General features: G+C 33.5%; 54 protein-coding genes (1 of these 54 running past the window's edge). 17 read left to right on the forward strand and 37 right to left on the reverse strand.

Features of this window, described 5'->3' with window-relative positions; genetic code table 11:
- The first annotated feature begins 165 nt into the window (after positions 1-165).
- Positions 166-1,173 carry a PTS transporter subunit IIC gene (locus L987_RS11545; RefSeq protein ID WP_047504772.1) on the forward strand — a complete coding sequence of 336 codons (1,008 nt, stop codon included), beginning with the start codon at positions 166-168 and terminating at the stop codon, positions 1,171-1,173.
- Positions 1,174-1,250: 77 nt separating this feature from the next.
- Here L987_RS11545 and L987_RS11550 read toward each other — a convergent pair whose 3' ends face one another.
- The 6 genes from L987_RS11550 to L987_RS11575 all read right to left on the reverse strand — a co-directional run bounded on the left by L987_RS11550 (position 1,251) and on the right by L987_RS11575 (position 10,152).
- Entirely contained in the window at positions 1,251-2,648 is a 1,398-nt protein-coding gene (locus L987_RS11550) for an APC family permease (protein ID WP_011302183.1), read from the reverse strand.
- Between the two features lie 182 nt (positions 2,649-2,830).
- Positions 2,831-4,210 carry an NAD-dependent succinate-semialdehyde dehydrogenase gene (locus L987_RS11555; RefSeq protein WP_002482140.1) on the reverse strand — a complete coding sequence of 460 codons (1,380 nt, stop codon included), beginning with the start codon at positions 4,208-4,210 and terminating at the stop codon, positions 2,831-2,833.
- 89 nt (positions 4,211-4,299) lie between these two features.
- A complete protein-coding gene (gene gabT / locus L987_RS11560) occupies positions 4,300-5,613 on the reverse strand; it encodes a 4-aminobutyrate--2-oxoglutarate transaminase (protein WP_047504775.1) in 1,314 nt (437 codons plus the stop codon).
- Positions 5,614-5,716: 103 nt separating this feature from the next.
- Entirely contained in the window at positions 5,717-7,102 is a 1,386-nt protein-coding gene (gabR, locus tag L987_RS11565; RefSeq protein ID WP_047504778.1) for a MocR-like transcriptional regulator GabR, read from the reverse strand.
- A 160-nt stretch (positions 7,103-7,262) separates the two neighbouring features.
- Positions 7,263-8,747 (reverse strand): cardiolipin synthase, encoded by a 1,485-nt coding sequence (gene cls, locus L987_RS11570; RefSeq protein ID WP_047504781.1) that lies wholly within the window; start codon positions 8,745-8,747, stop codon positions 7,263-7,265.
- Positions 8,748-8,967: 220 nt separating this feature from the next.
- Positions 8,968-10,152: a CynX/NimT family MFS transporter gene (locus L987_RS11575; RefSeq protein WP_041079903.1), complete on the reverse strand. Its 1,185-nt coding sequence runs from the start codon at positions 10,150-10,152 to the stop codon at positions 8,968-8,970.
- 93 nt (positions 10,153-10,245) lie between these two features.
- On the opposite strand from L987_RS11575, the gene L987_RS11580 reads away from it, so the two are divergent.
- Complete coding sequence (locus L987_RS11580; protein WP_002482135.1) at positions 10,246-10,791, forward strand: helix-turn-helix domain-containing protein; 546 nt, start codon at positions 10,246-10,248, stop codon at positions 10,789-10,791.
- Between the two features lie 111 nt (positions 10,792-10,902).
- Positions 10,903-11,763 carry an ABC transporter substrate-binding protein gene (locus L987_RS11585; protein ID WP_037537515.1) on the forward strand — a complete coding sequence of 287 codons (861 nt, stop codon included), beginning with the start codon at positions 10,903-10,905 and terminating at the stop codon, positions 11,761-11,763.
- 184 nt (positions 11,764-11,947) lie between these two features.
- On the opposite strand, the gene L987_RS11590 is transcribed toward L987_RS11585, so the two are convergent.
- From L987_RS11590 to L987_RS11600, 3 genes are all read right to left on the reverse strand, one after another.
- A complete protein-coding gene (locus L987_RS11590; protein WP_047504788.1) occupies positions 11,948-12,763 on the reverse strand; it encodes a pyruvate, water dikinase regulatory protein in 816 nt (271 codons plus the stop codon).
- Positions 12,756-15,389 carry a pyruvate, phosphate dikinase gene (ppdK, locus tag L987_RS11595; RefSeq protein ID WP_047504791.1) on the reverse strand — a complete coding sequence of 878 codons (2,634 nt, stop codon included), beginning with the start codon at positions 15,387-15,389 and terminating at the stop codon, positions 12,756-12,758. Before ppdK ends, L987_RS11590 begins: the two co-directional genes overlap by 8 nt.
- Positions 15,390-16,427: 1,038 nt before the next feature.
- Positions 16,428-17,645: a CdaR family transcriptional regulator gene (locus tag L987_RS11600; protein ID WP_231558594.1), complete on the reverse strand. Its 1,218-nt coding sequence runs from the start codon at positions 17,643-17,645 to the stop codon at positions 16,428-16,430.
- Between L987_RS11600 and L987_RS11605 the strand changes: the two genes are divergently transcribed.
- From L987_RS11605 to larC, 5 genes are all read left to right on the forward strand, one after another.
- A complete protein-coding gene (locus L987_RS11605; protein WP_047504792.1) occupies positions 17,639-18,796 on the forward strand; it encodes a glycerate kinase in 1,158 nt (385 codons plus the stop codon). The genes L987_RS11600 and L987_RS11605 overlap by 7 nt on opposite strands.
- Before the next feature lie 63 nt (positions 18,797-18,859).
- Positions 18,860-20,122: a nickel-dependent lactate racemase gene (gene larA / locus L987_RS11610; RefSeq protein ID WP_047504795.1), complete on the forward strand. Its 1,263-nt coding sequence runs from the start codon at positions 18,860-18,862 to the stop codon at positions 20,120-20,122.
- Between the two features lie 15 nt (positions 20,123-20,137).
- Positions 20,138-20,962 (forward strand): ATP-dependent sacrificial sulfur transferase LarE, encoded by an 825-nt coding sequence (gene larE, locus L987_RS11615; protein ID WP_047504798.1) that lies wholly within the window; start codon positions 20,138-20,140, stop codon positions 20,960-20,962.
- A 21-nt stretch (positions 20,963-20,983) separates the two neighbouring features.
- Positions 20,984-21,742: a nickel pincer cofactor biosynthesis protein LarB gene (larB, locus tag L987_RS11620; RefSeq protein ID WP_041079898.1), complete on the forward strand. Its 759-nt coding sequence runs from the start codon at positions 20,984-20,986 to the stop codon at positions 21,740-21,742.
- 17 nt (positions 21,743-21,759) lie between these two features.
- Complete coding sequence (larC, locus tag L987_RS11625) at positions 21,760-22,935, forward strand: nickel pincer cofactor biosynthesis protein LarC (protein WP_047504802.1); 1,176 nt, start codon at positions 21,760-21,762, stop codon at positions 22,933-22,935.
- Between the two features lie 119 nt (positions 22,936-23,054).
- Here larC and L987_RS11630 read toward each other — a convergent pair whose 3' ends face one another.
- From L987_RS11630 to L987_RS11660, 7 genes are all read right to left on the reverse strand, one after another.
- Complete coding sequence (locus tag L987_RS11630; protein WP_197050274.1) at positions 23,055-23,222, reverse strand: hypothetical protein; 168 nt, start codon at positions 23,220-23,222, stop codon at positions 23,055-23,057.
- Between the two features lie 286 nt (positions 23,223-23,508).
- Positions 23,509-25,152: an alpha-keto acid decarboxylase family protein gene (locus L987_RS11635; RefSeq protein WP_047504807.1), complete on the reverse strand. Its 1,644-nt coding sequence runs from the start codon at positions 25,150-25,152 to the stop codon at positions 23,509-23,511.
- A gap of 159 nt (positions 25,153-25,311) precedes the next feature.
- Positions 25,312-25,773 carry a MarR family winged helix-turn-helix transcriptional regulator gene (locus L987_RS11640; RefSeq protein ID WP_011302167.1) on the reverse strand — a complete coding sequence of 154 codons (462 nt, stop codon included), beginning with the start codon at positions 25,771-25,773 and terminating at the stop codon, positions 25,312-25,314.
- 267 nt (positions 25,774-26,040) lie between these two features.
- Positions 26,041-26,787 (reverse strand): glycerophosphodiester phosphodiesterase family protein, encoded by a 747-nt coding sequence (locus L987_RS11645; protein WP_011302166.1) that lies wholly within the window; start codon positions 26,785-26,787, stop codon positions 26,041-26,043.
- Positions 26,788-27,045: 258 nt separating this feature from the next.
- The gene (locus L987_RS11650) at positions 27,046-27,396 is read right to left on the reverse strand and encodes a DUF4064 domain-containing protein (RefSeq protein WP_011302165.1); all 351 of its coding nucleotides are present in this window, start codon (positions 27,394-27,396) and stop codon (positions 27,046-27,048) included.
- A gap of 26 nt (positions 27,397-27,422) precedes the next feature.
- The gene (locus tag L987_RS11655) at positions 27,423-28,376 is read right to left on the reverse strand and encodes a DUF4352 domain-containing protein (protein WP_047504811.1); all 954 of its coding nucleotides are present in this window, start codon (positions 28,374-28,376) and stop codon (positions 27,423-27,425) included.
- 452 nt (positions 28,377-28,828) lie between these two features.
- Complete coding sequence (locus L987_RS11660; protein WP_047504813.1) at positions 28,829-29,716, reverse strand: LysR family transcriptional regulator; 888 nt, start codon at positions 29,714-29,716, stop codon at positions 28,829-28,831.
- Positions 29,717-29,810: 94 nt separating this feature from the next.
- On the opposite strand from L987_RS11660, the gene L987_RS11665 reads away from it, so the two are divergent.
- Positions 29,811-31,019: an MFS transporter gene (locus L987_RS11665; protein ID WP_075345166.1), complete on the forward strand. Its 1,209-nt coding sequence runs from the start codon at positions 29,811-29,813 to the stop codon at positions 31,017-31,019.
- A 297-nt stretch (positions 31,020-31,316) separates the two neighbouring features.
- Here L987_RS11665 and L987_RS11670 read toward each other — a convergent pair whose 3' ends face one another.
- Together L987_RS11670 and L987_RS11675 are read right to left on the reverse strand one after the other, a co-directional pair.
- Positions 31,317-32,291 carry a tRNA dihydrouridine synthase gene (locus L987_RS11670; protein WP_002482113.1) on the reverse strand — a complete coding sequence of 325 codons (975 nt, stop codon included), beginning with the start codon at positions 32,289-32,291 and terminating at the stop codon, positions 31,317-31,319.
- Positions 32,292-32,488: 197 nt separating this feature from the next.
- Entirely contained in the window at positions 32,489-33,625 is a 1,137-nt protein-coding gene (locus L987_RS11675; protein ID WP_048787506.1) for a YbfB/YjiJ family MFS transporter, read from the reverse strand.
- A 219-nt stretch (positions 33,626-33,844) separates the two neighbouring features.
- Here L987_RS11675 and L987_RS11680 point away from each other — a divergent pair, with 219 nt between their 5' ends.
- Complete coding sequence (locus L987_RS11680) at positions 33,845-34,648, forward strand: DUF3100 domain-containing protein (protein ID WP_047504821.1); 804 nt, start codon at positions 33,845-33,847, stop codon at positions 34,646-34,648.
- 5 nt (positions 34,649-34,653) lie between these two features.
- Complete coding sequence (locus L987_RS11685) at positions 34,654-35,106, forward strand: hypothetical protein (RefSeq protein ID WP_047504824.1); 453 nt, start codon at positions 34,654-34,656, stop codon at positions 35,104-35,106.
- Positions 35,107-35,326: 220 nt separating this feature from the next.
- Here the strand turns inward: L987_RS11685 and L987_RS11690 are convergent, their stop codons facing one another.
- The 4 genes from L987_RS11690 to L987_RS11705 form a co-directional block, all read right to left on the reverse strand.
- Positions 35,327-35,674: a DoxX family protein gene (locus tag L987_RS11690; RefSeq protein WP_047504828.1), complete on the reverse strand. Its 348-nt coding sequence runs from the start codon at positions 35,672-35,674 to the stop codon at positions 35,327-35,329.
- A gap of 20 nt (positions 35,675-35,694) precedes the next feature.
- A complete protein-coding gene (locus tag L987_RS13955) occupies positions 35,695-36,075 on the reverse strand; it encodes an Ig-like domain-containing protein (protein ID WP_052190997.1) in 381 nt (126 codons plus the stop codon).
- Between the two features lie 89 nt (positions 36,076-36,164).
- Entirely contained in the window at positions 36,165-36,827 is a 663-nt protein-coding gene (locus tag L987_RS11700; protein WP_142921089.1) for an Ig-like domain-containing protein, read from the reverse strand.
- An 80-nt stretch (positions 36,828-36,907) separates the two neighbouring features.
- A complete protein-coding gene (locus L987_RS11705) occupies positions 36,908-38,893 on the reverse strand; it encodes a cell surface protein (RefSeq protein WP_197050275.1) in 1,986 nt (661 codons plus the stop codon).
- A gap of 358 nt (positions 38,894-39,251) precedes the next feature.
- Here L987_RS11705 and L987_RS11710 point away from each other — a divergent pair, with 358 nt between their 5' ends.
- Positions 39,252-39,494 carry a hypothetical protein gene (locus L987_RS11710; RefSeq protein ID WP_011302155.1) on the forward strand — a complete coding sequence of 81 codons (243 nt, stop codon included), beginning with the start codon at positions 39,252-39,254 and terminating at the stop codon, positions 39,492-39,494.
- A gap of 151 nt (positions 39,495-39,645) precedes the next feature.
- Here L987_RS11710 and mqo read toward each other — a convergent pair whose 3' ends face one another.
- The 3 genes from mqo to panB form a co-directional block, all read right to left on the reverse strand.
- Positions 39,646-41,133, reverse strand: coding sequence for a malate dehydrogenase (quinone) (gene mqo / locus L987_RS11715; RefSeq protein ID WP_011302154.1), 1,488 nt, complete (start codon positions 41,131-41,133; stop codon positions 39,646-39,648).
- Between the two features lie 249 nt (positions 41,134-41,382).
- Positions 41,383-42,231: a pantoate--beta-alanine ligase gene (gene panC, locus L987_RS11720; protein WP_011302153.1), complete on the reverse strand. Its 849-nt coding sequence runs from the start codon at positions 42,229-42,231 to the stop codon at positions 41,383-41,385.
- Entirely contained in the window at positions 42,228-43,040 is an 813-nt protein-coding gene (gene panB, locus L987_RS11725) for a 3-methyl-2-oxobutanoate hydroxymethyltransferase (protein WP_011302152.1), read from the reverse strand. Before panB ends, panC begins: the two co-directional genes overlap by 4 nt.
- 82 nt (positions 43,041-43,122) lie before the next feature.
- Here panB and L987_RS11730 point away from each other — a divergent pair, with 82 nt between their 5' ends.
- Both L987_RS11730 and L987_RS11735 read left to right on the forward strand, forming a co-directional pair.
- Positions 43,123-43,980: an oxidoreductase gene (locus tag L987_RS11730; RefSeq protein ID WP_047504833.1), complete on the forward strand. Its 858-nt coding sequence runs from the start codon at positions 43,123-43,125 to the stop codon at positions 43,978-43,980.
- 258 nt (positions 43,981-44,238) lie between these two features.
- Positions 44,239-44,661: a DUF2871 domain-containing protein gene (locus L987_RS11735; RefSeq protein WP_011302150.1), complete on the forward strand. Its 423-nt coding sequence runs from the start codon at positions 44,239-44,241 to the stop codon at positions 44,659-44,661.
- 141 nt (positions 44,662-44,802) lie between these two features.
- On the opposite strand, the gene L987_RS14215 is transcribed toward L987_RS11735, so the two are convergent.
- From L987_RS14215 to L987_RS11755, 5 genes are all read right to left on the reverse strand, one after another.
- Complete coding sequence (locus tag L987_RS14215; protein ID WP_270892861.1) at positions 44,803-45,225, reverse strand: sulfite exporter TauE/SafE family protein; 423 nt, start codon at positions 45,223-45,225, stop codon at positions 44,803-44,805.
- 12 nt (positions 45,226-45,237) lie between these two features.
- Complete coding sequence (locus tag L987_RS14220; protein ID WP_231558595.1) at positions 45,238-45,453, reverse strand: hypothetical protein; 216 nt, start codon at positions 45,451-45,453, stop codon at positions 45,238-45,240.
- 423 nt (positions 45,454-45,876) lie between these two features.
- Positions 45,877-46,191 (reverse strand): DUF418 domain-containing protein, encoded by a 315-nt coding sequence (locus L987_RS14225; protein ID WP_231558599.1) that lies wholly within the window; start codon positions 46,189-46,191, stop codon positions 45,877-45,879.
- A gap of 46 nt (positions 46,192-46,237) precedes the next feature.
- Positions 46,238-46,894: a heparan-alpha-glucosaminide N-acetyltransferase domain-containing protein gene (locus L987_RS14230; RefSeq protein WP_231558596.1), complete on the reverse strand. Its 657-nt coding sequence runs from the start codon at positions 46,892-46,894 to the stop codon at positions 46,238-46,240.
- A gap of 229 nt (positions 46,895-47,123) precedes the next feature.
- Positions 47,124-47,609: a helix-turn-helix domain-containing protein gene (locus L987_RS11755; protein WP_011302146.1), complete on the reverse strand. Its 486-nt coding sequence runs from the start codon at positions 47,607-47,609 to the stop codon at positions 47,124-47,126.
- A gap of 41 nt (positions 47,610-47,650) precedes the next feature.
- Between L987_RS11755 and L987_RS13790 the strand changes: the two genes are divergently transcribed.
- Together L987_RS13790 and L987_RS11760 are read left to right on the forward strand one after the other, a co-directional pair.
- Positions 47,651-47,812: an FCD domain-containing protein gene (locus L987_RS13790; RefSeq protein WP_107607408.1), complete on the forward strand. Its 162-nt coding sequence runs from the start codon at positions 47,651-47,653 to the stop codon at positions 47,810-47,812.
- 212 nt (positions 47,813-48,024) lie between these two features.
- On the forward strand, positions 48,025-48,951 hold the full coding sequence (locus L987_RS11760; RefSeq protein ID WP_047504841.1) for a VOC family protein: 927 nt from the start codon (positions 48,025-48,027) through the stop codon (positions 48,949-48,951).
- Positions 48,952-49,237: 286 nt separating this feature from the next.
- On the opposite strand, the gene L987_RS11765 is transcribed toward L987_RS11760, so the two are convergent.
- The 3 genes from L987_RS11765 to nrdD form a co-directional block, all read right to left on the reverse strand.
- Positions 49,238-50,233: a choloylglycine hydrolase family protein gene (locus L987_RS11765; RefSeq protein WP_047504845.1), complete on the reverse strand. Its 996-nt coding sequence runs from the start codon at positions 50,231-50,233 to the stop codon at positions 49,238-49,240.
- An 81-nt stretch (positions 50,234-50,314) separates the two neighbouring features.
- Complete coding sequence (nrdG, locus tag L987_RS11770; protein ID WP_047504847.1) at positions 50,315-50,851, reverse strand: anaerobic ribonucleoside-triphosphate reductase activating protein; 537 nt, start codon at positions 50,849-50,851, stop codon at positions 50,315-50,317.
- Positions 50,848-52,698 carry an anaerobic ribonucleoside-triphosphate reductase gene (gene nrdD / locus L987_RS11775; RefSeq protein ID WP_047504853.1) on the reverse strand — a complete coding sequence of 617 codons (1,851 nt, stop codon included), beginning with the start codon at positions 52,696-52,698 and terminating at the stop codon, positions 50,848-50,850. The genes nrdG and nrdD overlap by 4 nt, the downstream gene beginning before the upstream one ends.
- 200 nt (positions 52,699-52,898) lie before the next feature.
- Here nrdD and L987_RS11780 point away from each other — a divergent pair, with 200 nt between their 5' ends.
- Positions 52,899-53,216, forward strand: a complete 318-nt coding sequence (locus tag L987_RS11780) for an antibiotic biosynthesis monooxygenase family protein (RefSeq protein WP_011302141.1) — start codon at positions 52,899-52,901, stop codon at positions 53,214-53,216.
- A 121-nt stretch (positions 53,217-53,337) separates the two neighbouring features.
- On the opposite strand, the gene L987_RS11785 is transcribed toward L987_RS11780, so the two are convergent.
- From L987_RS11785 to L987_RS11800, 4 genes are all read right to left on the reverse strand, one after another.
- On the reverse strand, positions 53,338-54,261 hold the full coding sequence (locus L987_RS11785; RefSeq protein ID WP_011302140.1) for an AEC family transporter: 924 nt from the start codon (positions 54,259-54,261) through the stop codon (positions 53,338-53,340).
- A gap of 726 nt (positions 54,262-54,987) precedes the next feature.
- Positions 54,988-55,614 (reverse strand): DUF4064 domain-containing protein, encoded by a 627-nt coding sequence (locus L987_RS11790; RefSeq protein WP_011302138.1) that lies wholly within the window; start codon positions 55,612-55,614, stop codon positions 54,988-54,990.
- Positions 55,615-55,885: 271 nt separating this feature from the next.
- A complete protein-coding gene (locus L987_RS11795) occupies positions 55,886-56,338 on the reverse strand; it encodes a MarR family winged helix-turn-helix transcriptional regulator (RefSeq protein ID WP_047504855.1) in 453 nt (150 codons plus the stop codon).
- A 22-nt stretch (positions 56,339-56,360) separates the two neighbouring features.
- Positions 56,361-57,671, reverse strand: partial view of a YhgE/Pip family protein gene (locus tag L987_RS11800; protein ID WP_047504860.1) — the 3' portion only. The gene runs 123 nt beyond the window's last position; 1,311 of the gene's 1,434 nt are visible here — the last part of the coding sequence; the start codon falls outside the window, past its right edge — the gene reads right to left on this strand; it ends in the stop codon at positions 56,361-56,363.

Raw genomic sequence — 57,671 nt, forward strand, 5'->3', positions numbered from 1 at the left:
TTTAAATACAATTACAACACTGTCAGTGCGTTTCGATACGCACTGGCAGTTTTTATTTTATGATTGTGAAAAAAATCCCAATATAGTCTAGCCAACTTCACTAACTATCTATATACTAATATTAATTTATGAAATAATTTAATTAAAAAATAAGGAGATTACTTAATGAAAAATCATTTGCATAGGTGGGTTATTGAAGCATTAAGTTTTATGGCTTTGGGTTTGTTTGGCTCTTTAATTATTGGACTTATCTTAGAAACTATTGGCAATCAAACACTCATTCCACAAATAGATTTATCGTTTTTATCAGAAATTGGTAAGGTCGCAATGTCAGTTACCGGTGCTGCTATTGGGGTAGCAATTGCTTATGGATTAGGCGCTAAACCTCTAGTTATTTTTTCGTGTGTTATCGTTGGCACACTAGGTTATACGACGTTTGGAGGCGGTGCAGTTGGTGCCTATATTGCTACACTCATCGTCGTAGAATTAAGTAGATTTTATGCAAGCAAGACTAAAATCGATATCATTGTTACGCCCTTACTCACGATTGTTATCGGGGGCGCTATCGCAAAACTTTTTGGACCTGCGTTAAATGAGTTTATGACTGGGTTAGGTAAAGTTATCATTGTCGCAACTGAACAACAACCGTTGATAATGGGAATTTTAGTATCTGTCATCTTTGGTTTAGCACTTACTGCGCCAATTTCAAGTGCAGCACTTGCACTCATGCTTGATTTAAGTGGTTTAGCTGCTGGTGCAGCAACGATAGGCTGTGCGGCGCAAATGGTAGGCTTTGCTGTAAATGGCTATAAGGATAATGGTTGGAGTGGTATTTTATCTATTGGTATTGGTACAAGTATGCTACAAGTCCCAAATATCATTAAACATCCCATGATCTTAGTACCTCCAACAATAGCAAGTGCAGTTGTTGCTCCAGTTATGACAACTCTATTTCCTATGACAAATAATGCCGCTGGTGCAGGTATGGGTACAAGTGGTTTAATTGGCCAAATTATGACGATTAATACCATGGGTGGTTCACTTCAAACCTGGCTATTAATTATAATCTTCCATATTATATTGCCTGCAGTCATTAGCTTTGCTTTATATAAGTATTTCTTAAAAAAACAGTGGATTATGCCAGGCGATCAACTTATCCATGTCGCTAACTAGTTCAATAACATAACTATTTTCATTAAAAACAGCCGTGCCAGTTAAATTAAACTGACACGGCTGTTTTATATAAAGTGTTACTGATAATCTGATTGCTTGTCTCCTTGTATTGATACATAGGCATCTTCTGTTGTCTTTCTTTTTTGAGTTAAATAAAGTACACCTGCAATCAAATACCAAACTAATACAATTAACCACTCTGATGGCCAAGCTAACGATGACGGCATACCCGGTAAATAAATCACGATAAACAAAATGCTCAAAATAACCGCAATGATACCAACAATTTGTCCGTTTTTAATACGGTAAGGACGTTCTAAATTAGGATGCGTTTTGCGTAACTTAAGAAACGAAATTGCAACGAGTAAATAACCTAGAACAACACCAATACCGCCTGCATTAACAATCCACGAAAGTGCTGGTCTTCCTAACAGCGGTGCTACAAAAGCGAGTACACCTAGAAATAAAATACCATGCGTAGGCGTTTTAAATTTCGGGTGGATATAGGCAAACCATTGTGGAATCATTTTATTTTTAGCCATTGCATACAATATTCTACTTCCACCAATAATAAATGCATTCCAACTGGTTATAATTCCGGCGACACCACCGAGTACAAGTAATACACCAAATCCACTATGACCGAACAGATTAACCATTGCATCCGCCGTTGCTAAACTACTCGTGTTCAGTGCTGAAGGTGAAAGTCCTGTGGCTACCCCAAATACAATCAATAAATAAAATATAACAGAAGCAATGATTGATAATATCAAAATGCCACCAATCTTTTTAGAAGGTGCTTTCACCTCTTCAGCAATTTGTGGAATGACATCAAATCCTACAAATAAAAATGGAATCATCATCAATACGGACATGGTTCCGCCAACACCATTCTCGAATGGTTTTAAATTACTAAAGTTGCCATTGAATCCAGCACCAAATACAAGCAACAAGCCCACTGCTACAATAAAGATAGTGAACACAGTCTGCATGATGGCTGCTGGTTTTACGCCGAAATAATTCAGTGATGTTAATACAATACTACCAATTGAACCAATTAATACCCATGTTAAATAGACATCCCAACCAGCGATATTCCACATAAAACCATGATGTTTAAAAGGAATGACGTAATCGATGACTGTGGGCAAAGCAACCGCTTCAAATGTAATTACGGATACATATCCAAAAAGTACGGACCAACCAGAAATGAATGCAATACCAGGAGAAAAAGCCTTTTTAACAAATACAAATCCTCCGCCAGTTTCCGGAATAGCTGATGCAAGCTCTGCGTATGTAAGGCCTATAACAATAACTAATAATCCACCAATTAAAAAAGCGACAATACTTCCGATAAATCCAGCTGCTGATACCCATTCTCCTGACAAGACTACCCATCCCCATCCAAGCATGGCACCAATAGCTAGAAATAAAACATCAACTATATTCATTGATTTATTAAATTGTGATTTCATTGAACATACCCCATAACATTTTCAATAACGTCAATTAAAGTTGAGAAGCGCGCAGCGTAGCGTTGTATTTATTTCACTTTAATAAACGGCGCCCTATCATATGTGATTAACCAATCGCTTTCTCAATCTTTAATTGACTGATTTTATATTTTATTTAAGATTTGGTTTATCCTAATGCATTTTTATTCTTGTATAGAAAGATACTTCGTCTCTAAATAAGGTTCTATGCCTTCTACGCCACCTTCTCTACCATAACCACTTTCTTTCAAACCACCAAATGGTGCATGTGCAGCAGATGGTCCACCATCGTTCCAACCAATCACACCATATTCCAGTTCATTAAAGAGTTTTAATCCAGTACGATAATCATTCGTGAAGAAATATGAAGCTAAGCCAAATTCTGTGTCATTTGCTATGTTAATCACTTCATCTAAATCACTATATGTCATCACTGGCGCAACTGGTCCAAACGTTTCTTCATGCATTGCTTTCATATCTAAATTTGCATTCGTAATGACTACCGGTTTTAAGAAATTACCGCCCAATGCTTGAATATCTTCAATGCTACGTGATAGTTGCCCACCTTTTTCTTGCGCATCTTTGATGTGTGTTAACACTTTTTCTACAGCTTGATTGTCAATGAGTGGTCCAATTTTAACCTCTTCTTTCAAGCCATCACCTACAGATAATGCATGCACTTTTTCTATTAATTTTTCGTTATATGCCTCGGCGATATCTTCGTGAACATAGATTCTGTTTGCACATATACAAGTTTGTCCTGCATTTCTAAACTTCGAAGCAATCGTACCGTCTACTGCCGCTTCAATGTCTGCATCATTATGAACGATAAGCGGTGCTAAGCCACCTAGCTCCATCGTCACATTTTTAACTTGTTGCGCAGATGATTCAATTAATGATTTACCAACAGCAGTCGATCCAGTGAATGTCACTTTACTAATCAAACTATGATTTGTGAAAATGTCCCCTGCGTCTTTACCTGAAGCAATAATGTAGGAGATAGCATCTTTTGGAAAACCCGCTTGATGTGCAAGTTCCACAAGTTTAATCGTTGTCAGTGGCGTTTTAACTGCTGGTTTACAAATGATTGTACATCCTGCCGCCAATGCTGGTGCCATCTTACGCGTAATCATTGCTGCTGGGAAGTTCCACGGTGTAATCGCGCCTACGACACCTACTGGAAATTTATCTATAACAATTTTTTTCGAAGGTGAATTAGCTGGTATCGTACGACCATATACACGTTTTGCTTCTTCGGCATACCATTTGACGTATGAGTTCGCATAAGCTACTTCACCTTTTGCCTCTGCCAGTGGCTTACCTCCTTCTAATGTAATCAGACGTGCAAGTTCGTCTTGATGATCATCAATTAATTGAGCCCATTGCGCTAATTTCGCTGAACGTTCGTGCGCATCGACCTTCTTCCAGTTTTGAAATGCTTGATGTGCTTGTTTAATTTGATGATTAATTTGTTCATGCGTAGCATAATCTAAACGCTCTAAAACTTCATTAGTAGCTGGATTAATTACTTCTAACTTTGTCATGGTAACGACCCCTTTTTAAATATAATTATAAAATCCCTTTCATTTATCCATACCCTTTCCGCTTATAAAATATAAATGCTACTTATTCATTAATTCGTTTGCTTTTCAATGGCCTTTTCAAATGCTTCTGTTAATATATTTAGACCTTTGTTTAATTCTTGATCTGTAATAACTAATGGTGGTAAGAAACGAATCACATTGCCTTTAATACCAGCCGATAATAATAATAAGCCTTTTTCGTTTGCAGTTTTAATAATCTTAGCTGTTAACGCTTTGTCAGGTTCACCAGTTTCCGGATCAACGACTTCAAATGCAACCATAGCCCCTAAACGACGAATAGCTTTAACTTGCTCATAATCTTGACTCAATGCTGTTAAATATGCTTCTAGTTGATGACCGAGTTGTTCCGCTTTTCCATTTAAATCTTCATTTTCTATGATTTCAATCACTTTAAGTGCAGCTTCACATGCTAATGGATTTCCAGCATACGTACCGCCCAATTCTCCTGGTGATGCGCTATCAACGATTTCTTTTCTACCAACGACACCACTTAAAGGGAATCCAGCAGCCAATGATTTAGAAACCGTAATTAAATCTGGTTCAACATCAAAGTGTTCTATCGCAAATGTTTTACCTGTTCTAGCAAAGCCACTTTGAATTTCATCTGCTACAAAGACAATGCCATTATCTTCACAAATTTGTTTAACGGCTTTTACAAACTGGATATCAGGTATGATAAAACCGCCTTCTCCTTGAACAGGTTCCATGACGATACATGATACTTCACTCGGATCCACCGTTTCGATAAAGAAATCATGTAACTTATTGATTATATGTTGTGTGTAAAGTTCATCTGATAAGTCTTCAGATTTTTCAGAAATATTAGGGTATGGTGCTTGATAAACTTCCGGAGCGAATGGTCCAAAACCTAATTTATATGGTTTCACCTTACTCGTCATAGACATGGTTAGATTCGTTCTACCATGGAATCCTCTTACAAATGAGACTACGGCTTGTCTCCCCGTATATTTTCTTGCAATTTTAACGGCATTTTCTACAGCTTCTGCACCTGAGTTAAGCAAAATTGATTTTTTGTCAAAATGACCAGGTGTAATTTCCGTTAATTTTTGCGCTAAATTTAAATAGCTTTCATACATAATGACATTAAAACCGGGATGTATAAATTTATCCAATTGTGCTTTCAAGTGTTTCGTAATTTCTGGGTGGGAATGTCCGACATTCAAAGTACCAATGGCACCAGCAAAATCAATGAACACATTACCTTCGACGTCTTTAACGGTTGCACTTTGTGCCTCGTCCGCTACATGTAAATTTCCGTTTCCTACACCACGAGCTACATATTTTTCACGTTGCGTTTTATAATATTCATATTTCTCTGACATAATGAAACCTCCTAGTTTTAAACATTTTCATTGATTGTCTAGAAATTTAAAATATTATTGGTCTTCTGTAAAGTACCAGTTATCGGTTTTTAATGGTACCAGTTTATTCAATAAGTACACTTTTTAAACGTTGAACTGCCTCTGGTATGTGATTTTGTTCTATTTTTGAAAATCCAATAATCAATATTTTCGGGCCATTATTTTTTTGAAGCGCTTTCACTTTAAATCTATTAATAGTATAAAGTTCCAATTTTTGTTCTTTCGCACGTGTTTCAATTTCTTCATATGAATACGGAGAATTCACTTCAATAATAAAATGCAATCCTGCTTGTGTATCTTTGATTTGGATATGTTCGCCGAAAGCCATACTCAAATGTGCTATAAGGTTCTCTCTTTTTTTACCGTATAACTGATGCATTTTCTTTATATACTTTTCATAATGCCCTTCTTTTATCATCAAATTTAACGTTAAAGCGTTTAGCATGGAATAATCTGGAATTGTGTTTTGATTTTGTAGTTCAAATTGTCTAACTAATTTTGTTGGTAAAATCATATAACTCATTCTTATACTAGGCATCAGTGTTTTTGAAAATGTCCCTAAGTAAATAACACTCTCATTTTTGTCAAAACTAAATAAAGACGGGATATTATCTGTTTCATATTTAAATTCACTATCATAATCATCTTCAATAATATAGCTATGTGTTTTACTAGCCCAATTTAATAAATCTATACGTCTTGAAACGGGCATAATTGTCCCAATTGGAAATTGATGCGATGGCGTCACAATCACTGCATTAGGTTGAATGTCTTTAATGCCCTCTAACGAAATCCCTTTACGATCCAATGCGATTGGCTCCATATGTATACGCGTTTGTTCTAGCAATGTTCTGAAACGAGAATAGCCAGGATCTTCAACTGCAATGGTTATATTTTTAGTCATGAGCTCAATTAATTTGGTTAATAATGCATTGGTGCCTGATCCTATGACAATTTGCTCAGGATGGCAATGGATACCGCGTTGATAGGAAATTAGTTTCGCAATCGATTGTCTAAGTTCCATAGGACCCTTTACTTCAGGAATAGATGATAGATAGTGATCATAATTTTGAAAAACTTGTTTCATCATTTTAGTCCATGTATCTACTGGAAATTCTGATATATCAGTGCTCATGTGTGAGAATGAATATTCAAATTCTGTTGCTGTATGCTCATGATATGTTTCTAATGACGGTTGCTTATCGTTTTCGATAATCAGTTTATCTATGGGTTCGATATAATAGCCCTTACGTTCTTGAGTGTAAATATAACCTTCTGCTAGCAACTGTTCATACGCTGCTTTCACACTATTTATGCTAATATCTTTATGTTTGGACATCACTCGCTTAGACGGTAATTTTTCATGGCTATTATATTTAAATGCTAAGATATCTTCTTTTAATTGTGTATATAGTTGTCTATAAATGTATAAGTTACTATCACGTTGCATAGCACACCTCAATTGTTTTGTTTATCAAATCATTATTTATATTATTAAAATGTTTTTCAATTATTCTAATAATTATATCATATAAAAAAATCAGTAGTTATACGATGATAACTACTGATTCCAACAAAATTTATATTAAATTAAATGCTCATTTTGACTTTTATAATATTGGTGAGGCTAATTTGGCGATGGATTGTTTAAATTTAATCCAGTTTGAACGTTGATTATAACGTTCTTCTGTTAATTCTTTTGATACTTTTAAATCTTCTAGAAATGCTGCTTTAAGTTGTTTCGTAATTTGTTCGTCATACATAAAGGCATTTACTTCAAAATTCAATTCGAAACTACGGATATCCATATTAGATGAACCGACACTTGCCACTTCATCATCGATAATCATCATCTTAGAATGAATAAATCCATTTTCATAAGTATATACCTTCACACCATCTCTAATTAATTGCGCAACGCTTGTAATGGTCGCCCAGTATACAAAGATATGGTCTGGCTTATTAGGGATAATTAAACGAACATCAACCCCTGATTTAGCGGCGATTCGCAACGCATTAATATAACCTTTATCTGGTATAAAATATGGACTATGCATGTATATGGAGGATTTGGCATTCATAATCATTTTCATATATCCAAATTCAATTTGATGCCAATTATCACTTGGTGCACTCAGTGCGAGTTGCATTGACACATTACCACCTTGGTACGCATTATCTGGAAAATACTTCATATTATATTCTAACTGCTCACGCTTAGCCTGGGAGTTCCAATCATGTATAAAACTTAATTGTAAGGCATCAACGCCGTCACCTCTCACTCTCAGGTGTGTATCTCTCCAATAACCGAACTTATCATTTAGACCCAGATATTCATCGCCAACGTTAAAGCCACCAACATAACCTGTCATCCCATCAATGACGACAATTTTACGATGGTTTCGATTATTCACTCTAAAGTTGATTAATGGTATTTTAGCTTGGAAAAATGCCTCCACTTGTCCGCCATTTTCTCGGAATTTTTTAAATTTCGACTTATGTACAGATTTAGACCCTACTGCATCATAAAGTAACTTCACTTCAAGTCCCTCTTCTGCTTTTTGTTCTAAGATATTAATGATTTCAGTACCTAAACCATCTAAATTCAATACATAATATTCCATATGAATATACGTTTTCGCATTGCGCAGATCTTCTTTCATTTGACTGAATAAATCATGACCATCTGTATAAATATCAATATTATTATCATTACTTAAAAAAGAAGGTTCTTTTGTTAAAAGTGTTGTTGCAATATCACGGTGTTTTCTCACAATAGGATTATCAGAATCACTGATTTTATTTGTCGAATCTTGTAGTTGGGCTTGAACTCGTTTCATCCCATCTTCTATCTGATTGTGCGCAAAGCCACGTTCACGTTTCTTACGAATACCTCTTCCGAAAAATATATAAATGAAAAATCCTAAAACAGGCATAACAAAAAGTAAAAATAACCATGCCCATGTTGCAGTAGCATCTCTTCTATCCCTGTCTAAAAAGACTATAACAAAGGCTAATATCACATTGATAACAAAGAAGAATGCTAACACACCCCGATATACGGGACTTACACCTGGATCAAATATTAATTGCATAACTTCACCTCATCATTCTTTCCCTAATAGCTAAAAATATTTTTAACTATAATGTTTTAGTTCTAAAATCTTATATTACTTATACATATATTAATTTTAATACAATTGTCTCCAATGTAATCTGATTTATTTCACATTGATTCATACCCATTATATGCCATTATAGGTATATTTACCATTTTAGCTTTAATCTAAATTCTATAAAATCAAGTTAAACACTTCACTTTTGAAGTGATTGTTCGATTGTTCGATTACGTCCTGCTTGTGAACCAAACAAAGTAATGATAACTGCTGTAAATAGTAATATACTTAAAGATGCAATCCAAGTACCCGTCATATCATGTAGAACACCAAATAATAACGGACCCATAGCGGCAAATAAATAACCAATAGACTGTGCCATACCAGATAATTTTGCTGCCGTTTGACTATGTTCTGTACGTAAACTAAAGAACGTATTAACAAGTCCAAAAGCGATTCCCCCAGCAACACCTATCAATATTGTAGAGATAATGGCCAGTTGAGGTACGCATAACATAATGATTACACCCGCAATAAACAACAATCCTGTCACGAAAGTTAATGTAAATTGCGATTTCATCTTAGTTGCAAATATTGGTGTGATAAAAGTAAATGGAATAATTGAAATCTGTAACACAGATAAATATACGCCCGCTTCACTAATAGACATACCACTCTGCGACAAGTATGCTGGCATCCAGTTGATGAGAGAATAAAATATAAGCGATTGTCCGCCCATTAGTATCGTGATTTGCCAAGAAATTGGAGATTTCCACACATTCACACTTTTACGAGGTAACGCTGTAGCCATTTCTTGTTTACCTTTTAATTGAAATGACCAAATAATTATCGTCACTAATGTTACGATACCGATTAAGCTTATTGCTACATTATAATGAAACGACTTTAGCAATGGCGCAGTACCGTATGATGATAAACCACCAAATACATTCATTACAACAGTATAATATCCCGTCATGATACCGATATGTAATGGGAACTTCGCCTTAATGACTGCGGGTGCTAGAACATTACCAAATCCAATACCTATACCAATCAGAACTGTCCCAATATATAACCAGGAAATTTCTGTCATTGATCTTACAATAATACCTATAAAAATTAAACATAAGGCTAGAAAAATCGTTTTTTCTAAACCAAATTGATTACTTGTTCGTGCTGCAAATAATGAAATGACTGCAAAAGCTAATAATGGTACTACCGTAATAACACTAACAGCACTATTCGACATTGCTAAATCCGTTTTAATATCAGGCAATGCGACCCCAATAGAAGTAATAGGTGCTCTTAAATTCGCACCGACAAGTAATATTCCTATAAATAACAACCAATTGAATGGTTTTATTTTTCTATAATTTTCCATAATCTATCATTTACCACCTTATCAGGTCTATTTTGAAAACAACACATTATATGGTACGATATGTACGTTATAATGTAAACAGGAGAGATATATTTGTATAATATTCAAAGCATCGTAGCAAAAAATATTGCCGATTATCGAAAAAAGCATCAACTAAGTTTAGATAAAGTAGCGAATGCAACAGGCGTCAGCAAAAATATGTTAAGTCAAATTGAAAAGGGACAATCTAATCCAACGATTACCACATTATGGAAAATAGCAAATGGCCTTCATATTTCATTGTCGCAATTAACTTCTACATCCAATGATACAATCGATTTTATTGACGAAAGTGATATCATCCCTCTCATTGATAAGGAAGTTTCAATATATCCATACTTTCCTTATGATGAGAACAAGAAATTCGAAATGTTTAAAATGGAAATCCAACCTGGTGGCAAAATGCATTCCGACCCTCACCACCCTGGTTCCGAAGAGTATATTATTGTTAATGACGGTGTATTAGAAATCGAAGTCGATGGTAAACAATATACAATCAATCATCATCAAGCTTTTCGATTTAATAGTGATTTGCCTCATAGTTACTTTAATCCAGGAACATCAATCGTAGCACTAACTTCTACAATGTATTATCAATAACCAACGTAACACCCTCTGAATCATTTATGACAACCCTATACATCATTGTTATGTTTCACATTTTAATTGTGTGGAATATAAATAGTAAAAGCAATTTAGGGAGGTAATATGATGACTTTTGAATTTAAACATGATTTAGGTACAAGTGAATTACCAGAAGATATAACTTCAGCAGTAGCATTAGAATTTTCATTCGTTGATGCATTAGTTGCTTTAGATATAGATGTTAAAGGTATTGCCGATGACGGTGATAGTACAAATTTAACATCACCACTTAGAGAAGCAGTAGGCGATTATGTCTCAGTTGGTACACGTTTAGACCCAGATTTTGAATCTATTAGATCATCAGCACCACAACTCATTATTGGTGATTCTGATCGCCACAAAGAGATTTATGAAGAGTTAAGTGAAATTGCGCCTACCATTCTTTTCAAAAGCTTCGATGCTGGTTATCAAGAAACATTAGAAGTATTCCAACGTATTGGTACTGCTGTTTCTAAATCTAAAGATGCTAAAGAGCGTCTAGATAGACATCAAGCTTTAGTTAATGATTTTAACAATCAAATTTCTATAGATAAAAATAAAGAAACATTAGCTGCAGTCGTATCAGAACAAGGTGTGACAGCGCATTCAAATAGCACGTATGTAGGTGAATTTTTAACTAAATTAGGCTTTGCAACAGCACTTAATGATAAAGTTGCAGACACATTACCTGCTTATAGAGAATCAGATTATTTAGAAATGTCTTATGAACAACTTGCAAATGTTAACCCTGAAAGATTGATCGTGATGGTAGAAGACGATAACGATAAAGATTTAAATAAATTACAAAATAGTAATCAATGGGATGACTTAGAAGCAGTTAAAAGTCAGCGTGTACATTTTGTAAGCAGAGATGACTGGGCTAAATTACGCGGTCTTATCGCTTCAGAAGATATTGTTGAAACTCTAGCTAACCTTAATGAAGCATAAGCAATGAGGTCATAACAATGTAAGCTAACAAAAAAACGACCATTTCTATTAAAATAGAAGTGGTCGTTTTTCTGCTTTTCTTTAATATGATTAAAATTTCAAGGCCGCTAATCCAATATTTTTCCTGTACTCAGTGACTCGTATATTTATCTTAATATCTCTTATTCTCTCTTTTTGAATCATCTTATAAGCATTTTTCAATATAAAAGGCAGATTCTTCAATGGATTTATACTCTGTATTAATAACCGTTGCATTTAATTTTTCAAAAACTTCTTCTGCATGAATTAGCTCTTCTCTGATTCTATCCATACTATTATAGTTTGACGGACCCGATAACCCTAAAATTTTAACGCGCTCATTACGAATATTTAAAATATAGTCAGGACTCGCAGTTAAACCAAATACTTTCAAATGCTTATGTTTAAACACCTCATCTGGAATATCAACCTCTGGTACCAATGGAATATTCGCAATCTTATAGCCCTTATTTGCTAAGTACATGCTTAATGGCGTTTTAGATGTTCTTGAAACACCTACAATCAATGCATCCGCCTCTCCAATATCTGTAAAATGTTTACCATCATCATATTTCACAGCATACTCCATTGCTTCGATTCTCTTGAAGTAATTTTCATCTAGTTTACGTAATGCCCCACTTTCTAGTATGGGGTTACATTGTGTTTGTTGTTGAATAATGCCTATCAAATCAGACATATAATCGATATACGGAATTTGCAATTTTTTCGCAAGGTGTTGACCTGCAATATTGAAATCTGGATTCACTAATGTCGTAACAACAACGGCATTCAACTCTTTAGCTCTGTTTAAAATATGCATCAGTTCTTCTTCATTTTTAATGAATGGATATTTTTTTATCTCTATTTGTGAAATGTCAGGAAATTGCGTTAACGTCGCATGAATCATTCGTTGCGCTGTCTCTCCTATAGAATCCGATATGACAAATAATCTCAGCTGTGGTGCTTGTTGGTCATCAAACATGTAATCGGCCACCTTCTACTTCACTTTGCGCAGTTGAAAGCAATGCACCCGGCACTCTAAATGGCGAACAAGAAACATAATCTATGTCTAATTGATTAAAATATTGAATGGATTTATGATCTCCACCTAGTTCACCACACACACCAATTGTTATGTCTGGATTCGCTGATTTTGCTTGTTGTGAAGCAATTTTTATCAGTTCACCTATACCTTCTACATCTAACGTCTGGAACGGGTCGTGCTCTAAAATGCCTAATTCAGAATAAGTACCAATAAACTTACCAGCATCGTCTCTTGAAAAACCGAATGTTAGCTGTGTTAAATCATTTGTTCCAAAACTAAAGAAATCACATTCTTTTGCTAACTCACTAGCAATCAAGCAAGCACGTGGTGTCTCGATCATTGTTCCAATCATATAATGAATATGTTCTTTTGCTTCTTGTTGTAATGTTTCAATTCGTGAAATAATTTGCGCTTTCAGCGTTGTAAATTCAGCAACGGTGGAAACTAAAGGAATCATAATTTCTGGTTGGCATGATACACCTTGCGCTTTCAGCTCCAATGCACTTTCTATAATCGCTTCTGCTTGCATGATATAAAGTTCAGGATACGTAATGGCTAACCTACATCCTCTATGTCCAAGCATTGGATTCACTTCATTTAAACTTTCAATATACTGGTCTAATTCCTTAATCGTTACATTCAATTGCTCTGCAACTGTTGCTTTTTCGTTATTTGAATTGGGTAAAAATTCGTGTAACGGTGGGTCTAACAAACGAATAATCGTTGGTCGTTCACCAGAAAGTTTTAGTATTTCTTCAAAATCATTCTTTTGGTACTGCTTAATTGTGTTTAAAGCAGCAATACGTTTATCCTGTGTATCAGACAAAATAAATCTGCGCATTTCTATGAGTCGCTCTGGCGCGAAAAACATGTGCTCTGTTCGAACAAGCCCAATCCCTTTAGCACCAAACTGATAACCTGCTTGAATATCTTGTGCTGTTTCTGCATTCATGCGTACATCTAATCTTGCATTTTCTTCTGACCATTGCATAAATTTCTCAAAAGCATGACTACGCTCTGCTTGGATTGTCTCAACTTCACCAAAATAAATATCCCCTTTCGCGCCATCTACTGAAATGATATCACCTTCATATAGTGAACCACCTTTATAATGTACAACCTTATCTGTAATATTAATTTCTAAGTCTGAACAACCTGTGACACAACACTTGCCCATACCTCGCGCTACGACTGCAGCGTGTGATGTCATACCACCATGCGTTGTAACAATTGCCTCACTTGCAACCATCCCTTCAATATCTTCTGGTGATGTCTCTGGACGCATTAAAATCACTTTATTCCCTTGTTCTGCTTGTTGTTTAGCCGTTTCTGCAGAAAAAACAATTGCGCCACTAGCTGCACCAGGACTGGCAGGTAAGCCGACCTTAGTTATAACTGACGTCTGTTTTAATGATTGTTCATCAAAATTTGGATGTAATAATTGATCAATAGATTTCACTTCAACATTCATGACCGCTTTTTCTTTGCTTATCACATCTTCCTCAACTAAATCAACAGCGATATGAATCGCAGCATTGGCAGTACGTTTACCACTTCGTGTCTGTAATATATATAAGTTTTCATTTTCTATTGTAAATTCAATATCTTGCATATCTTTATAATGCGTTTCAAGTTGTGTTGAAACTTTTACAAATTGCTCATGCACATGTGGCATTTGTTCTTTCAATGTTTCAATATCTTTAGGTGTACGAATACCTGCTACAACATCTTCACCTTGAGCATTCAGTAGATACTCTCCAAATAACTTTGCTTCTCCCGTTATAGGATTACGCGTAAATGCTACACCTGTACCACTTTTTTCACCACTATTACCAAATACCATTTCCTGTATATTGACTGCAGTACCAATATCATGTGGTATTTCATTTAACTGACGATATACACGCGCGCGATCATTATCCCAAGATTTAAATACTGCTTCAATTGCCTCTGTTAATTGGTCAATCGGTTCTTGTGGGAATGGTTTATATGCTTCATCTAAGTAAACTGCTTTAAAATGTTCACAAATTTCTTTTAACCCTTCGGCTGGAATTTCTGCATCGCTTTCATAATGATGTTGTGTCTTGTATTGATCAAAATATGTATCAAAAGATGACATTGGAATACCATAAACAACCTGACCAAACATTTGCAACAATCTTCTATAGCAATCATATGCAAAGCGCGAATCATTTGTTTTATTTGCTAATTTTTTTACATTTTCATCGTTCAAACCTAGATTTAATATCGTATCCATCATACCTGGCATAGAAATTTTTGCACCACTTCTTACAGAAACTAGGAGTAAAGCACCATCATCAGAAAATGATTTCTGTATACGTTTAGATAACGCATCCAATTCTACATCTAACTGTTTCAGTAATAAATCAGGTAGTTTTGAATGGTTATTTAAATATTCTATACATGCTTCCGTTGTAATGGTGAATCCGTCTGGCACTGGTAAACCTAAGCGTTTCATTTCAGCTAGATTTGCACCTTTTCCTCCTAATAAATCTTTCATACTTTTTTGGCCTTCATCAAATGCATAAATATATTTTGTCATACTTAATCACCTCTATAAGTTATTATGTTATACTGATTGTTATAGAGTATGTCACATTAAAAAGAAAAAGACAACCATTATATTTAACATCAATAAAATATATTTAATTTTTGTCTATTATTTAAACAAATACTCATTGATAAACTGTACGTTAAATGACTAAAAAAAGCCTCAGTAACAATGAAAGCATTGTTGCTGAGGCCATATTGTTTCACCAGTTTATTGTCCTTTTAAGTGAAAATATCTCCTGACATACTTAAATAATGATATGGGTTGGGTGGTAGTAATCAAAATAGACGCATTTATAAAGGCTACCCTATAAATGATAGCTCACGTTACAATGTTTTCTATTTCAAATCATATGTTCTTTAAACTGGTCCTTAAAAATGAGGAATTAAAAGTAGGTGAAATAGATAAAATTTAGAGTCTATGCGTTGGGTTTTATAAATGTATGCATTTCACTTAAAAGTGACTGAATACCATAGTATAAAGCGTATTCAAGTAGGTACTGTAATATATAATCATTTGAAAGTGGTGAAAGAGGAATACTTGTTATTAAATTACAACAAGTTTAAGGGTTCACTTCACGTTAATTTTGACGTGATTAGACTGTTTGTTTTGTAGTGTAATTATTTTTTACGCTAAAACTTAGTTACAAAATAAGTCATGTCTCATCATATCATACCCATCATATTCACTCCCCATCTTTTTAAATACATCAAAGCAAGATTGATGTGAGTCATTACTAAATAACTCAAAAAATGGCGCCATTTCTATAACAAGTAAATTCAGATTGGAAACAAAACGTTTTGTATCTATAAAGATTTTTATTCTAAATTTAATAGAATTATTTAGTAATAACTTAATTTTATTATATTGTTGCTCGTGTAATTTGTAAAGCGCTTTTTTGTATTTACTAAAATAACATTTTTTCTCGCCTTATCATATTTGTAAAATGAAAACCTCAAAAAATACTGTAATCTTTTTAATTGATTATAGCTATTTTATAAAATATTTTGTACTTAATATCTATACTATTTAACACCACAAAGCAATTTGTAATTTGATTGCATCAGAATATTTTTTGGGGTTCAAACCTGTTTGTAGTTTACATTTTTCTAAACGATATAGCAGTGTGTTGCGATGAATATAAAGATACTTAGCCGTTTGTGCAATATTCAAGTCATTTTCAAATAAACTTTTTAATGTTTCAATACTTTGATTGTCTAACTCACCTAGTATTCTTTTTTTATATCTCTCCCTTATTTCTTCATTTATCTGATAAAGTAATGTTTTTTCTTCCACATCTTCAAATGAAGCGAAAGATACATTTTCTTCGTTTAACATAAACACAAGTTCACATTCTTCGTAAGCATTTTTAAAATCATTTAAACTTGTAAACACTAAACTAGAAGCAATACGTACATCTAAATTTAAGGATGTAAATACTTGATGAATGCGATATATTTTTTGATTCAGTTCATCTTGTAGCTCATCTGTTGCTAAAATAACAATATGATTATAATTAGTAAAAGCGACTGCGAAAGTCGCCTTATCCATTATTTTAGCTAATCTTTGTACAATACTACTTCGTGAAAAAATTTGTTTCTCCAAATTAATAATGATGCATTTTCTATAAGTTAGAAACGCTACATTTAATTGTTTTGTTAAATATTGGATAAAGGATTGTGAGGGTTCACTTTTCAATAATTCCTCGATTAGTAATTCCTGACTACGTAGCTGTCCTTCTAATTCATATGTAAAATAATTTTGATAAAGTAACAACTCTGTGGACATTTTCACCAAATCAGCCACATGCACTAATGCTGATGGATCACCTGTAATACCAATCACACCTACTACGTTATCTTGAAATATAATTGGTAAATTAATACCCGGCTGTGTACCTTGTAAATAACTCGTTTCTTCTTCAGACAAAATCACTATATCCCCACTCGCTAATACTTTGCGCGCACCTTCATGAACTTGACCAATTCTACGCTTATCAAACGAAGCAATGATTTCTCCATTAAAATTCATTATATTAATATTACTATTCGTTCTTTTTACTGTTTCCTCAACGATTAATGCAGCTAATTCATCTGTTAATACATTCATCATTTTATCCCCTATCATTTTCATACAAATTAATAACATCATTTTTGTATATTTTAACCCTATTTTCAATAAAATTAAATCGATATAATAGAATAATACAACGATGAAATCGTTTACAATGAGGATGGCGTATGACAATTGTTTTAGCACCGGATTCATTTAAAGGTAGTATGTCAGCTACTGAGGTTGCTCGCTATATGAGTCAGGGTATTTCTGATATATTCCCTGAAGCCGATATACATACCTTACCCGTTGGGGATGGAGGTGAAGGCACCATGGAAGCTTTGGTAAATGCCACGAACGGTACATTCACCACACTCAATGTGACAGGACCACTTGGCGATACTGTCTCTGCACAATATGGTGTACTCCATGACAAGGAAACCTGTGTCATAGAAATGGCTGAAGCGTCTGGATTAAAGCATGTGCCAGACAATGCACTTAATGTGATGCAAGCCACTACATATGGTACTGGAGAATTAATTCTTGATGCATTGGATAGCGGTTATACGCAATTCATCCTTGCAATCGGCGGGTCTGCAACGAATGATGCAGGTGCTGGTATGTTACAGGCACTTGGTGCCAAACTTTTAGATCAGCATCATCATGAAGTTGATCTTGGTGGTGGTAATCTACATAAGATACAGCATATTGACTTAAGTCATTTTGATGCACGTATCAACCAATGCAACTTTACGATTGCCACTGACGTACAGAATCCATTAATTGGTACAAACGGTGCTTCCTACGTTTTTGGTAAACAAAAAGGTGCAACAGAATCAGATTTAAAACAATTAGAACACAACCTGACACATTGGGCCGATTTAGTAGCCCATAAGAAAAGCATTCGTCTGCATGACTTACCTGGCGCTGGTGCTGCTGGCGGTTTAGGTGGTGCTTTCAAAGCTTTTTTCCCTAGTCATTTTGAAGATGGCATTCAAGTCGTCATAGACTATATCAAACTGGATCAATATTTAGAAAATGCTGATCTAGTTATTACAGGTGAAGGTAAGATCGATTTCCAAACATTATATGGTAAGACACCCATGGGTATTGCCAAATATGCAAACAGATACAATGTCCCCGTTGTTTTTATAGGCGGATCGATTGATGTCGATATCGATCAATTTAAAGATATGGGGGTAATTGGTGCTTTTAGTTTAACCGATGGACCGATGTCGCTGGAGGAAACAATAAACCAATCAGAAAAATTAGTTAAAAAAACAACCCAAAACATTGTTAGTCTCTTTTTTCATGAGTCAGCAATTTCATCTAAATTTTCTGAATAATGTTAAACTACACTTACTAGTCATGTGTTATATCATAATTTGAAGTATAAGGAGGAGATCATTTTGAAAACAAGCATATTATATGGTAAATCCAATGTCGAAATCGATTTACCTGATCACAGTGTATTGATTGAACCTACTGATATCGATGCACTCGATGACGATACAAATGCAATTCGTAATGCTTTAGCAGATCCTATAGGCACTAAACCATTAAATGAAATGGTAAGTGCAAACCAAACCGTCGCCATTGTCATTAGCGATATTACTAGACCAACGCCTAATCATATCCTTGTGCCATTGATCCTAGAAACTTTATCACACGTACCGCCTGAGAATTTCGTCATCATAAATGGTACAGGCACGCATCGTGATCAAACACAAGAAGAATTGATACAAATGTTAGGTAAAGATGTCGTCGATCAAATTAAAATTGTTCATAATCATTGTAACGACAAGGATACTTTAAGTAAGGTAGGCCATAGTAAATATGGATGTGATGTCTATTTAAATAAAGACTATGTTGAAGCCGATTTTAAAATCGTCACTGGATTTATCGAACCGCATTTCTTTGCTGGATTCTCTGGTGGCCCAAAAGGCATAATGCCTGGTATTGCAGGTATTGAAACAATCATGACTTTTCACAACGCTAAAATGATTGGCGATATACGCTCTACATGGGGCAATATGACGGATAATCCCGTCCAGGATATGACTAGAGAAATCAACGCTATGTGTAAACCTGACTTTATGCTCAATGTCACTTTAAATAAAGAAAAAGAAATTACCGCAGTTTTTGCTGGAGAATTATATGAAGCACACGATAAAGGATGCGCCTATGCTAAGGCTCATGCCATGTTTAAATGTGATAATCGTTTTGACGTAGTGATTGCTTCAAATTCTGGTTATCCGCTAGACCAGAACTTATATCAAACCGTTAAAGGCATGAGTGCTGCGCACAAAGTAGTTAAAGAAGGTGGCAGTATCATCATGTTATCAGAATGTAGCGATGGTTATCCCAATCACGGTAACTACGCTGAAATACTGAAAATGGCAGACTCCCCGCAAGGCCTTGTGGACATGATTAGCGAACCGAATTTTGCAATGCTCGATCAATGGCAAGTTCAAAAACAAGCAGTCATTCAAACATTTGCTGATGTATATTTATACTCTAAACTGACTGATAAACAAACAACAGATGCTATGCTTCATCCTGTACATGAGATTAATAACACATTAAAAGAACTGGAAACAAAATATGGAACTGACATGACCATAGGCGTCATGCCGTTAGGACCACTGACAATTCCATATGTTGAATCATAATTGAGGAGGAATACTATGTTAACTGAAATGATTACAAAAGAACAAAAATTAGAAACGATTCTTAAAGATATGAACAGTGTTATTGTTGCTTTTTCTGGTGGTGTAGATAGTAGTCTTGTGCTAAAAAAAGCAATCGATGTTTTAGGACATGATCATGTCAAAGCCGTTATTGTTAAATCTGAATTAACTAGAAATGAAGAATTTGATCAAGCCATTGCTTTAGCTCATCAACTCAATGCCCAAGTAATTGAAACTGAGATAGAAGCTTTAAAAGATCCACATATCGTTGAAAATACCCCTGATAGTTGGTATTACAGCAAACGTCTATTATATTCTAAGCTCGAAGCATTACGCGCACAGCTCAACTTTAACTATGTAGTTGATGGGATGATTATGGATGACATCAATGACTTTAGACCAGGATTAAAAGCAAGAACAGAATTTAATGTTAGAAGCATTCTCCAAGAGGCTGAATTGTTTAAATCTGATGTGAGAGCTATGAGCAAATCCAACCATCTACCTGTTTGGAACAAACCTGCATTATGCAGTTTCGCTTCTCGTATTCCTTACGGCGAACCATTAAGCATTTCAAAAATAAATAAAATCAATGAAGCTGAAAAATTTATTTTAGCTTTGGGCTTAAACCATGTTAGGGTCCGCTACCATCAAAATATTGCTAGAATTGAAGTCAACGACGCTGATATACCTACTGTAATCTATAACAAAGACCAGATAACCGTCTACCTTAAAGAACTTGGATTCGACTACGTTACGATTGATCTTGAGGGCTACCGTACAGGCAGTATGAATGAAGTGATCGATACGCATCATACACATTAACAAAGTAAAGGTGGCAGTCAAATGGTAGAAAAATACGACGCAATAGAACAATTACTGAAAGCTGTACATGCAAATGAATTATCTGTCGACGATGCAAAAGACCAATTAAGTCACTACGACGAGCTAGGCTTTGCAAAAATCGATCTTCATAGAACACAACGCCAAGGCTTTCCTGAAGTCATTTTTGGTGAAGGAAAGACAAAAGAACAATTGCATGATATCGTGCATACACTTATTAAACATGACTCTATTGTTCTGATTACGAGAATTGACCAAGAAAAAGCTGACCATATTACTGCCAAATATGATCAGCTTGAATACCATGAAACGGCACGCATTGTCTCAACACCAATCAAACATATAGCTAAGACAAATCATTATGCCTCCATCATTTGTGCAGGTACTTCAGATTTACCAGTTGCCGAAGAAGCTGCTATCACCGCTGAAGTCATGGGGATTCAAGTTCAACGTTTTTATGATGTAGGTGTTTCAGGTATTCATCGATTATTTGCACATATTGAATCTATTCGACAAAGTAAAGTTTCAGTAGTTGTTGCTGGAATGGAAGGCGCCCTTTCAAGCGTTGTTGCTGGATTAGTTGATCATCCGGTTTACGCTGTACCCACGAGTATCGGTTATGGAGCCAATCTACAAGGTGTAACAACTTTATTATCTATGGTTAATTCATGTGCACCAGGTACAAGTGTGCTTAATATTGATAATGGTTTTGGTGGTGGTTACAATGCTGCTATGATTATTAATATGATTGAGAGCCATTAAAATTGGAGTGGTAAATTATGACAAATGGTCTTTATTTAGATTGTCATGCGGGTATCGCGGGTGACATGTTATTATCCTCTTTGGTAGATTTAGGTGCAGATGTAGATTATGTGCATCAACACTTATTATCACTACCTTTAGATCAATTTAGTTTAAACTTTGCTAAAAAAAATAAACAAGGCATACAAGCGATGGGTCTAACAATTGACTTTGAAGAAGCACATCATCATAGAAAAGCGTCAGACATTTTCAAAATGATTAACGAGAGCACTTTACCCAACAGAGTCAAAGAACGTAGCATGCTGATATTTGATGTTATTGCACAAGCTGAAGCAAAAATTCATGGCATGAAAATAGAAGATGTCCATTTTCATGAAGTTGGTGCGATGGATTCCATTATAGATATTATAGGTAGTTGTCTTGCATTAGAAGATTTGGGTATTGATGAAATAAAATCGTCACCCGTACCTACTGGAAATGGCAAGATTAAAATTGCACATGGTATATATCCCATTCCAGCGCCAGCAACCGCTGAAATACTTAAGGATATCCCACTTGCAACATTTGATGTTCAAAGTGAACTGACAACACCCACTGGTGCGGCATTTATTAAGGCTTTAGCAACACATATCGGTCCTTTGCCTGCTGTATCAATGTCAAATATTGGTTACGGTTGTGGTACAAAAGACTTTGAGTTTCCAAATGTTATACGTGCTATACAATATACAGCGACAGAAACGACCCCAAATCAAGTACAAGTATTAGAATGTCAAATTGATGATATGACGCCAGAAACACTTGGTTACTTTATAGAGCAAGTGATAAATGAAGGCGCATTAGACGCATTTTACACACCTATTACGATGAAGAAAAGTCGGCCTGCGACTCAATTAACAGTAATAAGTAGCGTCACACAAGCAAAGGAATTCGAAGATTTTATTCTTAAATACACTACATCTCTCGGTGTGCGCAGTTACGCTGTTAATCGCAAAATTTTGCATCGTCAATTCCAAACCATCCATACAACATATGGCGCCATTTTGGTCAAACTAGCAATGAAAGATAATAAAATTATAAAAGCAAAACCTGAATTTGAAGATGTTAAAAATGCAGCACTTCACTCTGGACAGTCTTTCACTAATGTATATAATGACATTCAAAATGAAGTCAGAAAGCACATTCAAATAGATTAAAATGAAAAAGTGAGAATCTTCATCTAATCAACTAACTAGATGAAGGTTCTCACTCTTTTTTATAGCAGTAATGACTGCTCATCATTTGAAGAAAATCATCTTTACACGCTTCATGCGTTCTATTTTTGCGATGGTCCTACTTTGATGTTTGCACTATCCAATGCTTGTTCTAATACTTCAATAACTTGGATACTATGTTCTAACTTTTGGGCGTCTAAATCATTATTTTTCTGTTTAATGATTTGGGCAATTTTTAAAAAATCTTTCTCTACCTTGAGGATCTCCAAATCTTTCTTGACCTCTACCAAAACCGAATTCAAATCCTTCACGTTTTCTCTTTGTATTATGAAAATGTCTTCTAAACATATAAATCACCTTTCTTTATTTCGATATATCGAAATATGTCAACGATATATCGTTATTCTTTAAAATTTATTTATATCTAACGTAAAATAAAGAACGACACAAACCCAAATTTTACCTTCGGATTTGTGTCGCTCTTATCTTTATTAATTATACTGCTAATTATCTAATATATTTTAATGACTGTAATCTTGCATCATTGCAACGATATTAACCATTTTGTTTTGCGAAAGCTTGGCCAATTGCATTTAATTTATGTGGCGCGTCATGAACACCCATCTTAACTTCAATGAAGTGCATTGTGTCTGGTTGCGCTTCTATTTGAAGTAGTACTTTTTGAAATGCTTCACTCGTATTCACATCATGTACTTGAACTTCATCTTTTCCACCAAATACGGTAGGTAATAATTTATAATCCCACATCTTAATATCGTTATACATAGCATTTTCACCATGGATTTTACGTTCTACTGTGTAACCATCATTATTAATCACAAAAATAATAGGTTTAATCTTCTCTCTAATCATTGTTGATATTTCCTGAACCGTAAGCTGTAGTGATCCATCTCCAATCAACAATAAGTTTCTACGACTTGTATCTGCCATTTGTGTGCCTAAAGTAGCTGGTAATGTGTAACCAATAGAACCCCAAAGTGGTTGTCCAATAAATTTATTGTTATGTTTCAATGCTAAATCATACGCACCAAAGAATGATGTACCTTGTTCAGCTAATATAACATCTTCTTCTCTAATAAAATCTTGCATCATTTTGAAATACGTTTCTTGTGTTAACGGCTCATCAGTCAAATCGTAATCATGTGCTTTCGGTTGTTTAAATTTTGGGAATTCCGCATTATTCACATAGTTAATGGTATTCAAGCCGTCCAATAAATCTACCAATGATACTTCTATATCTTTCGTTTCATTCATTTTAAAATGATGATGATTAATCATAACTACATCGTCAATATCAAATTGATATGAATAGCCAGCTGTAGCAGAGTCAGTTAATTTTGCACCTATATTTAAGATAGCATCACTTTGATCTACGTAATTTCTAATATCTTCTTCGGCTAACGATGCATCATAAATCCCCATGTAGTAAGGAGATGTTTCATTAAATGCGCCTTTACCTAATGAAAGTTGTACAACCGGAATTTGAGATTGCTTTACAAACTGTTCAAGCTTCTCATGTAATTTAAAACTATTAATTTCATGTCCGGTAATAATAACTGGTTTGTCTGCACTTTGTAATTTATCTTTAACCATTGTCATGTACTTCGTTACATCAGTCTGTGGTCGTTGTTCAATTTCAAATGGCGTTGCTACATCAATTTCACTATTTGCCACATCAATGGGTAAATGAATATGCACAGGTCTTTTTTCATAAAGTGCTGCATTGATTACTCTTGGAATTTCACTTTGTGCATTTTCTGGTGTAATATACGCTTGCGCTGTAGTAATGGATGCATACATATTTCTATAGTCATCAAAATTCCCTTCTCCTAGAGAGTGATGTACATATTTCCCAGCGTTTTCAACTGCTCTTGTAGGTGCACCAGTTATTTGAATCACAGGCACACGCTCAGCGTATGAACCAGCTATACCATTAACGGCACTTAATTCTCCAACACCAAATGTCGTAACCATTGCGGCTATACCTTTCATGCGAGCATAACCATCTGCTGCATAACTCGCATTCAACTCATTCGTATTACCAATCCATTCCATGTCATCTCGGCTAATAATGTCATCTAAAAATGTTAAATTAAAGTCTCCTGGAACACCAAACACTTTATCTACACCAACATCACTGATACAGTCCATTAAATATTGTCCAACTCTTTTTTTCATTCTCATTTCCCCTTTCAAACCATCTCAATTACACTACAAATTTAACTCATTTATTATAAAAGGTCAACAATGTTGACTTATATATTGATAGCGACTTATTGTTTAAAAAAAGAAAACGATACAGCTCGTTACGCTATATCGTTAGTTAGACACTCATATTTATTTGTTAAAATCATCTTTTAGATATTTCACTTCCTGAAAACCAGTACGGTATGAAGCCAATTCTTCCATAATTGCATACCAATCATTACCTACTTTTTTCTGTATATCTTGAAACATATCATTTTGTTTTTTATTTAACTCTCTAACTAATTTCGTACCTTTATCAGTAGAATATAACGCTTTGACACGCTTATCCGTAGCTGTTTGCTTTTCAATGATGTAAGCTTCATCTTTTAATTTTTTTAATGTGGCATGACTACCTTGTTTAGATATTTCTAAACTTTTCAATAAATCTTTAATTGTAATACCAGGTACTTTCTCAATAAAAAATAAAAAACGATGATGTTGTCTATTCAACCCATATTTTTCGATTATTTCATCTGCAGTGTTAATAAATGTTTTATAGGCAAAATAAAACAACAAATTCTCATAATCATTGTTATTACTATTACTTTCCATTACACACAATCCTCTGTTTCTTATTTTAATACAATTTTACTAGCTGAAATCCATTTGAGCATTATCCATACATATATTACTCACTATTTTCTTTATTATAACAGTTCTCATACCACGGATTACCTAATTTTCATATATTAACAGTTGAGACGTCTAATTAATAATAAATGATTACTTTTTTGTTTACTTATTTTCTAAAATGCTTACACACATAAAAGTGACTTCTTATTGCTAAATCGTCATCAGTACCCATTCATTTTTCAATCGTTATGGTCTCTCTAAATGAATCATATCGTCAGCATGATCCGTAAAAATACCATCTACGCCCCAATTAGCTAATTGATTCGCACGTAGTGATTTGTTAACTGTCCACACATTTAATGTATAACCTGCATTTTTTATCATTTTCACACGCGCCTGAGAAAGTTTGGCATCTTCAATATTCACAATATTTGATCCACAAAAATCTAATAAAGTTCTCCAATCTCCTTGGAACGCTGCAGATTTAAAAATTAATGCTCTTGGATATTCTGGCAATAATGCTTCGGCTAATTTAACTAAATAGACATTAAAACTTGAAATCAATACTTCTATATTCGAATCTAGTTCTTTTAATTGTTCAGCGACTTGTGTAACCATGCTTTCAGATAAGGCCGTACCATTCGAACCACTTACGCCCTTTAATTCAATATTTAGATTTATTTGCGTTTCATTCGCCATCTTGATGACATCTTTAAAAGTCGGCAATCTTTCAGCTTCAAATGCTTTGCCAAACCAACTGCCAGTCGAAGCATTTTTTATGTCCATATAATCTAATTGAGTTACTTCACCTGTCATATCCGTTGTTCGATCAAGAAAATCATCGTGTATGATAACTAGCTGTTCATCTTTCGTAATTGCAACATCTAATTCAATCCATTTTAAACCAGGTATGTCAGCAGCCTTTTTATATGAAGCCAGTGTATTTTCTGGCGCTTTACTCGGTAAACCTCTGTGACCATAGATTGTAAACATCGAACCATCCTCTTCCGTTATCGTTTTCCATAATTATGATATGAACATAGCCATATTTCAAATAATCTATGTAAGATTCATGAAACTATTATTTATAATATGCCTTATTTAAAAATTAAAAACACCCTCAAATATGTACTAAATTCCTAAAATTAGGTTTTCATACCAATTTTCAGGTGCACATCATTGAGCGTGTTTTACTTTTATCATTACTAAAAACTATTTAAAGTATTGTCACTATTTTCGTTAAATACTAACTTATTTTCTAATTAAAGCTAAGATACCAGCAACTAAAATTAAAATTCCTGACAATATGCCAAAAAAGCTAATAAACACGATATTTAAAATGCCACCAACTAATAGCAACACTCCTATAAGTACTCTTTTTTTATTTATTATACAACTAAGCACTAGAGTTATAATACATGTTAAAATAACTGCTATGCCTAATCCTGTAATACTACCACTTTCAGTAGCTCCAAATTCTGCGCCAATACCATCAAGCATAATAGCAAATAATCCACCTAAAATACCAAATATACTTCCTAAAATTCCTAAAATCATTTCTGCTACCCTGTTTGTTTGTCTAACCGTTTGATTTTGATTCATATTTATTTACCTCTTTCATTTTTAGTTTATGCTGCGTCATCTTCTGATGTATCTTCATCCGTTGTATCTTCTTCTTCGATTTTCTTCATTTCTTCTTCGTATTCTTTATCTATAGCTTCCATTTCCTCTTCATACTCTTTTTCATCTTGTTCCATTTCTTCTTCTAAAGCTTTATCTTCTTCATCCATTTTCTTATCATATAATGCGTCAACACGTGCTTCTAATTGATCATATTCGATTTCTAACACATCATCGTCTACATGATTCATTTTTTCACCATCAGTTAATGCGTTATATTCATCCACTAGTGCGTTATACATTTCTGCTGAATATCCTGTTTCTTCACTTTCAGTATCTTCTGAGTCTTCATCTGTTATTTTTGTTTCTTCGCTATCTTCTGATTCAACATTAGTGTCTGTTTCCGCTTCATCATTCGACTCATTACTATTAGCTACAGATGCTTCCTTGATATCTGTTTTTTTAATTTCCCATTTAGCTTTTACATTATTGAATTTTGGCGTAGCATCCATCTCTAAAGTATAATTATCACTATCCGGCACATCATAAGTTATGTATCCAGAACCAGTGTTCCCTTTATTTAATTGATGAGAAAAGCCTGCATTCGTATCGTCATTACCAAACCATTCTTGATAATTTTCATTATTTACCTTCATGCTAAAGTCAGATGAATCCATAAGCACCTGATCTTCATTATTATTTTTAAATTTCAAATACACTTTAATAACTTTTCCGTTTTCTGGTGCACTATATTCGTCATAATCATTAACATATTCAATTTTAGTTAATTTCACTTGCACACCATCTGCATCAACAGCCTGTCCAATTTTAAACTTTTTCATTTTGCTAGTTGCTTTTGATTTATCTGAATCTTTATCCGCGCTTTTTGCTTCATCATTTTCAGTACCACAACCAGCTAATACAAACATAACCATTATTACAAAAAATAATAATCTTTTCATATTATCCCAATCCCCCAATTTTATTCTTATTATTTATTTAATGTGTTTTACTCCATTTTAAAATTAATTATACACATACTCTATAATCTTATAACATTTTTAATTAAAATCAATAGTTTTTAAAAGAAAATTTTTACCTTTTAAAATATTTTTGAATTGCGTATATAAAATGACTTAAAATAACAAAATAACCGTACAAAATTTATTTGTACGGTTATTTTGTGTAATTATTTTTGGAATTTTTAATACTAAACGAAAAAGTATGTATCTCATTCCTTTTCATCTTGATTGTGAAGCCACACCAACAAATACGCCTCACTATTCGTAATAATGAGGGAAGCGATGTATAAATGAATGCTTATTTTTATCACGCGTAGTATAACACCACAGCAAGTAAGAAAGAAAAATGGAAGTTAACTCAAATATAGTTAATTATTTAAATGATTATGCCTCTATTTTTGTATCTTTGAAAAATATTCAATCAAACTTTCTTTAGTTTTATTTATTATTGGAACCTTGTTACTTTTATTTTTATAACACAATCCTATCGTTCTTTTCGCATCATGATTTTTTATTGGAATTTGTTTCAAATTAGGTAAGCGCACATCCCTCAAATGTGGCAATATAGATACGCCCAGTCCAGAACTGATAAATGTCGCTATTGTAATGACTTCGTCACCTTCAAAACTAATTTCTGGTGTAAATTGATATGCTTTTAATATTTCATCTACTTGTTGTCGTAATAATAAATTAGGCTTTAATAATATGAATTTTTCATTCACCAATGCTTCAATAGCAATTTCACTACAATGGCTTAACCTATGCTGTTCATGTAATGTCACATATAATTTTTCTACAATGAGCGGTTCAAAATGCGTATTCTGACTTGTTTCAGAAATAGTAGTAATAATCATATCCACTTCCCCGTCATCTAACATTGTAATTAAGCGTTTCGCATCATGTTGTATCAATTTCAATTGGATATTTGGATATGCTAAATTAAATGACTTTAAAAATTCTAATATATAGGTCACGCCCACTGAATGTAAAAAACCTATGACTAATTTCCCATTATATACATTAGTAGCATCAAGCACATTACTTTTATAGATATCCATTTCATTGATGATATTATTCGTCGTTTTTAAAAATGCGATACCGTACTTATTCAGTTTAATCGTTCTTCCAACCCTGTTAAAAAGTGGGATGCCTAGTTCCGCTTCTAAGTTCTTTATCGCCCTACTCAACGTTGATTGACTTACGTTTAACATTTTTGCACACTCTGACATATTTTCAGTTTGTGCTAATTGCTTAAAGTATTCAAAGTGATGCCACTCCATCTCAACAACCCCTTATGCATATTGTGCATTCATTAAATGAAAATAATGCATTTTTTATATTATTAATTACATGCTAACATAAATACATCAGATCATAAGCGGGGTTTTAACATTGGACGATTTAAAAAACAACTATGTCAAAAAAGGATCACAGGCTTATATAAAAATCATTGTTGCCCTGTTCATTTCAGGATTCACTATATTTTCAATTCTTTATAGTGTGCAGCCACTTATTCCACATTTTACAAATGCTTTTAATGTAAGCGAAACCGTTGCTAGTTTAGCGCTGTCTGCAGCAACAATCACCTTAGCGATTGCAATGCTGTTCTTCGGTGCACTATCAGAAGTTTTAGGTCGCAAACCGATTATGATATTTTCTGTTATATCTGTGTCACTTTTAGCATTGGTGCAACCTTTTATTTTAGATTTTAATACTTTTCTAATCGTGCGCTTGATACAAGGTATCTGTTTAGCAGGGCTCCCTTCCATAGCAATGGCTTATATTGGCGAAGAAATTTCTTCACATAATTTACCTGAAGCTATGGGAATTTATATTAGCGGTAATGCTTTGGGTGGTGCTTTTGGGAGGATATTCACTGGTTTTATTTCTAGTATTTATGGTTATCAAACAGGTCTAATTTCAATAGGTATTATTAGTGTGATTGCTGCAATTCTTTTTACATTTCTATTACCTGCATCTAACCATTTCGAAAAACAACGCTTTTCTGTCAAAGCATTATTAGTGAGTTACAGTAAACATTTGAAGAATATTAGATTATTAAAACCATTTATGATAGGTTTTTTGCTTTTAGGTTGTAACATTGCAGCCTTTAACTATATCGGTTTTGTATTAGCGGATGAACCCTATCATTTACATGATAGTGTGATTAGCTTTGTTTATTTATTATTTTTAATCGGTATGATTTCATCTATACTTAATGCAAAATTAAGAGCACAACTTGGGACTTTAAATGCTTTGAAATTTAGTATATTGCTGCTCATTTTCGGTATTTGGATCACACTTCTACCGCCATTACCCTTTAAAATACTAGGTTTAGCATTTAGTGTTTATGCGTTTTTCAGTGGTCATGCAATTGCAAGTGCAGTTGTTACAAGTCGTGCCGAAGATCATAAAGCACAGGCATCTAGTTTATATTTACTTTTCTATTACATGGGGTCATCTGTCGGTGGTACTTTAGCAGGGATTTTTTATGGCGCTATTCAATGGCCTGGTGTTGTATTGATGATTACAGCATTTATGATCATTGCCTTTATCATCGCGCTTACTATAAAACAAAAATAAGAGAATAGAACAGAAATCAAATTTTCTAGTAGAGATTTGTTAGTTACATCCCTGCAATGTTGGCTGGGATAAAGGGTTACCCTAATCTAAAGGTCATATATAAGAACGACGCGTTTCTCTAAAAATAGAAAATAGTCTCTTTAAATAAGTGAGACTTTATATTTTCAATTCTGTCACCTACTACCTAATTGCAAACAGAGTCCGAGACAACTATCTATGCCTCAGACCCTCATTACTATAATAAAAAGCTAACTCAGAATCCTTATGATTTCAGAGCTAGCTTTTATTTTTGATATTTTATTTGACTTGTTCCGTTTGTGCTTCAAATTCATCAAGTAATTTCCGAGCATCATCTGTCGTATTCGTACTCATCAATTGATGTCTTAATTCACTTGCACCTCGGATGCCTCGCACATATATTTTAAAGAACCTACGTAATGGCTTAAACTGACGTGGTTCATTTTCAGTATATTGATCGAACAAATCAAGATGTAATCTCAATAGTCCAAGTAACTCTTCACTCGTATGTTCTCTTGGCTCTTTTTCAAAGGCATATGGATTATGAAAAATCCCACGGCCAATCATTACGCCATCAATGCCATATTTTTCTGCAAGTTCAAGTCCTGTCTTTCTATCTGGAATATCTCCGTTAATTGTTAACAACGTGTCTGGTGCAATTTCATCACGAAGCTTTTTAATTTCACCAATCAATTCCCAGTGCGCATCTACCTTACTCATTTCTCTACGTGTACGTAGATGAATCGACAAATTTGCAATATCCTGTTCAAATACATGTCTCAACCAGTCTCGCCATTCATCAATTTCAGAATAACCAAGACGCGTTTTCACACTTACTGGTATACCGCCTGCTTTAGCTGCTTGAATAATTTCTGCAGCTATTTCAGGACGTTGAATTAAACCCGAACCTTTTCCTTTTGTCGCAACATTTGGCACAGGGCAACCCATATTCAAATCGATACCTTTAAATCCCATCTCTGCCATACCGATACTCATTTCTCTAAAATGATCTGGTTTATCTCCCCAAATGTGAGCAACAATAGGCTGTTCATCTTCGGTAAATGTTAAACGCCCACGCACGCTATGGACACCTTCAGGATGGCAATAACTTTCTGTATTCGTAAACTCAGTAAAAAATACATCTGGTCTGCCCGCTTCACTAACCACATGACGGAAGACCACATCAGTAACGTCTTCCATCGGCGCTAATACAAAAAATGGACGCGGTAATTCACGCCAAAAATTTTCTTTCATATATAATTAAACCTTCTTATCTATTATTATCTCGAATTTTTATCCATGACGAATATTACCACAAAATGTCAACTTACACAAAAAGATGATAACCAATAAAAAGACTACACACATATATCTTCAGAAGCCTTTTATAGATATAAATCATTCTTGCTTTGATATTATGACATGCTATACAAAAACACTTTGCACAAAAGTTAATCTGTTACTCTATAGCTATAAAAACTACTTAATAAGCCGATACACAGTATAACTGCTGCAAATATTAATGCTGCATTATAATTACCTGACTCGCCAATTAATACACCTGAAAAAGCAGGTGCAATCATTTGTCCTAAACTATATATGACAGTTAATGAAGCGACTAAATTAATTTTACTAGCACTTTCAAACATCAGCGTTTGTGCTTTAGACATGAATAATGTCGTCAAGCCAAGGAATGTTGCTCCAAAAAATAGCGAACTAATCACCAAACTCATCATACTTCCTGAAAATACTGGCAATACCACAGCAATAATTTGTAGGATAAACGCCAAATATATTGCTTTCGCATGCCCTAGCTTGTTAGCCATCATCGACCACAAAATCGTTGACGGAATTGCACCTAAACCTACAAACATCCAACTTAAAGCTGCATAATCGGCTAATTCGGGTATAGATTTAACGATGGCTACTAAGAAAGTACCCGTTATAATATATCCTGCACCTTCACAAAAATATGCTATTGAAAATCCCCAAATAAATTTTTTCTTCAACTTAACCGCTACATTATTTGTGTTATTTGATGAATTGGAATCTTCATTTTCAGTGATTGGATTTTCACGCATTCCAAATAATACAAAACTTCCCATAATTAATGAAAAAAGACTAAGTACAATCCAAGTCATCTTCCACGTGTCAGCACTAGTATAGATGAAAATAAATATACTACTTGTAAAAATTCCTAAACCTACACCACTGTACAATAAACCTGAAATACCATCTTTCTTAGCTACTCTTAACGCCTCAAGGGCTACATTTGATGCTAAGACAAAAACAGTACCACTTGTTATCCCAGAAATGAGGCGTAATATGGTCCAAACTGTAAAATCATCCAATAACCCCATCATTAAGGTTGAAATGATATTTATAAATAAATAAATTTTCAAATCTGTAACTTTGTTCACTATAACTAACCACATAGGTATGATAGCACCTATTAAATAACCTAAATAGTTGATTGTTGCCAATAAACCAGCACTTTGATTATCCATATGACCTGTTTGTTGCATAAATGGCATTATAGGTGTATATGCAAAACGTCCAATTGCCATCACTATAAATAAACAAACCATCCCTAATATGAGTTGTCGGTATGCGTGTTGCACTTTCACCACCACTTTCTAACTATAATGATTCCATTATACGCCTAAGCTTTCACTTTACATATATTAAATTCCAAAAATATATGAATCACTTCTACCCCCTTTTAATTTTCGAATTGTAAGTATACAATAGATGCTATTAATATTCAGAATTTTCTTTATATTCAGATTATTTTAGGGGTGATTGATTTGGAACAACAAAACAACTTATGGAAAGATTGGAGATTACATAGCATCGTTTTGGTCATAGTCATTATTTCCGAAGTCATCGGTGCACATAAAATACCTTTGGGCATGACATCAATCCTCTTATTACCCGTAGTGTATGCTGTACTATTAGGTTTAGCTGTTTATTTCACGCCATTGATTAAACACAAACAAGCTAAAAATTCTGAACCTATGGTGTTCATTTCTGTAGCTTTACTTATAGCAAAATTTGGTGTAGAAGCCGGACCTGCTTTACCCAAAATTATTGCTGCTGGTCCAGCTTTGATACTTCAAGAAATTGGTAATTTAGGAACCATTGTATTTTCTTTACCTTTAGCGATTTTACTTGGACTTCGTCGTGAATCTATCGGTATGACCCACTCTATAGGGAGAGAGTCTAATTTAGCTTTAATCACTGAAAAATTCGGCATTGCCTCTCCTGAATGGCGAGGCGTTATGTCCATGTACATATTTGGTACTATTTTCGGCGCTATCTTTTTCAGTATATTTTCTGGCATCATCATTTCAATTCTACCTTTAAGTCCCATTGCTTATGCTATGGCAACAGGTGTGGGAAGTGGTGTAATGACTGCTGCCGCACTTGGTCCTCTGGTAGAAATGTATCCAGATCAGACAAGCACAATCACAGCTTTTTCTGGTGTAAGTAATTTACTCACGTCCGTGACTGGTTTATATGTCGGCATGTTGATTGCACTACCTTTAACTAGAAAATATTATAGTTTAATCATGAACATCAAAAATAAATTTACTAAGGAACAGGAGTGATTAGGATGTCATCAAAAGTGATGAATTGGATACTTACTTTATGTGTTGTCGGTATTATTTCTTTATTAAGTAACTGGATAGGCTATAGCATTATGCCATTAAACGCTTTACCAGGCATTCTTTCACTCATGGCCATCGCATTACTAGGATTAATTCTCCGTGACATCGTGCCTTTTAATATCCCTAGTATTGCCTACATAGGCATTATTGGCTTGTTATTAACTATTCCAGGTGTGCCAGGTGCAGCACATATAGTTGAATGGACTGAAAAAGTAGACTTATTATCACTCGCAACACCTGTCGTTGCTTATGCAGGTGTTTCAATTGGTAACTCTTGGGCAGATTTCGCAAAGTTAGGGTGGAAAACAGTTGTTGTGGGTATTGTCATTTTAATAAGTACATATATTGGTTCTGCCTTAGTTGCGGAAATCGTATTAAGAATACAAGGGATTGTATAAAATTTTCGTAGATATAGTTTGGCAATGATGAATAGATAGTTCAAAATAGCCTGAGACATAAATAGATGTCTCAGGCTATTTTCCAATTAGATTGATATGAATACTTAAATAACTAACACTAATACCATAAAATTGATATTTTAATTTTCCTATAAATCATCAACTGACTATTCAACAAAGATGCCTAAGACAATGTCTTATGTCCCTGGTGCCAAAGCTTTTAAACTGTCAATAGATAAATCAATATAATCAAATTCAAAACAAATAATACGATGGCTGGTATTGCTTTTTTAATAGGGTCTTTCCCAAGGAATACAAGTGAACCTGCACCTGCCAACATAGTTAAAGCTAATAAAATACTCGCAAATATAGCCAATGGTATATAAAAAATACCAACAAGCATTGCTATACCACCTATAAGTTCAAACAGCCCTGTAATTTTATTAAAAATTGGTGGATAACCTAATTTTGCAAATTCCTGTTTCATAGCACCAGATAATATTTTCAAGCCTGTCATTATAAAAAAGATACCTAAAATAATTTCCAATATGATAATAATAATCTCCATAACAAACACCTCATTTCATTTTATTTACGAGATACCAATCCAGAAATAATATAAGGTGTGACACTTTGAATATATGTCTCAGCTGGAACATCACTAAATCCATGACACCACTTTTCAGAAGCTCTATAAATACTTGCGCTTAACATACTCGCTGAAAGCTGACGAATACTATCATCTTCAAGTAAAATTGAAATTTTATCATTGATATTTAATGTTATATCTTTTGGTAACTTAATTTCATATTTACCATGACTATTCACTCTACCAGTAATTCGTTTACCATTTGGAAGATTGATAATCACTTTTGTATTTGGCTCTCCTTGACCTGTGATTATTGTATCTGTATCTGTCAATTCATCTACAATCGGTGCATTAGGCTCAGTCTTATCGATTACTATCACGCTTGTTTTATTAGATATATTACCTGCTTTATCTGTAATATTGATAATAAGAATTTCATTACCTAATAACTTAATTTCACTTAGTATGCCTATAGAAAAATCACCTTGTTCATCTGCTTTTCCAGTAATAATTGTTTATTAGGGAATTGAATTGTCACGCTTGCATGAGGCTCTGTTTTACCTATAATTTGAATATCGTTACTTGTGACATTATCAACTTTTGGTGCTTCTGGCACCGTTTCATCAGCGACATCTTTCGTTGTTTTTGGTGATTCGTTGCCTGTTTTATCTGTTGCCTTGGCGCTAACTTCTCCTCCGTTGTTTAGTGAACCTGACGGAATATCGACGATATAGTCGCCTTGTTCATCAGCAATTACTGTTACTTTTTGACCATCTAGGAACGTCACTTCTACTGTTGAATTTGGTTCAGACTCTCCAGTTATTTGAGTGTCGTTACTTGTGAAATCTTTCATTGTTGGTGCCATCGGCGCTATTTCATCCACTATATTTCTTATTGTTTTTGGTGATTCGTTACCGGCTTTGTCTGTTGCTTTGGCACTAACTTCCCCACCATTGTTTAGTGAACCTGCTGGAATATCGACGATATAGTGGCCTTGGTCATCTGCAGTCGTTGTCACTTTTTGGCCGTCCGGGAACGTAATTTCAACTGTTGAATTTGGTTCAGATTCTCCTGTAATTTGGGTATCATTACTTGTGAAATCTTTCATTGTTGGCGCTAATGGCGACGTCACATCTTCAACTATGACAGAATTCGAAACATTACTATTAATGCCATTTTTTTCTGCTATTGCTGTTAAAATAGTTCCTGCTTTTAATGGTTTTTTAAATTAATAATACTTGTAGTTTGTCCATTATTTAATATCGTCTGACCAACAATAACATTATTTTCATCTTTAATAATGATTGTTGAGCCCTCAACACCATTAATTTCAATTTCCTTACTTTGATCATTCACAGGATTTATGCTAGGTTTAAGTATTTCTTTTATATCTATAACTTTGAAAGTGTTAACTTCATCATTAGTATAATTTGGAGATTCGATAGCTATTGTATAGGTCCCTGGTTTTAATTTCGGAACTTGCATACTGAATGTACCATCCTCATTTAAAGTATCTATACTTATTAATGTGCCGTTTTCATCTAGTATTTTCACTTTTTGTTGAGGCGCTAAAAAATCTAAATTTACTTTACCAATTACTGTAGTATCTTCTGTAGTTATATCATCGGCTATAGGTTTTCCTACTAATGGAGAAGTCCCATAACGTAATACTTCGTCACCATCATTTTTACCGTCACCATCCGTATCTTGATTAAAGGGATCCGTGTGTGATTTATGAAATTCAAAGTTATCTGTCAAACCGTCTTTATCTAAATCTTGAATATAATAAATAGATGATCCGAATGTATTTTTAATCATCCCACCATTCTTATCTGTCAGATACCCATAGAATGCAAAGTCTTCTTTTACTTTTGTAGTATTGCTAATTAAATTACCATTTTCGTCATATTCAGCATTTCTTGTTAATATATTATTTGGACTTTGATTATATTTGATAACCAATCTAATGCCCACTGTTTCCGGTAATGCATTATTAAATACAATTAAATCATTTAAATTACTACTTGTAATTGACCCTCTACCATCTTTATCTATTGCCAAATCAGCGACTTTATTTTTAGGGTAATAGGTTTTATCGAAACCACTCACTCCATAAAAGTCATAACTATGTAATTCAATTGAACCAATATATGGAACAAGTTTCGGATCAATTTGGTAGTGATATCTCCATTGTTTATTTAATCCTGAATCTATTAGAGGGCCACCATAATTAAAAGTTCCATTTTTTAATATTTGTTGGTCTACCGTAATACCACCAAATTCACCAATATCGGAATCAAATTGGATAGCACCACTACTTGCTTTAAATGCACTATTCGCAGTATCAGAGTTTGATGAGACAATACTATTAATTAAAGTTTCAGATGGCGTTAGGAAATAACCGCTAGTTTCAGAAGTTTTAATCTTTTTGTTTTCTTGTGAATCTTTTACATATATTAAGTAATTTAACTTATCACTATGGTCTTCCATTTTTTCTAATATGTTCCGTACGGTATCGTCCAATTCTATTTTTCCGTTTTCAGCTGTGTACTGACTCAATATTTCCGCTCCACCAAAAAGGCCACCACTAGCTCTAATAAAGTTAACTTGCCAAATATTTGTTGCCTTACACTCTTTATTTGCCAGTCTTACTAATTCCACTGATGAACTACGACCGGATGGGTTTACAGTTATTTTCTTAACATGGTTTGCAATAATGGGATCTAATTTTAAATTAATCTTATAAACATCTCCTGAATTTGCTCCTGTTAAATAACTATGTATTTGGAAAGGTATTGTTTTACTGTCTAACACTTCCTTCGTAGTTAATGGTTCTGGCTGAAAAATTAACGTTTGAAATGTATAGTTGTCAGAATAATCCAATGCTTCCAATGAACTATCTTCTATCATTTCTCTTACACTTTTTGTTACTACAGGGTGATACAAATCATGTTTAGCAAGTAGCTTTCTTAATTTTATAATATCTTTATCAGTTAATTTTTTATAAGCTCTTGATGTTCCAATTATATTTTTATTAGGAGTTTCACTTTTATTTACTGTTTTTATATTTTCAAAATCAGTCGTTGCTCGTTTCACAGTTACTTTGGTTTTAATGTGATTATTGGTTTGAGATTGGTTATTTAGATTCTCTTTCGTTCTTGTTTGAATGGCATCTTCCTGAATCGCATCATTCTCCATTTTTTTATCATTTATAGTTCCATTAAAATGACCAACATCTTCCGTTTTTATCTCTGTAAATTTTCGATTATTATTTTCATTTGGCTTAAGTTTTTCATCTTGTTGTTTATCTTGTTTTTCATCCTTTAAAACTGCTTCATCGAATTTTTTGTCTTCTACATTATTTCTAATAATATTATTTTCACTAATTTGTATTTTTGATATTTCACTATTTTTTCAACGTGATTATTATCTTTATTTACCACAGAGATATCGTTCTCATTATTATCCTTATTTTCATTAATAAGGTATTATTGAAATTGTAAAAAATCAAAACTTATTAGGTAAACGTTATTTACTATCTGGATATACCTATTCTATGGAAGCATTAGCGCAAATTTTATCAGAAGTTGCAAATTCAAATATATCCTATGACCCAGTGACACTTGAAAAATTTGGAAAAATGTATGATGAACCTAAAGGATTCGGTCCTTTACTTGCCTCCATGTATAAAGCCGGAGAAATGGGATTACTTGATCAAAGTAGCAACGATTTTGAAAAACTTACTGGAGAAAAACCAGATACATTTGAAACTTATTTGCATAAGCATTATAAAAATTAAATTCAGCTACAATCTCCCCCTACATACTTTAATACTATGTAGGGGGATTTTTCTATATTGACTATTAGACCATGTGTTCATTTATAAATCTTTACTTCAGGCCACAAAAAATCCCCTTGATGCCACAGCGCACCAAGGGGTATATTTTTGACTATTTATGATTTAATTCTAATTCAGCATTACTTGCTTGACGTATTTGTTTCAATAAAGCATAGTCCTCAATTAATGATTGACCATAAGATGGAATGATTTCTTTTAGTTTAGGCTCCCATTGTTTAAGTTGTTCTGGGAAGTTTTTCTCAATAACTTCTAAAGCAACTGACACTGATGTAGACGCACCAGGAGATTCACCTAATAAAGCAATCACAGAGTGATCTTTTGAATTAACTACTTCTGTACCAAATTGGATAAAGCCTCTGCCGTGTTCCTTAGTATCTTTTATAACCTGAACACGTTTACCTGCTTGCATAATATCCCAATCCTCATCTTTAGCATCTGGAACAAAGCGACGTAATTCTTTCATACGGTCTTCTTTTTTAGCTAACACTTCTTGGATTGAATATTTAATTAATGGGAAGTTTTTCGCTGCAGCTGATAACATCGTTATAACATTACTTGGATTGATAGATTTGAATAAATCTAAGTTTGAACCATTTTTCAGGAATTTTGGTCCAATTGCTGCGAATGGTCCAAATAGTAATGAATTTTCATCTTGAATATAACGTCTATCTAAGTGAGGTACAGTCATTGGTGGTGTACCTTCAGGTTCTTTACCATAAGCTTTAACTTCGTGCTTAGCTACAACTTCAGGATTATTACATACTAAGAATTCTCCCGTGATTGGGAAACCGCCTAAATGTTTACTTTCTGGTATACCTGTTTTTTGTAATAATGGAATCGCTGCACCGCCAGCTCCAATAAATAAGTAGTCTGTAATATGATGTTCTACTTTTTTCGTTTTAAGGTCTTTAATTTTAACTTCCCATTTACCATCTTTACGACGACTAAAATCTTGTACTTCATGACGATAGAAAAGTTCTGCATTGTCATGTTCACTTAAATTTTTAGCCATTTTTCTAGTCAATTCACCGAAGTTAACATCCGTACCTTCATCAATTTTACTAGCCGCTACGGTTTCATTTGGATCGCGACCTTCCATCATTAGTGGCATCCACACTTTTAATTTTTCATGATCTTCTGTATATTCGATACCTTTAAACATTGATAAAGGAGATAATGCTTCAAAACGTCTTTTTAAAAAGTTTACGTTTTTATCACCTTGAACAAAGCTAATATGAGGTAATGGTCTAATAAAGGCTTGCGGATTTTGAATTTGTTTACTTTTCACTAAATGAGACCAAAATTGTTTTGAAATCTCGAATTGTTCATTAATTTCTTTCGCTTTTTCAACATCAATTGAACCATCTTTTTGCTCTACCGTGTAATTTAATTCACATAGTGCAGCATGTCCAGTACCTGCATTATGGCGTTCATTAGAACTTTCAATTGCAGGTTTGTCGAGTCTTTCAAAAAGTTTAATATTCCAATCTGGTGCAAGTTCTTTTAATAATGTCCCAAATGTCGTACTTAAAACACCAGCACCAATTAAAATAACGTCTTTAGAATTCTTTTCACTCATCATTTTTCCACCTTTCGTATTTACTTTTCAATAAGTCATTTATAATAATTAATAGCGATGTATATTCATATAGTAACTATTTTACGTATAATTTATCTATACCCTATACTACCTATTATTATCATAAAACTATTTTCCTTGATAAGAATCTTCCATATTAATGATAAAACAACCATCTATAAATGTAAAATCTATATTGCAATACTATAAATCATAACATTTATATTTATTCAAGATTAAATAGCGTTATTATCCTTCAATAATAATATTGTCAATTAAGCGCGCTTTACTAAATTTGACAGCGAGTGAAATAAAAATGCTGTCTTTGATTTGTGTTTGCTCGACAAGTTCTGGATAACTATATATTGCAACTGTTTCTATCGTTCCACTTGTATGTTCTGTTAAGTAGTCCCGTGTCGCTTTGATAATTTTTTCGCTATTACGCTCTCCATTTTTATAAAGCGATTGTGCTAGACATAAACTTTTATACAGGTGAACCGCTTCTATACGTTCATTTTTAGTAAGATAGATATTACGCGAGCTTTTCGCTAATCCATCATCCTCTCTAACAATATCTACACCTTTGATTTCAATTGGATGATTGAAGTCCTCTACCATTTTTTCTACTATTGCCAACTGCTGTGCATCTTTTTTACCAAAATATGCTTTATGCGGACGTACAATATTAAATAATTTATTAACAACCGTTACCACACCATCAAAATGTCCTGGACGTTCAGCACCTTCCAAAACGGATGCAAGTCGGCCTGCTTTTAATTCAATTGTCGGTAATTCTGGATACATTTCTTTAACAGTTGGATGAAAGATATAATCCACGCCTACAGATTCAGCTTTTGCAGTATCACCTACAATATCACGTGGGTAAGAATCTAAATCTTCGTTCGGACCAAACTGTAATGGATTGACAAATATACTAATAATCGTCACATCATTTTCATTCAATGATAATGACATCATCTTTAAATGCCCGTCATGCAATGCCCCCATGGTAGGAATAAACCCAACTGAACGACGCTGATTATGAAGGTTTGCTATAATACTTCTCATTTCTTCTATTGTTGTAATTAACTGTGTCATTCTGTAACCTCATTCATAATTTGCTTTTTATAGGTATGGGCCTCACCAGGAAATTGTTCCGCTTTCACCTCATTGTTATATTGCTTTAATGCATCAATGCCCACTGAGAAATCACCAAATTGTTTAACAAATTTCGCTCTATGTTCTACAGCATAATTTAATAAATCATGATAAACCAATACTTGTCCGTCTGTTTCTTTTCCTGCCCCAATACCGATAACAGGAATATCTAGTTTATCTGAAATTTCTGCAGCTAAATCGCTTGGGACTGCTTCAAGAACTAACATCACAGCGCCCGCTTGTTGCACAGCATAGGCATCTTCAATAAGTTGTCGTGCAGCTTCTTTATTACCAGCTTGCATTTTATATCCCATAATACCAACACTTTGTGGTGTTAATCCCAAATGTGACACAACTGGAATACCCATATTGCTACAATTTTTTATATATTGAGTTAAATGTGCACCTTCTGCTTTGATTGCATTGGCATCTGTTTCTTTATATAGTTTTACCGCTATTTCTAAATCATATTGATCATTGACACCTACTGCCCCGAAAGGTACATCCACGATCAAATATGTATTAGGTGCACCTCTTCTAACTGCTTTTGTATGATGGATCATATCTGCTACAGTAACCTGAACTGTACTATCATAACCTAATACCGTCATTCCTAATGAATCACCAACTAAAATGATGTCTATATCAGCCGCTTCGACTTGCTTCGCACTTGGATAATCATATGCTGTCACCATTGAAATTTTTTCTTTATTCACTTTTAAATCTTGTAACTGATTTAAAGTTTTCATTTAAAATCAACTCCACATTTTGATATATTTACATTGTTATCCATATATTAACCAATCTTTTTAGAAAAGGAAATAAAATAATATGAACAATGTCGCAATTATAGGTCCTGGTGCAGTAGGAAGTACCATTGCATTTGATTTAAGAGACGCCTCATTAAATGTAAAATTACTTGGTCGCCGCAATGAAACGCTTCACTATTATTCAAATAATGCTCTTGACACTAAGTATCAACTAGACGTGTGCGCACTTAATGAATACCATGAAACCGTAGACTTCTTATTTATCACTGTCAAAATTCCCCAACTGGATACCGTTTTAACATCGTATCAACATTTATTACATAAAAATACGATAATTATCCTCGCACAAAATGGACACGGCCAATTACACAAATTTGATCATCCTTATGTATATCAAGCTGTCGTATATATTAGTGGCCAAAAAACAGGGAATACCATCACACATTATCGTGATCACAAATTAATATTAGACCAAAATGCACATACGCAAGCATTGCATCAATGTATATCCAATTCTTCTCTTAATATTGAACTTACCACTGATATCGATAACGCTATTTGGTACAAGTTACTCGTAAACTTAGCAATTAATAGTGTTACAGCCTTAACTCGTTCTAATGCATCAGTATTAGAAGTACCAGGGATAAAAAAACTCTGTGAACAATTACTCTTAGAAGGCATTAACATCGCCAAAGCTGAACACGTACACTTTGAACCAAACATTGTAAATACAATACTTAATATTTATGATGGCTACCCTGCTGAAATGGGCACAAGCATGTACTATGATATAGTTGATGGCAGATCCTTAGAAATTGATGGTATTCAAGGCTATCTATTCTATAAAGCAAGAAAACATCATTTAAATACACCTATTTTAGACACGATATACCACCTACTCCTTGCGCAACAAAAATAAATAATAGCACTTTTAATATTCAACTTTAATTAACATGAGCGAGACGGAACAAACCATTTGAAATGATTGTCCCGTCTCGCTTTTGTTTCTTTAATAGGTACTCAGTCCTTAATACAAAGAACTCTGTAATGTATATAAGCAAAATGACATGATATTAGATAAATATGACCTTTGTTATGTCTTTTTTCTAAATTGTTCATATTGTGTTCATAAATTAACTTTATATTGTAATTATTAACAAATTGGAGGTACACATTTATGAAAAAATTAATGTACAGTTCTGCTTTTTATACTTTATTAGGTTTACTCAGTGGGCTATTTTACCGCGAAATGTCAAAAGCAGAAAACTTTAGCGGATACTCACAATTGAACATCACACATACGCATTTATTAGTATTAGGCACCATCATGTTCTTAATATTTATGATTATCGAATTTCAATTAAAGTTAACCTCAAACAGACAATTATTTAACTATTTCTTTTATATTTTCCATTTAGGTGTATTAATTACGGTTACGATGCAATTTATAAATGGCATCGCGGCTATGAAAGATTTTAATGTAAGTCCTGCTATCGCTGGCATTGCTGGGTTGGGTCATATTATGATTACGCTTGCTTTTATATTATTCTTTGTTTTATTAAATAAAAGAATCAATGCGTATACTGGTAAAAACGTATAATAATATATAATAAACCCTGCTTTCGCTATGATGTGAAAGCAGGGTTTTTAATGAGCAAAAATAAGTAACAATCCTAAAAATGCGATAAATAAATATAGCCATTTATCAAAATGATAATCTAATGTGTGGCGTTTGCAATATTTACCAATTAACACTGAAATAAGTAAAAACGGACATGCTAAGAAAAATAAAGGGTAATGTAGCACTTGTCCAAATATCACCTGTACCCTGTCCGATAACAACTAAAATGGCTGTTATTAAAAAATGAACTTGTATGGTGCTGCTTAATGTTTTTACAGATAAGCCAGTTAAAGTACTATATATCACTACTGGCACACCATGTGAATTATAAAGACTGCCTAGCACACCAGAAATGATACCTGTTAGACCAGCCCATGCCTTTGATTTTAATATCATTTTGGCTTTATTTTTGAAATAAACCTTTCTCAAAAATGCATAAGTTCCATATGAAAATAAAAATAAACCAAGTAACCATTGAACCACACTTGTATTTACAAAATTTAAAATCCATATACCTAATGGAACCCCTAAAAAACTACCTATTAATAGTGTAGCTCATAACCTATATTCAATATTTTTAAAATCTAAAAAAATATTGAAACTCGCTACTAAAATGCCTGCTAAACCGATAACCGAAACTGAAGTATGTATATCTAAACCAATAAGTGTTAGCAACGGCATACTAACTAACGCTTCTCCAAATCCAAAGTATGTTCTTACTAAACCGCCTAAAAATATTGCAAATAGAATTAATACGCTAATTATATCCATATAAATCTCCCAATCATTAGCAAATACCAAGTATTAAAAACATTTTTAAATATGATTCTATTTCAATATAAAATATAACATTGTTTATTAGAACATTCACTGATTCATTAAATATATGCTTAACAGGGAGTGAGGGAGAAATCAAATTGTTTAATTGAGATGTCGTAGCCTTATCTATGCAATCAAGGCAAGGATGACTGGGAGGAAAAAGTTTTCCTGAGCTGAAGCTCATGCATAAGTCTCCTAGAATTTTATGCAGAATACATAAGCTTTGGCTTATGCATAAGAACTACTGATTTTCATAAATTGAAAAAGTAGTTCTTTAAACCAGTGAGACTTTTCATTTTCAATTCAGAGTTATCTACTACCTAAATCAAAAAGCGTCTAAGACATCTATTTTTGGCCCAGACGCTTAATTGGTTGTCACTTTATTATTTTAATCTTTTTCATATAGGTTGCCATTTTCCAAATGTATTCTAAAGGACCTAACTTAAAATATTTTAACCAATAGGTGCTAATCAATAATTGAAAAACATAAACACATACACATATCCATAGAGTGTCCACGTGCGTCCAGTCCTTCCCACTGAATATTGAAATCGCTAAATAAATTAACAATGTTTGTCCAATATAGTTTGTTAATGCCATGCTTCCATAATACTTTAATGGAGATAAAACTTTTCTAGCCCAAGAAATATTTAATAATAAAATAAGACACGATGCATAAAATATACTCATAAACGGTGAGAAAATCGTAATCAAGTGATGATAGTGATCTACATTTTCAGCATAATGAATTAATACTTACTTCCGATTTTTGTCGTAATAACTTAAAGTTCGGTACTACATACGCCTTCTCTAATAAGTACCAACCAATCGTTGAAATAATACCTGAAATCAAAGCAACGACTGACCATATTTTATATCTATTAAATTTAAAAATCATCCCAAATTGCGCACTAGCTAACCCTAAAATAAAATAAGGTAATGGTGTCAAAATTTTAGCATCAAGATATAAGACCATAATCAGTAATAGGATGCCAATAACTAGATTAATAAATTTATTAAGGTTAAAAAATGGTATCAACAATAATCCAAAAATTGAGTATACTACTAATGCTTCTCCTGGTTGAAGTTGCATATGAATCAATCCAAATATAGCTAGGATCAGAATACGGCGCAGATATATAAAATATTTATTTCCAGGTTTCTCTTCTGCTCTTTGCATAAAAATATAAAAACCAATACCAAATAAATATGAAAAAATAGAAAAAAACTTACTTTCTATAAAAAAATCTAAAAATTTCTTATATGTTATATCTTGTGACGACTCAGGTATACCGATATTCGCAATGACTACAATATTTACGAGCATAATACCTATCAAAGCGAATCCTCTCAAAAAATCTAATGTTTCAATTCTTGTGTTTATTTGATTCAAATTCATACTCCTTTTTTCTCTAATTTAATAAATAGGCTTACTGCACAGTGCCTTATTTTAGCATTGTGATCTCACTCACCTCCTGCTTTTCACATGAAAAAAGGATGACAAATTTGTTATATAAAAAAACAGAAACATAAAATCTTTTATCGTTAGATTTCATGTTTCTGCTCCCCATATATATTATTTTCTACCGTACCATTATATCTAGCACTATATGCTTACTTTGTTATTTGTAATCAATCACCATAGAAATGAGTGTCATGTCTTCACCATGATTGGTGTAACTATGTGTGATATCGGACTTAAACCTCAAGGCATCTCCTTTACCTAAATCAATGACTTCGTTCTCTAAATGCATTTCTAATTGTCCATCTACAATAATAATTGATTCTTCCGAACCGGATAAGTGTGGTTCTGAGTCTAACGTCGCACCTGGATCTAATTCTACATAGAAAAACTCAAAAGATTTACTTTTTTCAAATGGAAAATAAGGGTACACACGATATTTCCCGTCATCTTCAGTTACCGGTACAACATCCTCTTTATTAACCTGCACATAATCTGACTCCGCTTCACTCATCAAACTACTAAAAGACAGTTTTAACCCGTTACTGATTTTCCAAACTGTATTAATAGAGGGAATGGTATTCCCCTTTTCAATCTCATTCAATGAAGATGTACTGACACCAGTAAGTTTTGATAGTTTTTCCAAACTGATTTTATTTTTCTTTCTATTATTTATTTAGTCAAACCGTGATAAATAAGCGTAGACCAGGACTTATTGAAGAACATCGAGAAATTGTTACTGCGCTTTTTAACAGAGATATTGATTTAGCAGTATCCTTATTAGAATCACATTTAAAAAATGATTTGGAATTCAGTCTATATTATTTAGACTTCAAAAATAATAAATAATATAAAAAAGTACGCGTCTCTATTTCTTCGAGATTCGTACTTTTTTATCATTCCACTGTCTTTTTCTTTAAATGTAATAAATTTGCAACTTCACATGAATCCATTTATATTATTACTATTAGTATATTTTTTATACTTATTAAGTTTATTTTTGTTCTAAAAGGAAATGATTATAGCAATTATGATATAAATTGCTTTTGGAGGTCTCTTTTATGAATATTATCGGACATCATCATATTTCAATGTATACAAAAGGTGCACAAATCAATAAAAATTTTTACACACAGACATTAGGCCTACGCCTAGTTGAAAAATCTGTAAATCAAGATAATCCAACGATGTACCATTTATTTTATGGAGATGAAATCGGTACACCAGGCACATTGCTTAGCTTTTTCGAAATTCCAAATTTAGGTAAAAACCGTCCAGGTACGAACAGTATACATCGCGTATCACTACTCGTTCCCGATGAATCTGCATTGATTTATTTTGAACGTCGTTTAAATGAACAGCATATCACAACAACACAAATGACTTATTTAAATCATCATGCGCTGTTATTCAAAGATATGGATGGTTTAGAAATATTATTACTTGCAAATAACCATCGCAACACACCTAACGCTTGGAGAAAAAATCCTTATACAGATATTCCAGAAGCATATCAAATTTTAGGTATGGGGCCAGTGGAACTGCGCTTACGCGACATTCAACCAACACTTCATTTTTTAAAAAATGACTTACGTTATTCGTTAAGAGAAAATGTAGATGAAACTGTATTGACATTAGATTCTGATGGGCTCTATACGGATTTTGTCTTAGTTGAAGAACAAGGTTCACGTGCTCGACCTGGACAAGGTTATGTGCATCATATTGCAGTCAATACGCCAAATGATTCAGATTTGTACGCTGTGTTAGATACAATCAATCATAACCCGGGAAATCATAGTGGCATCATTGATCGCTACTTTTTCAAATCCCTTTACTATCGCCATAATAGCATTATGTTTGAATTTGCAACGGCAGCACCTGGTTTTACAGTAGATACAGCGATTAAAGATTTAGGTAAAAAACTGAACCTCCCCGATTTTATGGAAAATCAAAGAACAGAAATTGAAGAGAAATTACATGATTTATAAAGAAGGCTGAAAATAACAATCTTAAAAATAAATGCATTAGGTGTTTTGATTTAGATAACATATTTCAAATATATTTAATGCACTTACGTTACACCCTATTTAAATTGTTGTTCAATTTTTTCATCTAAAACTTGAATGATTGCATTCCAAAATCTGACTATTTAATCCCACATCTACCTATTACTTTCAAAAATAAAACGGTGCCAAGAATCCTAAATAGAAATAGGTTCTCGGCACCGCTTCTGTCTATCATGAAATTTAATTCACGAGACCATTTTATTCATATTTATGAAGATGCATGATTCAATTTATTTGTTACAAATGCTTGGACTGGTTCAAATATTGTCATGTCTTCTTTTAAAATCAAATCTTCTGTTAATTGTAATTCGGTAATTTGATTTGTGTCATACCACTTGAGGTACATTGTGCGAGTTGTTAAATTAAATACCGTTTGATATAACGTATAATGCATATCGCCGTTTTCATCTAAGACAGCGCCTTTAGGTATACTCACACTATCTAATAATTTAAAAGCATCCATCACATCGTATTCTGGATCTTCACTTCCAATTAAATAATTTTTCAAATAAGCTGTTTTAATGAATCGTTCCGGTGACGTATAACCACCAGGCAATCCATAAGTACCACCTTCATTGCCTAAAGAGCCTAATGATTGGCCCATGACATTTTTAGCTTCGGGTTTATGCGGTGTGACAGCTGTATAATTTCTTAAATTCTCATAATGCCAATTTAAATCTGGATTATTTGTCAAAACACCGATTGGATTCTCGTTAATTACAATTTTCCCATCCTGGAAAGTAAGTTCAACTGAACGACCTGTATCATCTGTAATATGATAATGTAATGGTGGGACTTCAGCAATATCATTAAGCACGTGTGCGACAACATTTACTTGCTTACCATTTTCAATCAAGTCATCAATATTTTTATTATAGCCAAGCACCCATGTAATCACTTCATTTTGAGCGATATTCATATATCCTTCACGCACTTCTGTCGCATATGAAGCATAGCCTCTAAAATACTGTATCGATACACCTACACCGTGCTCATTTAACCCATCACCAAATAAGAATCCTTCCATGTCACTTCCTGCACCAATGAAGCCATATTGTGTTTTACCTTTATATTCGACACGCGATTCCCAATAGAAATGACGTGGTTGTACTGCAGGTTGACCCTCTAAGTGATAAACAAAGTCCATTGTTCGACCAAGTATCGCCTGCTTACTTTTTGATAAAAATGAAAATCCTGTACACATACATTATCTAATCCTTTACATTATGATGACTTATATTTTGAGGATTCATAAATGCCTTTGAGCAAATCATGTATATTATAATTAACTTTTGATATACTCACACACCCTGCGCCTTTGCAATGATGCTTGAACATCGATCACGCGTTGATTCATTGAGCCTTTATACGGTAAATTAGGTCTATATAAATGATTAATAAATGGACCATCTACTAAGACGTCAATGAGCTCAAGCAATGTCTTTCTTTCTGCTGAATCTCGCTCTAAATATTCAAATAAAAAACCAGTCCATACCCATAATGATTTGGTATTTCCAAAACGTTTTCTAAAAGTTTGAGCACACTTCAAAGTGATATCTACATTACAAAAAGGTTCGCCACCAAGGATACTGAGTCCTGAAATATAATTTGGCGCACAGTATTCCATAATTTCTTCTAATGTGTCTTCATGAAATGGCTCACCGTATTTAAAATTTTGAGCCACTTTATTATAACAATTTTCACAGGCAAATGGGCAACCTGAAACATATAAACTGCAACGCACACCTTCACCATCTACAAAGCTTTGTGCTTCTATTTTAGCGATATGGCCTTGCCCATGTCTTATTTTTAAAATATTCATACTGATGCATCTTTCAAATGTTTAACGCGCGCGCACATTTCTTTATGGCGACCTTCTATCGTAGGGCGTTGAACAGGATTGCCTAAATAGCCACACGTACGTTTAACCACATCTACCGACTTAGGATCATCATTGCCACATTGCGGACACTGATAGCCTTTTGCAGTTGTTTTAAAATCTCCGTCAAACCCACATTTTCTGCAATGGTCAATTGGGATATTTGTGCCTAAATAACTTACTTTATCGTAAGCATAATCCCAAACCGCTTCCAATGCCTTTAAATTATGATTTAATTTCGGGTACTCGCAATAATGGATATAACCACCACTCGCATATTCTGGATAATCTTTTTCAAAATCAATTTTCTCAAAAGGCGTCACATCTTTTCTAACATCATAATGGAATGAATTTTGATAATAACCTTTATCTGTGATATTAGCTATTTCTCCAAATTGTTCACGATCTAGTCGACAAAAACGATCCGTTAAGGATTCACTTGGTGTGCTATAGATACTAAACCAAATATCGTATTGCTCTGTCCATTTTAACTGATATGCTTTCATCGATTTTAATATATCTAATGTAAATGCTTTTGCTTTAGATAAACTTTCCCAATGAGGCCCATAAAATACCGTTGCCGCTTCATATAACCCAATATATCCTATAGACAAAGTTGCACGTTGCCCTTTAAATAATGTCATAATGTCATCTGTTTCTTTTAATCTGTGTTTAAATGCCCCGTTTTGATATAAAATCGGTGCATTCTCTGGCGTAGCTTGTGCAATACGTTCAATTCGATAAACCAGTGCATCGTGCATTATGGCCATACGCTGATGAAATATTTTCCAAAAAGCTTCCATGTCACCTTTTGATTCCAGAGCAATCCTTGGTACATTCAGTGTTACCACACCTAGATTACAGCGGCCATTATTCTCATAATGACCATCTTTATCTTTCCATGCAGGTAAGAATGATCGGCAACCCATAGGTGCTTTAAAATCTCCTAATAGTTCCACTGTTTTATCATAGTTTAATATATCTGGATACATGCGTTTAGTTGAACATTCTAAAGCGAGCTGTTTAATGTCATAATTGGGATCTGACTCATTTAAATTAACACCTCTTTTAATTGAAAAAACTAATTTAGGAAAAATTGCAGTAATACGGTCTTTACCTAACCCTTTAATTCTAGTAGATAATATCGCTTCTTGAATCTTGCGGCTATATCGATCAGTTCCTAATCCAAAGCCGAGTGTAACAAAAGGTGTCTGCCCATTCGAAGTGTATAGCGTATTGATTTCATACTCGAGACTCTCAATGGCATCCCCAATGTCTTGCGTTACTCGCTCATCTACATATGTATCAATGACTGACTCATGTACAAATTTTTCTGCAATTTGTCGATGTTTCATTTCATTAAATTTTGCGTATTTACTCAACAATTCATCAACGCGATCTATTGTACAGCCGCCGTATTGACTACTAGACACATTAGCAATAATTTGTACTAATTGTGCTGATGCAGTCTGTATAGATTTCGGTGACGTTACGGTCGCATTACCTATTTGAAAGCCATGTGACAACATACTTTCTGCATCAATTAAACAACAATTCGTGAGTGGTTGGAATGGATGATAGTCTAAATCATGAAAATGAATGTCTCCTGCTTCATGGGCTTGAGCGACATGCTTAGGTAATAAATAATCCAAAGCATACGACTTAGACACTACACCTGCTGTTAAATCTCTCATAGTCGAAAATGTAGCACTATCCTTATTAGCATTTTCATTAACTACAGTTGGATCTTTCGTAATGAGATGCTTTAAATTTTTTTCAAGTTTGTTCATATTAACCCTCATTTCTATATATAGTATATACATTAATTATAAAACACTATATATTGTGTTTCAAATCTGAAGATAGACATTAACAAATTCGTCAAAAGTTTATTAACACTTCGTGAATTTTATTTTGAAATTTTCATTAGAGCGAAAAATTTATTAGTGCTAAAATAATATATGTATTTAATTTATAAGGAGGGATTGTAATGTTTGTAGCAGAAGTTGCTTTTTCGACTAACAAGGAACATGAACAACAACTATATAATAAAGTAAAGAAAACACAATCCGAGTTGCATAATGTGGCTGGTTTAAAATCATCAGAAGTGTGGACAAAATCTAAATCAGATGATGTTGAATATGTTGTTGTAAGTAAATGGGATGAGAAAAAAGATTTTCAAAATTGGGTTGCTAGACCTTCTCATGTTGAAGAGCATAAAGCAATGCATAAAAAATCTAAAAATGGTGAAGCTGACAAGCCACCTTTTCAAAAGACATTACGTCAATATACAGTAGTAGAATTTTAAATACTTGAATCATATAATAAAATCAAAGGTGAACATAAGTGACTTAAAATCATAATTTAATCACTTATATTCACCTTTTTTTAATTTCATGAGCAAGCACATCACGATATAGCTGCTCCTATTAAAATAATATTTTAGACATGTATATCACGATGACAACTGTAATGGCACTTAATAAAGTAGATAAAAAGACAAGTTCTGCTGCTAATTCAGGATGATTGTCATATTCTTGTGCGATAACTGAACTATTTACAGACGTTGGCATTGCTGATGCGATGAATAATGTTTGAGCTATGATGCCCTCTATCCCCATGATTTTGATAATAACAAGGGCAATCAAGGGCCCTATAATCAATCTTATAAAAACATACGCATAGGATTTGGACCACTTCAAACTAAATTTGATATTAGATATTTGAGCACCTAGCATTAATAACGCAATCGCAATCATAGCATCGGCAACATAATTCGCTGGTGTCCAAATAAATTCAGGAATAGGTATATGATTGTAATTTAATATAATTGCTAGTAATAATGCATATAACACAGGCATTTTAAAATAACCTAAAAGTGCCTTTAACTTTCCTATATGTAAAGATTGAATCGCAAATACACCATAAGAAAACGTGAATATGTTCTGCAAAGATAACACAATAACTTGAACAGACATTGCTAATGGATCGCCTTTGAAAACCAAATCATTTACTGGGACACCGTAGTTACCCGAATTAAAGAACATCAGACTGTTTGTAAGCGTTGTTGTCTCCCCTTTATCCGTTTTACGGAACATAGACAATAACTTACCAATAAGAAATAGTACAAACATATAGATTACGAAGAAAATGATAATGTAAAACAATAAACTTAACGCAAAATGCGTCTTGTAAAATTTCACAAAAATAAATCCAGGCACAAAGACATAGATATTAAGTTTGGCCAATGTATTTAAATCTAATGTAAATTTCTTTTGCAGTATGTATCCTAAAAATATCATGATAAAAATAGGTAAAAGTACAGTCTGTAGTATATATAACATTTCACTCATAAGCATCCCCCTTTGTTGCGCTTTAGTTATTTATGATTGAAGTTGCATTTTATAACTTTACTATTTAACCTATATTACTATTAATCATATCAGAATATTAATCGTTTGACTTTAACCATTAATTTAAAATCATTTTGTTTCACGTTAAACATTTTATGCATCTCAATAACATCATCCTTATGCCATATCTTAATTTTTTATACTGCTATAATTTTTCAGTTCACAAGAAAAAAGACCGAAACATCTTTATATGTCTCGGCCTAATTACCCTTAAAATCCTACTACGCTATAAAACGACTTTTCCATTCCTACAGACTAATCATCCTTGTTGCGTAGGCACTATGAAATCTTTCTTTGGAAATTCGATTTTCACTTATATGTGTTCTTACGTTATATACACAAAAAGCTGCATAAGCTTTTCTCTCTGATAACAATTATTTATCTTTCTTTTTATTACGATTTCTTTTTCTTTCTTCCAATATGGACATAGTAATAAAACCAACCACCAAAACAGGCAATAGCATGCCTAATGCCATCATCATCTTTCTCACCCCATTTTAATATTTAACTACTTTTAATCTCATTTTATTAAAATATATCACAATTTTTCTAAGTTTATATACATAATTGCTTTAAATATTGGTTTGCAATCTATGTATTATAAAATAGACTAGGCTACATTTAGTAACCCAGTCCATTTAGATATACAGATTAACAAAGTATCATTTAATACTTATAAGGATCTTCTTTCAATTTTTTTGATCTTTCATCTAGATCATCTAAGTTATCTAAATCTGTTTTATTATCATCTTTAGATTGTGAGTAAGCATCCTTTATTGTCTCTTGCTCATTTTCTTTTTGCTCTTCAGATAAAATAAATGAGTTATTACGCTCATTCACTTGAGATCCATCTTTAATATATGGATTTACATCGTCATCTTCTTCTTTGTCATAAATTGGTTCTTTCGGCTTTCTCACTAATAACATAATACCTGCAACAAGCCATAAAACCGCATTTATCCAATTTCCTAAGAATGAAATCACACCAGCGATAATTAATAAAACGCCTGCCACTTTTGGCTTTTTGCTAATTAAAAATACTGCTATAAGCGCTATGATTAATAGTATAATACCTAAGACTAAACCAGTAGTCAAAAGACCACTAAAAGTGCTAAATATCGTATTTCCGTCTTCATACGTGAAACTACTATCTTCTTGCATCATCTGACTAATGAATGCTTCTTTGACCTCGCCGTTACCCATCATAGGTATTAGAACAGCCATTAGTACAACACCAAGTATTTGTAAGACGATACCAATCCACGTCAGTACACGTTCTATTGTTCTTTTCATAACAATATACCTCCTGTGATTTTTAAAATAAATTTATTAGGACAATAATCTTTACCTACAATCTTTTTAAAAATATTTAATTATACAGTAATTATACTAATTGTTAATATTGAAGTCCATTTTTTACAAATAATAATGTTCGCTGAATTACGTATGTCTTATATTTTCATAAAAAATGTTAAATAAAAAGTGCCAATATCCTATAGAATCGAATTGGCACTTTTTATATTATAATTCGCACATTTGTAAATGCCACAAGTACATCTATTAACTACTTATGTGCTTTAAACGCATTAACGATATGTGTAAGTTGCTCAACGAAATGATGTACTTCTTCGGCAGTAAATTTATTACCTAGTCGATCTTTTACTGCTTCGGTCATCACTGCAGTCGCTCTCTGTAAAAATGTTTGACCTTCGTCACTTAACATAATCAGTTTAATACGTTTATTATCTGAATAAGCGCGTTGTACATAGCCCATTTCTTCTAATTTTGCGATGCGTTTAGAAGCAGCAGTTTTAAAAATATTTTGTAAACCCGCTAATTCATTAATTGTTACTTTGCCTTCATTTTTTATAATTCTCATCGCATCAATTTGTTCTCTTGAAAGTAAATTACTTAAACCTGTCTCTTTAACAATTTCAACTATCTCTTTATTTAAATGCAACATAACTATCTGAAATTTAGTAATTGCTTCTTCAATTGTTTTATCTACGTTTTCCAAATAAGTCACCTCCGTATTGCACTTATTTAAATTCTATTGAAAATGGTAAACGTTGTCTTTTGTTAAACCATAGTAATACTAAATATTGTAAAATCATCATTATGACAATAATACCAACGAGCAATGCTACTACAAATCCAAAGTTAAAGTGTCCTGCATTTGTAAAGATGGCTTCTCTATAACCCTGTATCGCATATGACATTGGAGAGAATGGGTGAATCCATCTAAAGAATTGTGCTGATAACTCTATTGGGAACATACCTTCACTCGCACTTAATTGTAATATGAGTAAAACCATAGATATGAATAGACCAATTCGATCTAATAATAAACTTAAGAATGTCGTAACAGTAATTGCTGCAATTGCCCATAGCAATCCGACTAAGATAAATTTACCAATGTTATCTATAGACATATTAAGTGCAAATATCGCCCAACTACTCATCAATAACGCAGATACCGCACCTTGTACGAGATACAATAATAACTTACCGAATGCTTGTTTTAGTGATGTAACATCTTTAGTTAACATTTTTCTCAGTGGGTATATTGCACTAAATGACACAGCACCTACAAATAAACTAACACTCGCCATATAAGGCACGATTGTTTCACCATATTTATCGGCTTCTGTAGCATTATTTTCATTTACTTTCGTTACATTATTTAACGCTTTTTCATTGTCACCTTCAAAAGCAACGCCGTCTTGTTGCTCTACAGATTGGTCTATTTGCGCTTTTAATTGATCATTATTTTGTTGCAATTGATTAAGTCCATCTGTGACTTGTTGATTGCCTGAAATTAATTGCTGTGCAGGTTGTCCTACTGTTGGTGCTAATTGTTTCAATCCATCCGTTACTTGCTGATTACCATCAATTAATTGTGATTCTGCATCAGACATGTCACCTAATGCATTTGAAGTATCCTTGAATCCAGATTGTGATTTTTTAGCACTAGCAAATAATTGATCTAAATAATTGGTACGAATATTATCCTTAATTGAATTTGTTACCGTATCAATTGCTTTTTGTGCTGATTGACTACCAGTATAACTAGACCCTGGATTGACTTGTGTTTCAATATTTATTTTTTTAGGATTTTTATCTAATAATGTCGTAGCGTTACTAGAGGCATCTTTAGGTATAATGATAGTTCCTACACTTTTACCTTTTTCTAATTGATTAAATGCCTCTTTTTTTGAAACTTCTTGAAAATCAAATTTATCGTTATCTTTTAATTTGTCGACAACATCATCACCTATTGTAACCTTTTCACCATTTAGCTTTGCACTTTGATCTTGGTTTACAATTGAAATTTTCAATTGATCTGTCTT

The sequence above is a fragment of the Staphylococcus sp. ZWU0021 genome (assembly GCF_000798895.1).
Taxonomy (GTDB): domain Bacteria; phylum Bacillota; class Bacilli; order Staphylococcales; family Staphylococcaceae; genus Staphylococcus; species Staphylococcus saprophyticus.

Excerpts from the sequence above, each read along its gene's own strand:
- L987_RS11545 (WP_047504772.1), top strand. The coding sequence starts at position 166 with ATGAAAAATCATTTGCATAGGTGGGTTATTGAAGCATTAAGTTTTATG.
- L987_RS11550 (WP_011302183.1), bottom strand. The coding sequence starts at position 2,648 with ATGAAATCACAATTTAATAAATCAATGAATATAGTTGATGTTTTATTT.
- L987_RS11555 (WP_002482140.1), bottom strand. The coding sequence starts at position 4,210 with ATGACAAAGTTAGAAGTAATTAATCCAGCTACTAATGAAGTTTTAGAG.
- gabT (WP_047504775.1), bottom strand. The coding sequence starts at position 5,613 with ATGTCAGAGAAATATGAATATTATAAAACGCAACGTGAAAAATATGTA.
- gabR (WP_047504778.1), bottom strand. The coding sequence starts at position 7,102 with ATGCAACGTGATAGTAACTTATACATTTATAGACAACTATATACACAA.
- cls (WP_047504781.1), bottom strand. The coding sequence starts at position 8,747 with ATGCAATTAATATTTGATCCAGGTGTAAGTCCCGTATATCGGGGTGTG.
- L987_RS11575 (WP_041079903.1), bottom strand. The coding sequence starts at position 10,152 with ATGGAAAATTATAGAAAAATAAAACCATTCAATTGGTTGTTATTTATA.
- L987_RS11585 (WP_037537515.1), top strand. The coding sequence starts at position 10,903 with ATGACTTTTGAATTTAAACATGATTTAGGTACAAGTGAATTACCAGAA.
- L987_RS11590 (WP_047504788.1), bottom strand. The coding sequence starts at position 12,763 with ATGTTTGATGACCAACAAGCACCACAGCTGAGATTATTTGTCATATCG.
- ppdK (WP_047504791.1), bottom strand. The coding sequence starts at position 15,389 with ATGACAAAATATATTTATGCATTTGATGAAGGCCAAAAAAGTATGAAA.
- L987_RS11605 (WP_047504792.1), top strand. The coding sequence starts at position 17,639 with ATGACAATTGTTTTAGCACCGGATTCATTTAAAGGTAGTATGTCAGCT.
- larE (WP_047504798.1), top strand. The coding sequence starts at position 20,138 with ATGTTAACTGAAATGATTACAAAAGAACAAAAATTAGAAACGATTCTT.
- larB (WP_041079898.1), top strand. The coding sequence starts at position 20,984 with ATGGTAGAAAAATACGACGCAATAGAACAATTACTGAAAGCTGTACAT.
- larC (WP_047504802.1), top strand. The coding sequence starts at position 21,760 with ATGACAAATGGTCTTTATTTAGATTGTCATGCGGGTATCGCGGGTGAC.
- L987_RS11635 (WP_047504807.1), bottom strand. The coding sequence starts at position 25,152 with ATGAAAAAAAGAGTTGGACAATATTTAATGGACTGTATCAGTGATGTT.
- L987_RS11640 (WP_011302167.1), bottom strand. The coding sequence starts at position 25,773 with ATGGAAAGTAATAGTAATAACAATGATTATGAGAATTTGTTGTTTTAT.
- L987_RS11645 (WP_011302166.1), bottom strand. The coding sequence starts at position 26,787 with ATGTTTACAATCTATGGTCACAGAGGTTTACCGAGTAAAGCGCCAGAA.
- L987_RS11650 (WP_011302165.1), bottom strand. The coding sequence starts at position 27,396 with ATGAATCAAAATCAAACGGTTAGACAAACAAACAGGGTAGCAGAAATG.
- L987_RS11655 (WP_047504811.1), bottom strand. The coding sequence starts at position 28,376 with ATGAAAAGATTATTATTTTTTGTAATAATGGTTATGTTTGTATTAGCT.
- L987_RS11660 (WP_047504813.1), bottom strand. The coding sequence starts at position 29,716 with ATGGAGTGGCATCACTTTGAATACTTTAAGCAATTAGCACAAACTGAA.
- L987_RS11670 (WP_002482113.1), bottom strand. The coding sequence starts at position 32,291 with ATGAAAGAAAATTTTTGGCGTGAATTACCGCGTCCATTTTTTGTATTA.
- L987_RS11675 (WP_048787506.1), bottom strand. The coding sequence starts at position 33,625 with ATGGTTTGTTTATTTATAGTGATGGCAATTGGACGTTTTGCATATACA.
- L987_RS11685 (WP_047504824.1), top strand. The coding sequence starts at position 34,654 with ATGTCATCAAAAGTGATGAATTGGATACTTACTTTATGTGTTGTCGGT.
- L987_RS11690 (WP_047504828.1), bottom strand. The coding sequence starts at position 35,674 with ATGGAGATTATTATTATCATATTGGAAATTATTTTAGGTATCTTTTTT.
- L987_RS11705 (WP_197050275.1), bottom strand. The coding sequence starts at position 38,893 with ATGGAGAATGATGCGATTCAGGAAGATGCCATTCAAACAAGAACGAAA.
- L987_RS11710 (WP_011302155.1), top strand. The coding sequence starts at position 39,252 with ATGGAAGCATTAGCGCAAATTTTATCAGAAGTTGCAAATTCAAATATA.
- mqo (WP_011302154.1), bottom strand. The coding sequence starts at position 41,133 with ATGAGTGAAAAGAATTCTAAAGACGTTATTTTAATTGGTGCTGGTGTT.
- panC (WP_011302153.1), bottom strand. The coding sequence starts at position 42,231 with ATGACACAGTTAATTACAACAATAGAAGAAATGAGAAGTATTATAGCA.
- panB (WP_011302152.1), bottom strand. The coding sequence starts at position 43,040 with ATGAAAACTTTAAATCAGTTACAAGATTTAAAAGTGAATAAAGAAAAA.
- L987_RS11730 (WP_047504833.1), top strand. The coding sequence starts at position 43,123 with ATGAACAATGTCGCAATTATAGGTCCTGGTGCAGTAGGAAGTACCATT.
- L987_RS11735 (WP_011302150.1), top strand. The coding sequence starts at position 44,239 with ATGAAAAAATTAATGTACAGTTCTGCTTTTTATACTTTATTAGGTTTA.
- L987_RS14220 (WP_231558595.1), bottom strand. The coding sequence starts at position 45,453 with ATGGATATAATTAGCGTATTAATTCTATTTGCAATATTTTTAGGCGGT.
- L987_RS14225 (WP_231558599.1), bottom strand. The coding sequence starts at position 46,191 with ATGAGTATATTTTATGCATCGTGTCTTATTTTATTATTAAATATTTCT.
- L987_RS11760 (WP_047504841.1), top strand. The coding sequence starts at position 48,025 with ATGAATATTATCGGACATCATCATATTTCAATGTATACAAAAGGTGCA.
- L987_RS11765 (WP_047504845.1), bottom strand. The coding sequence starts at position 50,233 with ATGTGTACAGGATTTTCATTTTTATCAAAAAGTAAGCAGGCGATACTT.
- nrdG (WP_047504847.1), bottom strand. The coding sequence starts at position 50,851 with ATGAATATTTTAAAAATAAGACATGGGCAAGGCCATATCGCTAAAATA.
- nrdD (WP_047504853.1), bottom strand. The coding sequence starts at position 52,698 with ATGAACAAACTTGAAAAAAATTTAAAGCATCTCATTACGAAAGATCCA.
- L987_RS11780 (WP_011302141.1), top strand. The coding sequence starts at position 52,899 with ATGTTTGTAGCAGAAGTTGCTTTTTCGACTAACAAGGAACATGAACAA.
- L987_RS11785 (WP_011302140.1), bottom strand. The coding sequence starts at position 54,261 with ATGAGTGAAATGTTATATATACTACAGACTGTACTTTTACCTATTTTT.
- L987_RS11790 (WP_011302138.1), bottom strand. The coding sequence starts at position 55,614 with ATGAAAAGAACAATAGAACGTGTACTGACGTGGATTGGTATCGTCTTA.